The sequence below is a fragment of the Clostridium liquoris genome (assembly GCF_002995785.1).
Taxonomy (GTDB): Bacteria; Bacillota; Clostridia; order Clostridiales; family Clostridiaceae; genus Clostridium_AO; species Clostridium_AO liquoris.
Map to the genome: position 1 here is coordinate 1 of NZ_PVXO01000066.1, position 57,671 is coordinate 57,671.

General features: G+C 30.5%; 51 protein-coding genes, 1 other RNA gene and 1 pseudogene (1 of these 53 running past the window's edge). 8 read left to right on the forward strand and 45 right to left on the reverse strand.

Annotated features, from left to right (window positions below; genetic code table 11):
- A partial coding sequence (locus CLLI_RS11885) for a carbon starvation CstA family protein (RefSeq protein WP_146127097.1) occupies positions 1–583 on the reverse strand: 583 nt, incomplete at its 3' end.
- 236 nt (positions 584–819) lie between these two features.
- On the opposite strand from CLLI_RS11885, the gene CLLI_RS11890 reads away from it, so the two are divergent.
- Complete coding sequence (locus tag CLLI_RS11890; protein ID WP_106064427.1) at positions 820–2,493, forward strand: LytS/YhcK type 5TM receptor domain-containing protein; 1,674 nt, start codon at positions 820–822, stop codon at positions 2,491–2,493.
- Positions 2,494–2,509: 16 nt separating this feature from the next.
- On the opposite strand, the gene CLLI_RS11895 is transcribed toward CLLI_RS11890, so the two are convergent.
- The gene (locus CLLI_RS11895; RefSeq protein ID WP_106064428.1) at positions 2,510–3,445 is read right to left on the reverse strand and encodes a galactose-1-phosphate uridylyltransferase; all 936 of its coding nucleotides are present in this window, start codon (positions 3,443–3,445) and stop codon (positions 2,510–2,512) included.
- Positions 3,446–3,455: 10 nt separating this feature from the next.
- The gene (gene lgt / locus CLLI_RS11900; protein WP_106064429.1) at positions 3,456–4,211 is read right to left on the reverse strand and encodes a prolipoprotein diacylglyceryl transferase; all 756 of its coding nucleotides are present in this window, start codon (positions 4,209–4,211) and stop codon (positions 3,456–3,458) included.
- Between the two features lie 272 nt (positions 4,212–4,483).
- On the opposite strand from lgt, the gene nuoE reads away from it, so the two are divergent.
- The 3 genes and pseudogenes from nuoE (at position 4,484) to CLLI_RS11915 (ending at position 8,632) form a co-directional block, all read left to right on the forward strand.
- On the forward strand, positions 4,484–4,966 hold the full coding sequence (nuoE, locus tag CLLI_RS11905; RefSeq protein ID WP_106064430.1) for an NADH-quinone oxidoreductase subunit NuoE: 483 nt from the start codon (positions 4,484–4,486) through the stop codon (positions 4,964–4,966).
- Positions 4,967–4,978: 12 nt separating this feature from the next.
- Entirely contained in the window at positions 4,979–6,874 is a 1,896-nt protein-coding gene (nuoF, locus tag CLLI_RS11910) for an NADH-quinone oxidoreductase subunit NuoF (protein WP_106064431.1), read from the forward strand.
- Between the two features lie 23 nt (positions 6,875–6,897).
- Positions 6,898–8,632: pseudogene (locus CLLI_RS11915) on the forward strand (NADH-dependent [FeFe] hydrogenase, group A6).
- A 212-nt stretch (positions 8,633–8,844) separates the two neighbouring features.
- Here CLLI_RS11915 and CLLI_RS11920 read toward each other — a convergent pair.
- The 3 genes from CLLI_RS11920 to CLLI_RS11930 are packed head-to-tail and all read right to left on the reverse strand — an operon-like array spanning position 8,845 to position 11,991.
- Complete coding sequence (locus CLLI_RS11920; RefSeq protein WP_106064432.1) at positions 8,845–10,017, reverse strand: SpoIIE family protein phosphatase; 1,173 nt, start codon at positions 10,015–10,017, stop codon at positions 8,845–8,847.
- Entirely contained in the window at positions 10,014–11,747 is a 1,734-nt protein-coding gene (locus tag CLLI_RS11925) for a [Fe-Fe] hydrogenase large subunit C-terminal domain-containing protein (protein ID WP_106064433.1), read from the reverse strand. Before CLLI_RS11925 ends, CLLI_RS11920 begins: the two co-directional genes overlap by 4 nt.
- A complete protein-coding gene (locus CLLI_RS11930) occupies positions 11,719–11,991 on the reverse strand; it encodes a (2Fe-2S) ferredoxin domain-containing protein (RefSeq protein WP_106064434.1) in 273 nt (90 codons plus the stop codon). Before CLLI_RS11930 ends, CLLI_RS11925 begins: the two co-directional genes overlap by 29 nt.
- 251 nt (positions 11,992–12,242) lie before the next feature.
- On the opposite strand from CLLI_RS11930, the gene CLLI_RS11935 reads away from it, so the two are divergent.
- A complete protein-coding gene (locus tag CLLI_RS11935; protein WP_106064435.1) occupies positions 12,243–14,471 on the forward strand; it encodes a cell wall-binding repeat-containing protein in 2,229 nt (742 codons plus the stop codon).
- Between the two features lie 42 nt (positions 14,472–14,513).
- Here the strand turns inward: CLLI_RS11935 and CLLI_RS11940 are convergent, their stop codons facing one another.
- Complete coding sequence (locus CLLI_RS11940) at positions 14,514–16,163, reverse strand: hypothetical protein (RefSeq protein ID WP_106064436.1); 1,650 nt, start codon at positions 16,161–16,163, stop codon at positions 14,514–14,516.
- A complete protein-coding gene (locus CLLI_RS11945; RefSeq protein WP_106064437.1) occupies positions 16,160–16,957 on the reverse strand; it encodes an ABC transporter ATP-binding protein in 798 nt (265 codons plus the stop codon). The genes CLLI_RS11940 and CLLI_RS11945 overlap by 4 nt, the downstream gene beginning before the upstream one ends.
- Positions 16,958–17,114: 157 nt before the next feature.
- Between CLLI_RS11945 and CLLI_RS11950 the strand changes: the two genes are divergently transcribed.
- A complete protein-coding gene (locus CLLI_RS11950; RefSeq protein WP_106064438.1) occupies positions 17,115–17,432 on the forward strand; it encodes a TIGR04076 family protein in 318 nt (105 codons plus the stop codon).
- Between the two features lie 102 nt (positions 17,433–17,534).
- Here the strand turns inward: CLLI_RS11950 and rnpB are convergent.
- The 7 genes from rnpB to dnaG form a co-directional block, all read right to left on the reverse strand.
- An RNA gene (gene rnpB, locus CLLI_RS11955) (RNase P RNA component class A) lies at positions 17,535–17,879 on the reverse strand.
- A 71-nt stretch (positions 17,880–17,950) separates the two neighbouring features.
- Positions 17,951–18,676, reverse strand: coding sequence for a zinc ribbon domain-containing protein (locus tag CLLI_RS11960; protein ID WP_106064439.1), 726 nt, complete (start codon positions 18,674–18,676; stop codon positions 17,951–17,953).
- A gap of 77 nt (positions 18,677–18,753) precedes the next feature.
- Complete coding sequence (locus tag CLLI_RS11965; RefSeq protein ID WP_106064440.1) at positions 18,754–19,566, reverse strand: Nif3-like dinuclear metal center hexameric protein; 813 nt, start codon at positions 19,564–19,566, stop codon at positions 18,754–18,756.
- Entirely contained in the window at positions 19,557–20,246 is a 690-nt protein-coding gene (locus CLLI_RS11970; protein ID WP_106064441.1) for a tRNA (adenine(22)-N(1))-methyltransferase, read from the reverse strand. Before CLLI_RS11970 ends, CLLI_RS11965 begins: the two co-directional genes overlap by 10 nt.
- A gap of 20 nt (positions 20,247–20,266) precedes the next feature.
- Positions 20,267–21,154: a PH domain-containing protein gene (locus CLLI_RS11975; protein ID WP_106064442.1), complete on the reverse strand. Its 888-nt coding sequence runs from the start codon at positions 21,152–21,154 to the stop codon at positions 20,267–20,269.
- A gap of 75 nt (positions 21,155–21,229) precedes the next feature.
- On the reverse strand, positions 21,230–22,315 hold the full coding sequence (gene rpoD / locus CLLI_RS11980) for an RNA polymerase sigma factor RpoD (protein ID WP_106064443.1): 1,086 nt from the start codon (positions 22,313–22,315) through the stop codon (positions 21,230–21,232).
- 2 nt (positions 22,316–22,317) lie between these two features.
- On the reverse strand, positions 22,318–24,084 hold the full coding sequence (gene dnaG / locus CLLI_RS11985) for a DNA primase (protein WP_106064444.1): 1,767 nt from the start codon (positions 24,082–24,084) through the stop codon (positions 22,318–22,320).
- Between the two features lie 498 nt (positions 24,085–24,582).
- Here dnaG and CLLI_RS11990 point away from each other — a divergent pair, with 498 nt between their 5' ends.
- Entirely contained in the window at positions 24,583–25,650 is a 1,068-nt protein-coding gene (locus tag CLLI_RS11990) for a CotS family spore coat protein (RefSeq protein ID WP_106064445.1), read from the forward strand.
- Positions 25,651–25,699: 49 nt separating this feature from the next.
- Here the strand turns inward: CLLI_RS11990 and ppdK are convergent, their stop codons facing one another.
- The 26 genes from ppdK to gpr all read right to left on the reverse strand — a co-directional run bounded on the left by ppdK (position 25,700) and on the right by gpr (position 52,510).
- Positions 25,700–28,333, reverse strand: a complete 2,634-nt coding sequence (gene ppdK, locus CLLI_RS11995) for a pyruvate, phosphate dikinase (protein WP_106064446.1) — start codon at positions 28,331–28,333, stop codon at positions 25,700–25,702.
- Positions 28,334–28,403: 70 nt separating this feature from the next.
- The gene (gene ccpN / locus CLLI_RS12000) at positions 28,404–29,048 is read right to left on the reverse strand and encodes a transcriptional regulator CcpN (protein ID WP_106064447.1); all 645 of its coding nucleotides are present in this window, start codon (positions 29,046–29,048) and stop codon (positions 28,404–28,406) included.
- 379 nt (positions 29,049–29,427) lie between these two features.
- Positions 29,428–29,991, reverse strand: a complete 564-nt coding sequence (locus tag CLLI_RS12005) for a DUF4342 domain-containing protein (protein ID WP_106064448.1) — start codon at positions 29,989–29,991, stop codon at positions 29,428–29,430.
- Positions 29,984–30,739: a DNA repair protein RecO gene (gene recO, locus CLLI_RS12010; protein ID WP_106064449.1), complete on the reverse strand. Its 756-nt coding sequence runs from the start codon at positions 30,737–30,739 to the stop codon at positions 29,984–29,986. The genes CLLI_RS12005 and recO overlap by 8 nt, the downstream gene beginning before the upstream one ends.
- Before the next feature lie 33 nt (positions 30,740–30,772).
- Complete coding sequence (gene era, locus CLLI_RS12015; protein ID WP_106064450.1) at positions 30,773–31,654, reverse strand: GTPase Era; 882 nt, start codon at positions 31,652–31,654, stop codon at positions 30,773–30,775.
- A 9-nt stretch (positions 31,655–31,663) separates the two neighbouring features.
- Positions 31,664–32,062: a cytidine deaminase gene (locus CLLI_RS12020; protein ID WP_106064558.1), complete on the reverse strand. Its 399-nt coding sequence runs from the start codon at positions 32,060–32,062 to the stop codon at positions 31,664–31,666.
- Between the two features lie 120 nt (positions 32,063–32,182).
- A complete protein-coding gene (locus tag CLLI_RS12025) occupies positions 32,183–32,881 on the reverse strand; it encodes a diacylglycerol kinase (protein WP_106064559.1) in 699 nt (232 codons plus the stop codon).
- A gap of 68 nt (positions 32,882–32,949) precedes the next feature.
- Positions 32,950–33,456, reverse strand: coding sequence for an rRNA maturation RNase YbeY (gene ybeY / locus CLLI_RS12030; protein ID WP_106064451.1), 507 nt, complete (start codon positions 33,454–33,456; stop codon positions 32,950–32,952).
- Positions 33,453–35,549, reverse strand: a complete 2,097-nt coding sequence (locus tag CLLI_RS12035) for an HD family phosphohydrolase (protein ID WP_106064452.1) — start codon at positions 35,547–35,549, stop codon at positions 33,453–33,455. The genes ybeY and CLLI_RS12035 overlap by 4 nt, the downstream gene beginning before the upstream one ends.
- A 29-nt stretch (positions 35,550–35,578) precedes the next feature.
- Positions 35,579–36,721, reverse strand: a complete 1,143-nt coding sequence (yqfD, locus tag CLLI_RS12040) for a sporulation protein YqfD (protein ID WP_207655112.1) — start codon at positions 36,719–36,721, stop codon at positions 35,579–35,581.
- Between the two features lies 1 nt (position 36,722).
- Positions 36,723–37,007: a sporulation protein YqfC gene (gene yqfC, locus CLLI_RS12045; protein ID WP_170063725.1), complete on the reverse strand. Its 285-nt coding sequence runs from the start codon at positions 37,005–37,007 to the stop codon at positions 36,723–36,725.
- A 130-nt stretch (positions 37,008–37,137) separates the two neighbouring features.
- A complete protein-coding gene (locus CLLI_RS12050) occupies positions 37,138–37,584 on the reverse strand; it encodes a GatB/YqeY domain-containing protein (RefSeq protein ID WP_106064455.1) in 447 nt (148 codons plus the stop codon).
- Between the two features lie 30 nt (positions 37,585–37,614).
- A complete protein-coding gene (gene rpsU, locus CLLI_RS12055) occupies positions 37,615–37,791 on the reverse strand; it encodes a 30S ribosomal protein S21 (protein WP_010292600.1) in 177 nt (58 codons plus the stop codon).
- A gap of 136 nt (positions 37,792–37,927) precedes the next feature.
- Positions 37,928–38,272 (reverse strand): histidine triad nucleotide-binding protein, encoded by a 345-nt coding sequence (locus CLLI_RS12060; protein ID WP_106064456.1) that lies wholly within the window; start codon positions 38,270–38,272, stop codon positions 37,928–37,930.
- A 12-nt stretch (positions 38,273–38,284) separates the two neighbouring features.
- Positions 38,285–39,589: a tRNA (N(6)-L-threonylcarbamoyladenosine(37)-C(2))-methylthiotransferase MtaB gene (gene mtaB, locus CLLI_RS12065; RefSeq protein ID WP_106064457.1), complete on the reverse strand. Its 1,305-nt coding sequence runs from the start codon at positions 39,587–39,589 to the stop codon at positions 38,285–38,287.
- Positions 39,589–40,341, reverse strand: coding sequence for a 16S rRNA (uracil(1498)-N(3))-methyltransferase (locus CLLI_RS12070; RefSeq protein ID WP_106064458.1), 753 nt, complete (start codon positions 40,339–40,341; stop codon positions 39,589–39,591). Before CLLI_RS12070 ends, mtaB begins: the two co-directional genes overlap by 1 nt.
- A gap of 13 nt (positions 40,342–40,354) precedes the next feature.
- Complete coding sequence (gene prmA, locus CLLI_RS12075) at positions 40,355–41,299, reverse strand: 50S ribosomal protein L11 methyltransferase (RefSeq protein ID WP_106064459.1); 945 nt, start codon at positions 41,297–41,299, stop codon at positions 40,355–40,357.
- A 127-nt stretch (positions 41,300–41,426) separates the two neighbouring features.
- A complete protein-coding gene (gene dnaJ, locus CLLI_RS12080) occupies positions 41,427–42,560 on the reverse strand; it encodes a molecular chaperone DnaJ (protein ID WP_106064460.1) in 1,134 nt (377 codons plus the stop codon).
- A 215-nt stretch (positions 42,561–42,775) separates the two neighbouring features.
- Positions 42,776–44,650 (reverse strand): molecular chaperone DnaK, encoded by a 1,875-nt coding sequence (dnaK, locus tag CLLI_RS12085; RefSeq protein ID WP_106064461.1) that lies wholly within the window; start codon positions 44,648–44,650, stop codon positions 42,776–42,778.
- A 74-nt stretch (positions 44,651–44,724) separates the two neighbouring features.
- Positions 44,725–45,360: a nucleotide exchange factor GrpE gene (gene grpE / locus CLLI_RS12090; RefSeq protein WP_106064462.1), complete on the reverse strand. Its 636-nt coding sequence runs from the start codon at positions 45,358–45,360 to the stop codon at positions 44,725–44,727.
- Between the two features lie 67 nt (positions 45,361–45,427).
- On the reverse strand, positions 45,428–46,459 hold the full coding sequence (gene hrcA / locus CLLI_RS12095; RefSeq protein ID WP_106064463.1) for a heat-inducible transcriptional repressor HrcA: 1,032 nt from the start codon (positions 46,457–46,459) through the stop codon (positions 45,428–45,430).
- 194 nt (positions 46,460–46,653) lie between these two features.
- Positions 46,654–47,796: a radical SAM family heme chaperone HemW gene (gene hemW, locus CLLI_RS12100; RefSeq protein WP_106064464.1), complete on the reverse strand. Its 1,143-nt coding sequence runs from the start codon at positions 47,794–47,796 to the stop codon at positions 46,654–46,656.
- Positions 47,797–47,899: 103 nt separating this feature from the next.
- A complete protein-coding gene (gene lepA, locus CLLI_RS12105) occupies positions 47,900–49,708 on the reverse strand; it encodes a translation elongation factor 4 (RefSeq protein ID WP_106064465.1) in 1,809 nt (602 codons plus the stop codon).
- 223 nt (positions 49,709–49,931) lie between these two features.
- Positions 49,932–50,264, reverse strand: coding sequence for a hypothetical protein (locus CLLI_RS12110; RefSeq protein WP_106064466.1), 333 nt, complete (start codon positions 50,262–50,264; stop codon positions 49,932–49,934).
- 84 nt (positions 50,265–50,348) lie between these two features.
- On the reverse strand, positions 50,349–51,431 hold the full coding sequence (locus tag CLLI_RS12115; RefSeq protein WP_170063731.1) for a stage II sporulation protein P: 1,083 nt from the start codon (positions 51,429–51,431) through the stop codon (positions 50,349–50,351).
- 104 nt (positions 51,432–51,535) lie between these two features.
- Positions 51,536–52,510, reverse strand: a complete 975-nt coding sequence (gene gpr / locus CLLI_RS12120; protein WP_106064468.1) for a GPR endopeptidase — start codon at positions 52,508–52,510, stop codon at positions 51,536–51,538.
- Between the two features lie 198 nt (positions 52,511–52,708).
- Here gpr and rpsT point away from each other — a divergent pair, with 198 nt between their 5' ends.
- Entirely contained in the window at positions 52,709–52,975 is a 267-nt protein-coding gene (rpsT, locus tag CLLI_RS12125) for a 30S ribosomal protein S20 (protein ID WP_106064469.1), read from the forward strand.
- 33 nt (positions 52,976–53,008) lie between these two features.
- Here rpsT and holA read toward each other — a convergent pair whose 3' ends face one another.
- The 4 genes from holA to CLLI_RS12145 all read right to left on the reverse strand — a co-directional run.
- The gene (gene holA / locus CLLI_RS12130; RefSeq protein WP_106064470.1) at positions 53,009–54,034 is read right to left on the reverse strand and encodes a DNA polymerase III subunit delta; all 1,026 of its coding nucleotides are present in this window, start codon (positions 54,032–54,034) and stop codon (positions 53,009–53,011) included.
- 24 nt (positions 54,035–54,058) lie between these two features.
- Complete coding sequence (locus CLLI_RS12135) at positions 54,059–55,804, reverse strand: ComEC/Rec2 family competence protein (protein ID WP_106064471.1); 1,746 nt, start codon at positions 55,802–55,804, stop codon at positions 54,059–54,061.
- Positions 55,755–56,027: a hypothetical protein gene (locus CLLI_RS12140; protein ID WP_106064472.1), complete on the reverse strand. Its 273-nt coding sequence runs from the start codon at positions 56,025–56,027 to the stop codon at positions 55,755–55,757. The genes CLLI_RS12135 and CLLI_RS12140 overlap by 50 nt, the downstream gene beginning before the upstream one ends.
- A gap of 65 nt (positions 56,028–56,092) precedes the next feature.
- Positions 56,093–57,671, reverse strand: partial view of a P-type ATPase actuator domain-containing protein gene (locus tag CLLI_RS12145; protein WP_106064473.1) — the 3' portion only. It continues 920 nt past the right edge of the window; 1,579 of the gene's 2,499 nt are visible here — the last part of the coding sequence; the start codon falls outside the window, past its right edge; its stop codon occupies positions 56,093–56,095.

Sequence of the window (57,671 nt, forward strand, 5' to 3'; positions counted from 1 at the left end):
GTAAACATACTCCAAATACAGGATATATTTTACCAATAAGCTTGTCTATTGGAAGTAATGTAGCTAAAACATAATATGCAAATATAACATATAACCAAAAAGTCATATCCAAAGACTTAGGTGTTAATCCGGCAAGTAATCCGGCCGGTCCTGTTACAAAAACAACTCCAACTAATATTAAAAGTATAACTGAGAACACTCTCATAATTTGCTTAAAACCGTTTCCAAGATACTTTCCAACTATTTCAGGAATACTTGCTCCATCATGTCTTACTGATAACATTCCTGAGAAGTAATCATGCACTCCACCTGCAAATATACATCCAAATACAATCCATAAAAAAGCTGCTGGTCCAAACATTGCACCTAAAATAGCTCCAAATATTGGTCCAAGACCTGCAATGTTTAAAAACTGTATTAAAAATATTTTCCATTCTGGCATAGGTACATAATCAACACCATCTTCTAATCTAATGGCAGGTGTTTGTATGCTTTCATCTGCTCCAAAAATTCTTTCTACTACTTTTCCATAGGTAAAGTATCCTACTACTAATGCAATTAGTGAAATAATAAACGATATCATGGCACAACCCCCTTAATTGAATTAAAATTTTTGTATTTTTGTATAATTGAAATTCTATAATTAAATTATATTAAAATTCAGAATCTTAGCATATGTTTTACTGCTAAAATGTAACTTTTTTAGGTTGAAATGCAAAATTTATGGGGCGAATAGTCAATTTTTACACTTAAACTATTTAAATATTATAAATTTTATGTATAATAGACATAGTATCAATTTTAGGGGGTGCCTTGCCTATGATATATATACAATTATTAGAGAGCATGTCATTAATTGCATTATCAGCCTATGTATATGGACAAACTTCTATATATAAAAAATCTTTTTATAAAAATACAACAACCTTTTTTAGTGAATTGAGAATAACACTTTTCTTTAGCCTACTTTCCATTATAGGAACCTATACAGGAGTAAATATAATTTCTTCTTCTAATTCTTTAAATACCATTAATTCTTATGCATTAGCAAATACTCGACCAATAGGCGCTATAACCGCTGGATATATTGGAGGCCCATTAGTTGGAATAATTGTTGGTTCTATAGCAGGCTTTCAAAGATATACTATGGGAGGATTTACTGCATTATCCTGTGGATTATCCACAATTGTTGAAGGTTTATGTGGTGGAATTGCACAAAAATATTCGCGAAATAATAACTTAGATGCTAAAGTAGGCTGTCTAGCTGCAATGGCAGCTGAAGTATTGCAAATGATTATTATATTAATTTTTTCTAGACCTTTTAAGGAAGCCCTAGAATTAGAAAAAATAATTGCTATTCCAATGATAGTAATAAACTCCTTAGGGGTTGTAATTTTTATAAATATAATTAATAACGCTTCAGAACAATATAATAGAATTGGTGCAATGCAAGCTCAAAAAGCTTTAATAATTGCGGAACAAACATTAAATTATTTAAAAAATGGATTTAATAAGGAAACTGCAGTAAATGTAGCTAAAATAATATATGACAGCGATAATTTTAAAGGAGTTTTTATAGGGAATAATAAAGAAATATTATGCTATTGTGGAAAGAGCATTCCCATTGAACCATTAAATGAAGCACTAAAGTCTTATTATAGTAATCCAGATTATAAAATAATATCTGTCCATCCTTCAGATAAATATGGTGAAAAATATTTTTTCTGCATTCCAATTTTCGATGAAAATAAATTAGAAGCTGTAGTTGGTTTAAAAATAAAATCAGAAAGATATATTGATGAATATTTTATACAATTTGCCAAGCAATTAAGCAGCCTTTTATCCACACAATTAAAAATACATAAATTAGACAAAATTGCTCATGAAGCTTATATAGCAGAATATAAAGCTTTAAGAGCCCAAATTCATCCTCATTTTTTATTTAATGCTCTAAATACAATCTCCTCTTTTTGCAGAATAGATCCTAATAAGGCTCGCCAGCTTATTATTGACCTTTCTAATTATTTTAGACTCACATTAAAAAGGGATGAGGATTTCGTCACAATTAGAGAAGAATTTGATTTTTTAAATTCATATTTATCTATAGAAAATGCAAGATTTGGAGACAGACTTAAGGTAAATATAGATATACCTGATATTTTAATGGAATATAAGATGCCAGTTTTTATACTTCAGCCAATCATTGAAAACTCTATAAAACATGGAATTTTGCCAAAACCTTCTGGGGGAATAGTTCACGTTAAAGCCAGATTAGTAGAGGATAAATTGTTTTTTCAAATTAAAGATGATGGAATAGGCATAGCTGAGGATAAATTAAAAGAAATTTTTAAAAATTCATCTGGAATAGGATTAAAAAATGTAAATGATAGACTAAGATTACTATATGGAGAAAATTGCATGCTAAAAATAGAGAGTTTTCCAAACGAAGGTACTTGTGTAAGTTTTACAATACCAAAGTATATAAAGATATGAAAAAATACTCTGTTCTCTATATCTTAAGTTTCTTTGCTGCTTTTTCAGGAGATATAGGATTTTGTATAATTCCTGTACTTATTTCAAATCCTGCAAAACTAGATATCCTAGGATAAATTCCTATAGTAAAATGAAAGTACTCATTTTCTTCTTTAATAAAGTAAAGACAAATATTTAAAGCTATATCTCCTAGTTTTGAATATATTTTATCTGTTATTTTTACAATACACTGTGATAAAGGTGTAATATCCTCAAAATTGAAATTTAAAAAAGCCTTATGATCTTTTTTCATTATTGTAATCTCATAGGAAAAAGTTGAGGTCCCTGGACAAAAGCATATAAATTTATCATTTTCATAGATTAACCTTTTATTATATTTTAATTCCTCACTTATAATATTGCAGTATAGGCATTTATGATTATTTTCATAGAAATGCTTACTATAGCTTAATATATTATTTATTTTCTCTGGTATTATATTTAAAGCTACTATTTGAGAATGAGGATGAACAAGAGATGCTCCCCCTTCTCTTTTATAATTCTTAAATATTTGTATATATTTAATATTATTATCCTCGTACAATTTTTTTGAAATACATATATAAGACTTTAATATATTATCTATCTCTTCTTCTTTAAATTCATATATCTTTTTATTATGTTCTCTGCTCTCCACTACAACATAGTGATACCCAAATACATCTTCCTTATTTTCAGTGTAATATTCTACACAAGGATATTTATTAGGAATAACTCTTAACCTCCAAGGCTTCCCTATGTCATATATAGAATCATCACTTTGTTTTTCATTCCCTGGACAAAAAGGGCACTCCTTCTTATGATGTACATTATTTTCTGCTTCTCCATTATTAAAATCATAGGGCCTTTTTTCCCTTTTTTCCGATACTATAACATATTTACTATTCCACTGTTCTTTTCTATAATTGCTCATATTTTCTCCTTCACAATCTATAATTAATTATTATAAAAAAAATCATCCAACTAGCTATTCCCAAAAGGCTTACAAGTTGTGCCATTCTGATGGGTCCAAACATTAAACTGTCTGTTCTAAGGCCTTCAATAAAAAATCTTCCTAAAGAATACAATCCTATGTAAGAAAATATTACATAACCATCAATTGAGGTTCTTTTTAAAATGTTTATTAATATTATGCACGCACAAATATCCCAAATTGATTCATATAAAAATGTTGGATGATAATATACCCCTTCTATATACATTCCCTTTTGAATAAATGCTGGAAAGTGCTTTATAAATTCATAGCTTACTGGTTCTCCATGAGCTTCTCCATTAAAAAAATTTCCCCATCTTCCCATACCTTGAGCTAAAATTATTGATGGGGCTGTTACATCTGCAAATTTCAAAAAACTTTCTCCCTTTTTCTTAATATATATATAAGCTGTGGCTAATCCAAATATTAAACCACCATGGATTGCAAGTCCACCCTCCCTTATATTTAAAGCACTCCAAAGGTTGTCTTTATAATCTTGAAAATTAAAGATTACATAATATAATCTTGCTCCAATTATAGCTGCAGGAAAAGATATAAAAAATGTGTCAAATAGCATATCAAAATCCACATTTTTTAATTTACAGTTATAGTATGCCAGCAGTAGTCCTAATAATACCCCTATGGCAATAAATATACCATACCATCTTATGTCTATACCAAAAATGTTAAAAGCTATAGGATTCAAAAATTAAACCTCCTTAATGAATACATAATTTCATTTATTAAGAATGACTCAATATATAATTTTGCACATATTTACCCAGTATATTCATCAATAATATACTAATTGTGATAAAATATATTATATATAGAAAAGTAAAATAAATCAAAGCATTAATTGTATTTTTATCTGTTTTTCGAATTGTTTTAAAATATAAAATAAATAGTATTTTAAAACAAATTTTGCTATAATCAAAGTGTGTTAATTTTTAAACATAATAAAGGAGGTCTTTGTTAGTGTGCTGCAAAAATGAAGTAATAGAAGCCAAATTTAATGAATTAAATCAGTTTATTGACAGTCTTCAAAATAAAGAAGGATCATTAATAGCTGTCCTTCATAAAGCTCAAAATATCTTCGGATATGTTCCTAATGAAGTACAGAGCTTTATTGCTAAAAAATTAAATATCCCCGTATCTAAAGTTTATGGTGTTGTAACTTTTTACTCATATTTTAACATAGAACCTAAAGGTAAATACGTTATAAATGTATGCATGGGAACTGCCTGTTTTGTAAGAGGAGCCGGTGATATAGTAGAAGAAATGCAGAAAAAGTTAAATATTAAAATCGGAGAAACCACATCTGATGGTAAATATACTCTAGATGTATTAAGATGTGTAGGTGCATGTGGACTAGCTCCTGTAGTAACAGTTAATGATAAAGTTTATGGTCATTTTACTAAAGATAAAGTTGACAAATTATTAGAAGAGTATAGCGAATAGGGGGAGTAACCATTGGTTAAAATAAAATCCTTTAGAGAACTTCAGGAACTTAATGAAAAGTTTCAAGATCTTGTTAAGCTAAAAAAAGTTTCACATGAAATGGAATTACAATCAGAATCAAAAAGATGTAAGCGTTATATATCAGTATGTGGCGGTACTGGCTGTAAATCATGTGAAAGCTATGAAATAGTAAAAAGATTAAAAGAAGGTATCAAATTAGCTGGACTTTCTGATGAAGTTCAGGTATCAATAACTGGATGTTTTGGCTTTTGTGAAAAAGGGCCTATTGTAAACATAAATCCAGACAATGCCTTTTATGTAAGCGTAAAACCAGAAGATGTAGAGGAGATAATTCAAAACCACTTATTAAAAGGCGAAATAGTGCAAAGACTTCTTTATATTGAACCTACCCTTCAGAAGAAAGTAAAAAGACAAGATGAAATGTCATTCTATAAAAAGCAAAAGAGAATTGCCCTTAGAAATTGTGGGCTTATAAATCCTGATGATATTAGAGAATCTATAGCAGAAGATGGCTATATGGCTTTAGCTAAAGCTGTGACCCAAATGACACCAGATGATGTTATTAAGATTATATCTGATTCCGGTCTAAGGGGCAGAGGCGGCGGTGGTTTCCCAACGGGTAAAAAATGGGGGTTTGCTAAAAAATATCAAAGTGATAAAAAATATATAATTTGTAATGCTGATGAAGGAGACCCCGGTGCATTTATGGATCGTTCTATACTTGAAGGAGATCCTCATAGTGTTTTAGAGGCTATGGCCATTGCTGGATATGCAATTGGAGCAGATGAAGGAAACATTTATATAAGAGCTGAATATCCTCTTGCTGTTGAAAGGCTTTACAATGCAATAGATGAAGCTCATGAGTATGGACTTTTAGGAGATAACATACTAGGCACAGACTTTAGTTTTGATATAAAAATTAAATATGGCGCAGGAGCTTTTGTATGTGGAGAAGAAACAGCTCTAATCCATTCTATAGAAGGATGTCGTGGTGAGCCTACAAATAAACCTCCTTTCCCTGCAGAAAGCGGTCTTTGGGGTAAACCTACCTGCGTAAATAATGTAGAAACATTAGCTATAGTACCTGCTATATTAAATAAAGGTGCAGACTGGTTTAATTCTATAGGAACTGAGACCTCCAAGGGAACTAAGGTTTTCGCTCTTGCTGGTAAAATTAATAATGTTGGCCTTGTAGAAGTTCCTATGGGTACAACCCTAAGAGAAATAATTTATGAAATCGGCGGCGGAATAAAAAATGGTCGTAAGTTTAAAGCTGTTCAAACTGGCGGTCCTTCAGGCGGATGTATTCCTGCTTCAGGTTTAGATACTGCTATTGATTATGAATCATTAACTGCCATTGGATCTATGATGGGTTCTGGCGGAATGATAGTTATGGATGAAGACAACTGTATGGTAGATATAGCTAAATTCTATCTTGAATTTACAGTAGACGAATCCTGTGGAAAATGTACTCCTTGCAGAGTAGGAAATAAGCGTTTGTTAGAAATACTTACAAAGATAACTGAAGGAAAAGGAACTGAAGAAGATTTAGTTAATTTAAAAGAGCTGGCTGAAACTATAAAGGATACTTCTCTTTGTGGTCTTGGTCAAACAGCTCCTAATCCTGTATTGAGTACTATGAAATACTTTATGGATGAATATGAAGCTCATGTTAAAGAAAAACGCTGTCCTGCAGGAGTATGTAAGAATCTTTTACACTTTGAGATTGGGGATAAATGTATAGGTTGTACAAAATGTGCTAGAGTTTGTCCTGTATCCTGTATCAGTGGTAAGGTAAAAGAAAAGCATACAATAATTCAAGATAAGTGTATTAAATGCGGCACATGTTATGGTGCTTGCCCTGTAGGAGCCATAGTAAGAAAATAATATTTAAGAAAGAGGTGTGCACTTTGAGTTTAGTAACACTTACAATAAATAATAAAAAGATTCAAGTAGAGCAAGGAACAACTATACTAAATGCCGCTAAAAAATTAAATATAAATATACCTACCCTTTGTCATTTAAAAATACATGATAATAAGACAGAAAATCATCCTGGCTCTTGCAGAGTATGTGTAGTAGAAGTAGAGGGCAAGAAAAAACTTAGCTCCTGCTTGTTGTACTCCTGTAATGAATGATATGGTAATTAAAACAAACTCTATTAAAGCTATTAAAGCACGTAGAAGTATGGTGGAGCTCCTTTTATCCAATCACCCACAGGACTGTTTGTTATGTGAAAAGAACAGTGAGTGTGAACTTCAAAAATTAGCAGCAGACATGAATATAAAATCCATAAAGTATACTGGTGAGAAGTCAAAATTTCCAAAGGATACCTCTTCCTTCTCTATAATTAGAGATCTAGATAAATGTATTCTTTGCAGAAGATGTGTAACTATGTGTAACGAGGTACAAACTGTAGGAGTATTATCTCCAGTAAATAGAGGATTTCACACTGTTATATCCCCAGCATTTTCCTCACCAATGATCGAAACTAATTGTACTTTCTGTGGACAATGTGTAGCAGTGTGTCCAACAGGAGCTTTAACTGAAGTAAATAATACTTCAAAGGTTTGGGATGCATTAGACAATAAGGATAAAGTTGTTATTGTTCAAACAGCACCAGCAATTAGAGCAGCTTTAGGAGAGGAATTCGGGTTAGAACCTGGAACTGTAGTTACAGGTAAAATGGTAGCAGCTCTTCGTGCTTTGGGTTTTAATAAAGTCTTTGATACAGATTTTGCTGCAGACTTAACTATAGTAGAAGAAGCCAGCGAGCTTATTTATAGACTTGAGCATGGCGGCAGACTTCCTATGCTTACAAGTTGCTGCCCAGGCTGGATAAAGTTCTTTGAACATGATTTTTCTGATTTATTAGATATACCATCCACATGTAAGTCTCCTCAACAAATGTTTGGAGCTATTGCAAAAACCTATTTAGCAGAAAAAGTGGAAATAGATCCTAAGAATTTAGTAGTAGTTTCCGTTATGCCTTGTCTAGCTAAAAAATATGAAGCTGCAAGGCCTGAAATGTCACGAAATGGAGTACCAGATATAGATATAGTTATAAGTACAAGAGAATTATCTAAAATGATTAAAGAGGCAGGTATTGATTTTAATTCTTTAGATGATGAAGATTTTGATAATCCATTAGGTGAATCCACCGGTGCTTCTGTATTATTCGGTACAACTGGTGGTGTTATGGAAGCTGCTTTGCGTACTGCCTATGAGTATATAACTAAAGAGGAATTAAAAGATGTAAACTTTGAAGCAGTTCGTGGACTTGAGGGAATAAAAAAAGCTACCGTAAAAATTAAGGACATGGATGTAAATGTAGCCATAGCTAGTGGTCTTGGTAATGCTCGTAAATTATTGGAATCTATAAGAGAAGGCAAAGTTAATTATCATATGATAGAAATAATGGCTTGTCCTGGAGGTTGTGTAGATGGCGGTGGTCAGCCATATATGCATGAAAATATAGATACCTTAAAGAAAAGAATGAAGGCATTATATAAGGAAGATGCAGGCAAAACCATAAGAAAGTCTCATGAAAATCCATTCATTAAACAGCTTTATGAAGAGTTCTTAGGAAAACCTTATGGTGAAAAAGCCCATGAATTACTTCATACTACTTACACAAAAAGATAGTCATCTTTTTGTGTAGTTGACAGTGGACAATTGACAAAAGATTAAATAATAAAGAATAAAGAATAAATATGGACAATTTTTCTCCATTAACATTAGGTCAAATTTAAAATATAATTTAGCTTACCCTTTGGGTAAGGTTCCCTTATTTATTCTTTATTATTTTTTATCTATTATTTAAAAATATTCTCCTTGACTACTCACTCTTCGCTATTTTAAATATCTTTAATCTCAACTTTCTTTCCTAAACTTTTAAGAAGCTCTGCTAGTTCATTAACTATATTATATTTTATACTTAAATCCATAGGTAAATTAGAATTTTGATGAGCAGGATTAACTGCTTTTCCAAGCCAAATAGTTAAATGAGTGCATTCATTTAAGAGCATCCTAGTAAGCTTTGAAGCTCCATCCTTACCAGATATATCATAATTGTATTCTGAAGATGAAACTGACTTTTTATATTCTTTAATCATTTCTAGAACTCTGTTAAGAGTTATAACTCCTTCAGTTATTAAATCTATTCCCTCCATATTGGCAGTTGGAGGTATATCCTTACAAACAAAATCCAAATTTACTGTTAATGGCCTATTTAACTCTCTTTGAACAATATTGGCTGCAGTTCCCCCGCAGATTACTTTTTTCCCATAGCTTTTTATAAAATCCTTTATAATCTGTTCATCAACACCATTGTCCTTAGGAGGTCCTGTGAATAAATTAACATATTCAGGAGTTTTTATTTTCATAGTAACTATAGTTGCATCATCTCCAGGTTTACCACCATAAAGATCCCAGCATACCTGGGATAAGTCTTTTGTTATACTTTGAGCATCATTTCTATCTATGGTACTTCTCTGAAGATAATCTGCCACACTTTCCCATTTCCATCCTAGATTCATTATATTCCCAAGACCCGCATGAATTACTCCATCACTTACTACAATTAAAACGTCTCCTGTCTGCGCATAAAATTTACTTTCATATACTTTTCTATCATTAATTATTATTTCTTTTTTATCTATATTCAACATTCTTCCTTGTCTAATTATAAATATTGGAGGATTATCATATTCTGCTATATATACTCTGCCATCGTCATAAATTTTAATTAGTGTAAAGGTTGAATAAGCAATCTTTCTCACCTTACAAACTGGAAGAGTGTTTACTATGGTATCCACAGTTTCATATATATTTGCCCCTTCCTTCAGCATGGTAGCTGATATTTTTGTGGTTAAAGTAGATAATATATTGGCTTTAACCCCACTGCCTAATCCATCCGCCATAACTACTATAATGCTATCTGAAAGTCTTACTGCTTCTACCATATCTCCACATAGTTCTTCCTCAAACTTAATTAAGCTGTGAAAGGATATGTCTACAAATAAACTCATCTTATCTCACCTTCTTCTCCTTCCACTACTTTTTTGAGTTTTGACAAAATAATCTTTGTTTCAGCTGTAGTCTCCCCCAAAAGACTAGCTATTTCTTGGGCGACTCTCATCTGTTTATTTATAACTTCTTGTGCAGCATTTAAAGTGTTCTCTTTTACTTTAATTAATTCTTCTTTATTCTTCTCCTCTTTCATTATATTTACCATGGAAGCCATTATTATATCATGTTTAGGTAAATATACAATATTCTCAATAAATACCACATTATATTGAGGTATGGCTATTTTCTTTCCAATAATGCTTTTTTCTGTTTCTCTTACATATCTAAAGTCTTCATCCCCCATTAATACAGAAATAGGCTTATCCTTTAAATTGTTTCCCTGAACTAAAAAAATTTCTTCCCCAGCTGGATTTATTTCTTTAATTCTTAAATCACCATCCAATAATATTATACAGGTAGCCGTATTTTCAAATATAACATTTGTTATGTTTTCCGCCTTGCTTCTCATATAGTGCAAACACATGGTAACTTCAGCCATGCCATTGTATATGGCTTTTGCCTTTTCTCTGCAGGTGTCATAACCGCATACCCCACAGTTTAATTCATCCTCCAAGCTATACTTGCCCATGGTTCTCATTATCTTTTCTAATTCTTCCTCTGATGGTTTGTTATTTAATATGCCCTTATCCTTAAACTCAGTGTGAAAATCTATATCCTCTGGAATATTTATTATTTCTTTACTTTCCTTTAAGTAACTTTCTCTTTTTTCTATATAATCCTTTACTCCTCTTAATCTTTCAAAGTATCCTTTTCTATCCCTAATTCTATTAGGTCCCCCAATACAGCTGCCTTTGCAGGCACTTATCTCCACCAATACCTGTTTTAAATTTCCTTTCTCCATACTTTCCAATAATTCTATACATTCCTCCATACCGCTTACAGACAGCTTGTCAAAACTATTTAAATTAGCTAAATTTCCTATTGCATTGATAATTCCTCCATGCATTGGGTATCCCCTGCCTGTTTTAAATGCCCTTCCAATAAGCTTTTCTTCTGCCAAATCCCCTATATCAATATTTTCTTCTTCAATCCATTTTTCAATTTCTTCAAATGTCAATACTGCATCAATAGATCCTTTTTCTTTACTATAACTATCCGCTTCAACTTTTTTAGCTACACAAGGGCCAATAAATACAGTAAAGCTATCTTTTCCATATATGTTTTTAAGTACTTTGCCGTGGGCTGTCATTGGAGTTACTATGGGTATTATATAGGGAATTAATTTTGGAAAGTATTTCTCTATAAGATAATTAGCGGAAGGACAACAGGTAGTTATATAATTCTCTTTAGAATTTTTATTTATATAATCCTTATATAACTCCGTTACTATCTCTGCCCCAACAGCTGTTTCCTCTATTTCATAAAATCCCATATTCTTCAAAGCTGCAATTACCTTTCCTTCTTCCCCTCTAAAAAATCCAGCAAAAGAAGGAGCTATACTTCCAATTACCCTTTTGCCATCAGCTATAGCTTTTTTAACCTGACTTAAATCACTAATTATATTTCTTGCATTTTGTGGACATATAGCTAAACAATGACCACAGCTTATACATCTTTCCTCTACAATTTCAGCTTGTTCATTTTTAAATTTTATAGCCTTTACTGGGCATGAACGAAGACATTTATAGCAATTCTTACAATTAGCTCCGGAAAAATTCATGTGACTCATTTTTTATCCTCCATAAAACTTGTTCTTCAAAAAAATTTTCCACATTATTTTCATTTACTGAGAAAATATTATCATCAACTTTTACAGAAACCCCTTCTGTACAATTTCCTAAACAAAATGCCCCTTTAAGCTCAACCTTATCCTTTACTTCATAGCCTTCAATAAGCCTTTCCAATGCTTCTATTACTTTATAAGAACCTTTTAAATGACAGGCACTTCCCACACATACATTTATAGTAATCATATACTCACCATCCTGAAATATTAAAATACTACTTCATATACAAATAATTTTACTCTAAAGCTTACATTTATTATACAAGGTAAGAACTAAGAAGTAAAAAGTAAAAATTTATGAAAAATTATATAGCTATATATATACCTTAAATTTACCATAAACCCATTGATAACCAACCACATTCTGCATTATAATAAGATTTAGTATAATACAATTTACAAGTAACAACAAATTTTGTAATAAAGGGAGAGATTTATATGAAAAAGATTAAGTCCATTGTAGCTTCTGCTACATTAGCCGCCATTGTTACTACCACCAGCATAGTCAGCGTAAGTGCAAAGGTAAATAATAGGTTAGGTGGCCATACCCGTTACGGTACAGCTGTTGCCATAGCTAATGAACTTTATAGCGGTACTGTAGACAATATAGTTTTAGCTAGTGGAAAAGCCCCTTACGATGCTTTAGCAGCTAGCCTATTCGCTAAAAATATGAATGCACCTATACTCCTTGCTGACTCCAACAAGGAAGCATGTAAAGAAACTTTTGAATACATCCAAAAACATTTAAGTAAATCTGGTACTATATATATCTTAGGAGGAGAGGCTTCTGTTAATAAGGATATGGAATCAGAACTGAAAAAGCTTGGATATAAAACAGAAAGAGTAGCTGGAAAAGATAGATTTGAAACAAATAGTAAAATAATAGATAAGCTTACTATCCCTAAAGGAACTCCTGTATTTATAGTAAGTGATACTGGTTTTGCTGATGCTTTAAGTGTCTCTAATATCTCAGCTATAAAGGGATATCCATTAATAATGACAAGTAAGGATAAACTTTCCGCTGATTTAAAAGCTCAGTTAAATAAAATACAGCCTTCAAAAGTTTATGTAATAAGTTCTGAAAATTTAATATCAAATAATATTATAAATGAAATAAAAGCTATTAATGCAAATTTAAAAGATACTGACATTCTTAGAATAGCTGGCAAAAATAGATATGACACAAATCTATTAATAGATAAAGCTTTTAACTTACAATCCAAAGATGCAGTTATTGCTTCAGGAAAAGGTTCTGGAGATGCTCTTACAGGAAGTGTACTAGCTACTAAACTAAATGCTCCTATAGTTTTAACTGATGGTAAAGACTTTGCAAAACAAAGAGCCTATTTAAATTCCACAGGCTACATAAATCAATATATATTAGGTCTTGAAGGTTCTGTTAGTAAGTCTATTGAGGACTCATTAAATGCACCTGTAGCTGATCAAAAAGATGGACAAGAGTTTTTAGGAAAATTAATGAATGCTGAACAAATCAAATCCCTTGAAACTAAATCAAACTCTACAATCACACTTACATCAAATGGTCTTCCTGCTGAAATGCAAAATGGTTTTAATCAGTTAACTTCTACCATAGGCAATACCATTACTTTAGATGTATCTGGAAAAGTACAAAGTATATCTGATACTAATATAAAAGAAGAATTAAATACTTCCGTTAAACTTGGCGGAATCATGGGAAAAAAGCCAATATCTTTTCCAATGTATTTAGATGTAGATATGTCAGATACTGTTAATCCTTCTTATAAAGTTATATATGGTTTACCAAAAGAATATACAGATATGGCTTCCTCAATGGATCCAAGCCTGTCTATGTTAAAAGGTAAAGAATACATGGTTCTTGACATGGCTTCAATGAATAACTTAGACTCTAGTGAAGATATGCCTAAAGTGGACTATACTAAAATGACCGATTTTGTAGAAAAAAATAAGGCTAGAATTGATAAATTAGGATTGAAATATGCACTTCAGTATAATCCTAATGTAAATATAGTAACAAAATTAGGCAACAAAAAAACTGTAGACGGAAGAGATGCTACTTGCTATCAGGTAACTTTAAATAATGAAACTTTAAGTTCACTAATATCCTATACAGGAAACAATGCATTAAACTTTATAGAACAAAAGGAAATAATAGACTTTGTTAAAGACTATATGGAAGTTTGTATAAATGCTATGGAATCTCCAACTAAAGATAAAGCTGAGTACCAAAAGGAATTTGCTGAGCTCTTAGCTAATATGCCGTCAAATACATTAGGCTTCAATAAGTTTATGGATGCTTTCTCCTCTATGGAATTCTTAGGTAAAGACGGCATTAAGATTAACTATTACTTAGATGATAAGGGCAGAACTATCTATGAAGATGGAGTTATGGATATAAATCTAGATTTAAGCAAAATGCAAAAGCTCTTTACGGTTGATAATCCTAATTTGCCAGAAGAAACAAAAAAACAAATGAATAAGGATATGGCCTCACTTAAAGGCTCTGTTGGCATGAATGTTAAATTTAGCACTTCATTAACTAAATTAAATGACAGCAGTATAAATGTTACTTTACCTTCATTAACTGAATCAAACTCTATAGATTATGTTAAATTTTTAAATTCATTAGTTCAATCTGAAACAGAAGCAGAAAATAAAGCTAAATAGTTAATAAAAAAAATGTGCAGTTTGAGGCTGCACATTTTTCTATTACTTAAGCTTTTCCCAAGATATATTAAAAGATTTTCTCCAAAATACTAAAACAATTATTAACATGATAAACATATATACATAAACATTAAAATTAATTATAGTAGAAAAATAATGTATTCCCGCTAAAGCTGCTAACAATAGCATTAGAAATATAGAAATAATTCCATCAGCTGTTTGTGTTACTTGAAAACTTTTAGAGAATGGCAGTGACTTGTCAAATATTTTAAAGCAAAGAACTGTAAATAGTAGTATATTTAAAAATACTATGAGTAAATGGGGAAATATCTTTATTCCAAATATAAATATAAAAATAATTGATTCTATTATATATAATGGAGCTATAAGTTTTATAAAAAATGCCTTTATGGTTCCTTTAAAAATAGGTGCTACTTCTTTAATTGGCATAACTTTATAAATCCATGCAGCTTTATATCTTCCTGAGTATTTCATCATCATAATCAGTGTAGGAATAATAAAAGCAGCCCAGTATATATTTAAATAATATTTTGTTGAAACCATATAATTTAACCATTGATTAAAAGAATTAGCTTCTGAAATAGTTCCAAACATGAATATAAAAGGAAAAACTATAGCTAACCCTAGAGATGGATAAACTTTTAACTTAAATTCCCTTTCATTTCTAATAATTTTATAAGCAAATTTAAAAAATATTCTTTCCTCCCTATTCCAGCATACCACATTACATAATCTTTCACCTAAGGGTGCCTTATTTTTATTTATGGAAACAGTATTATTGTTTAACTTTTGTAAGTTTCTCTCAAATACTGGTGAAAGTTTTATATAAAACAATAATGAAGCAATTGGGACAACTATGCCAAGTGTTGATAATATTATTATATATATATTATAATTATTATTTAATATCATTTCTAAAGGAGCTGCGAACCATACGGGAATTATTAAATATTGCCACCACTTAGGGGTAAATACTACATTTATATTTACAAATTCAAATAACCTTCCTATAAATTGATATCCTATAGTCATAACCATAATTAGAATAATTTGAACATAGTTTATTATATCCTTTAGCTTTTCTCCATCAAAAAATTTCAATATTAAGAGATATATTAAAGAGGTAAGTACAATCATAAATATATCTATAAGAATTATTTCTAACACTAAAACTATAAAAAACTTAACCCCATGTCTTAAGGAGACCAATAGTGCTATTCCTGTCATGGCTATGGTAATATAAAACATATAAATAAATACATGTATAACCTTTGCTGCATTTATAGTTTTGCTATCTACAGGCTTTGTAAGCATTATATTTTTATCCCTGGCATCTAAAAGTACAGAAGAAAAGTCAGAAATCAATGTAGTTATAAGCATAAACATTAGTATTCCAAAGAATATACTCATCTGCATCATTATACTCTTCTTAGGTACAACTAAAATGGCTAAGAAAATCCCAAATATAGAATACATCCATAGGGATTTCATAAACTTATTATCATCATCTTTTTCTTTTTTATTTGAATTATTAATTATGGTAGGGGCTCTTCTTCCATCCATAATAAGTTTTATCTGCAGAATCTTTCTCATTATTTCATAGTTAATGCCGAGTTTTTGAAATACATATTTAAATTTATCCAAAAACTTTAATGTGTTGAAGTCTTTCATATTGAAGCACCCTCCCTGACTATAGATACGAATTCTTCTGCTAGTTCTTTATGCTTATTAAATCCTGTAAGCTGATTAAATATATCTTCCAAGGATCCCTCTCTAGATTCATGTTTAAGCTCTTCAAAACTTCCATCTGCTACTATTTGTCCTCCATTTAATAAAACAATCCTGCTGCTTATCTTTTCTACTACATCCATTATATGCGATGAATAAAATATAGTTTTACCTTCTGCTGCTAATTGAGCTAAAATCTCTTTTACTATCATAACACTATTTGCATCTAATCCGCTCAATGGTTCATCCCAAAATAATATATCTGGATTATGAATTAAGCTTGATATTATCAAAACCTTCTGCTTCATACCTTTAGAATAAGAAGAAATTCTAGAATTATATGCTCCCTCTAAACCAAATATTTTCATTAGATTCATAGCTTTATTATCCACATGTTCATTATCCAAACCATATAATTCACCTATAAATGTTAAATATTCTTTTGCTGTAAGACTATCATAAATTTCTGCCGTTTCCGGTACATAACCTATCCTCCTTTTATATTCAATATCTCCGTTATTTATGGATTGACCAAATATTTCAATTTGCCCAGTATATCCCTCAATTAGCCCTAGCATAATTTTTACTGTGGTACTCTTTCCTGCTCCATTAGGCCCTATATATCCTATTATTTGGCCTTTGTATACATCTAAATTTATACCTCTTAGTACTTCTTTATCTCCAAAATTCATCTTAAGATCTCTCATAGTAATTATAGGATCATTTGTCTTTTCCATAAAATCACCTCAAAATTTCATAATATCTGAACTCATTGTACCATATTAACATTTTGTTAACAATATTCATCTTATGCACTAAACAATTTGTGTTATGTAAGCGTTTGAGTTATTATGTATATGTTGGATAATATAATATTGTTTTGGGGGTAATGGTATGGAAAATACAAAAAATTATGATGTAAAAATCACAGTCCTTAGAAAAACTCGAGTTGATGATATCCATAAGTCATATGCCAAAGATGATGTTCCTCCTGTTTGTGCAAAAAATGAAGAAGGACAAGAATATATATCCAAAAATTCTTCTCAACCAGAGGGTTTTTGTAATGGTGCCTGGAAGGGCATAGCTGATACAGTTTCTGTTTTAGCTTCAGGCGGAAATAATCCTTATGTAAGACAAGATGGAGTGGCAATACGCTGCTGTAATGATGGCCTTCATCCAGTTATTTATAAGCTGGAAAGAATAGCTGAATAGTTTGAAATGGGTCTGCCGAATTAACATTTTTAATGCTATGTGGCAGGCCCTTTAAGTTGGCAAAAAAAAATAAAAAACACCACCTAAAGGCAGTATTTTCAATATGCGACTAAGTCTGTAAGCGGAGTTCTGTGTTAAACAGTCATCTATCTAGGCCTATTGTCACCAGTAGGCTCCAGCGATACTACCCGGAAGCGGGACGGGCGATCCCTGTATGCTTCTCTATTCGATCTTGCTCCAGATGGGGTTTACATAGCCGCAAAGTCGCCAGTGCGCTGGTGAGCTCTTACCTCACCTTTCCACCCTTACCTAAGTAAACTTAGGCGGTATATCTCTGTTGCACTTTCCTTCAGGTCACCCTGACTGGGTGTTACCCAGCACCCTGCCCTATGGAGCTCCGACTTTCCTCTCCTGCATTTTAGCAGCAGCGACTGTCTGGCTTACTCGCAAGATAAATAATAACACATTATAAAATAAAAATCAAATAATTTATAGGTTTAAACTAATTTTTCTTTTTCCTATTCTGCATCTTTTAGGTTTGCTTTACATAGTATTCTACCACAGTTATCACAATGTACAATTTCTTTTCCCTTATTTATTTCATCCAATGTTATCGCAGATACTTTGATCTTACACCCTGTACATACATTCTTTTGTAAAAGAGCCACTGCAACTTTCTTTTGAGCTTTTATTTCATCAAAATCTTTCAATAACTCTAAGGGAATTTTATTTCTTATAACATTTATCTCATTTTTACATCTTTCAAATTCCTCTTTAACTTTACTTTGTGCTTTATCTGCATTTTCTTTATAACTATTAAATTCGTCTCTTATTTTTTCCAGTGTTTTTCCTAAGGATGCTATTTCATTGGTTATAACTTCTTCCTTCTCTAGTAAAGCCATAGCCTGATTTTCTTTCTCTTCTATAGTTTTATTTTTCTTTTCTATGTCCCTTTGCAAAGTAGTTATCATTTTTAAATCATTACCGCATTTGTTGTAGAGTATATAATCATCTTCCTTTACTTCTTTCTTTAAAGCTTCTATTTCATCATTTAATAAACAATATTTTTTATTAATGCTTTCTAACTGATTTTTTTTATTTATATATTTCTTTTTCAATTTATTGAATTCTTCTTTCATTTTATTTAACATTGAAATATGCGGATTATCTTTTAATATTTTATAACTTTTATCCATTTTATTATAATTTTCCTGCAAAAACAACAGTAACTGTATATTCTCCATAATATATTCCTCCTTATATTTAAATGTAATTAATCAATAATAGAAACAAAAATAGAAATAAGCAAAAATACCTATTTCTATTTATACTTATATGGTGAAATAGTCTCTGTAGATATGATTACACTATTACTATATCCCATAAATCTTATTCTATTTCCAATCCACTTTCCAACAATCTTCATACCAGGCCACTCTGATTCAAAATGTCCCACATCTATTATACATATGCCTTCTTCTTGTAAATCACTAACATAGTGATAGCTGGTATCCCCTGTAATAATACAATCTGCACCTAGGGATTTAGCTTTCATAAGGAAATCATTGCCGCTGCCATTTATTACAGCAACTTTTTCAATAACCTGTTTATCTTCTCCTGAATATTTTAGTGAAGATATTTCAAAGGCTTCTTTTACTTTTTCACATAATTCTTCTAGGGTAATTGGAACATTTAAAGTAGTGAATCTACCTATACCACATTCCTTATCCTGGGCATCCATATGATTTACTTCTATGACTTCACAATTTCTAAAGTCTAATAATTGCATTATCAAATCATTTATTCCGCCCTTTGTTGAATCTAAATTAGTGTGACTAGAATAAATATTTATATCCTTTTTTATTAACTCTATAATTTTTCTTCCTTGAAGAGTTTCTGTAGTTATATTATTGGGCTTTTTAAATAATATGGGATGATGGGTTATTATTAAGTTACAACCCTTTTCTTCTGCCTCTTTAATTACCTTCATTGTACAATCTAAGGCTACTAAAATAGAAGTAACTTCGCAGTCTGGATCTCCTATCATAAGCCCTACATTATCATAACTTTCTTTTAATCTTAAAGGAGCATAATCTTCCATAATCTTTCTTATATCTTTTATTTTTAAAGGCATAGTAACAACTCCTTCAATCTATAAATTTTATCTTTTACTTCTCTTTTTCTGTTATTAGCTAATTCAGTATCCTCATTAATAGAATGACATATTTTTTCGTACTTGTCTATCTTTCTTATAATAAGTCCTTCAATTAATGGATGTTTATTCTCTAGCATATATTTGCTTATTTCATAAAAAATACTATCTACCATTTGAATTTTATTATTATACCTTATTTTCATTATCTCATAATATTTATTTTCATCTATGCACAGGTTCTCCTGTAATATTTCATAACCTTCTGTATATATATACTCTCTTAATATCTCAGGATTTTGTACAGGCTGGGCTATAATATAGTCTAAACTTTTAAATACTTCTTTGCTTTCCTCTATAATATCTCTTATAAGATTTCCTCCCATACCTGCAATTATGGCGGAATTTGCTTCATTAGGCTTTATGGTGGTTAATCCACCGCCAATTCTGCATTCTATGTATTTTTCTAGTCCTTCTAACTCTATATTTTTTTTGGCTTTTTCAATAGGGCCTTTATTTATATCTGAAGCTATAGCTCTATTGCAAATTCTATTTTTAACAAGATAAATAGGTATATATCCATGATCTGTGCCAATATCTGCACAGCAATTACATTTACTTACCATATCTGCTATAGTCCTCAATCTTATACTTATATCCATGTTCTGTCTCCATTCTAATATTATTTAAAAGTAGCCAATATTTTTATTTGTAATATAAGAAATAGAAGTGAGGAAACCAAGGATACATATATAAATTTATAAGCAGATTTTTTGTCATATTTAGCATAAAAATAAGAAGCATAATACATACAGAATATAATTGCCATATTTAGCACTCCATAGGACATCTGTTTAAAAGCAAATTCCTTGCCTGTCCCAATTTTCACTGGGTAAAACCTAGCATCAAAGCTCAAGGGCATCTTTTCCGGTAACTTATTATACAAATATAATATAAATGGATGTAAAGTAAGGATTATGGTTATTACCGTTACGACTATTAAAGGTATAATAAATTTTTTATCCTTATATAGGTTTACATTCTTATTTGGTGAATAGCTCCAGCTGCATGATTCTATGCCATTACTATTTAGTATATTTATAAACTTGTCTTCCTGAATTGGAGATATCCCATAGGTCATATCCTGGGTTTTTAAATAAATTATATGTTCATCTGATGTTACATACATTTTCGCAATGCCTATTTTATCAATAATAGATTTGCCTAAAGCAAAATGATCCTTTCCAAAACCATATAATTTTACTCCTTTGATTTCTCCACTATTTTTAGAATATCCTTGTATGTCCTTAAAATATATCTTTTCCTTTTTCAATCCAAATATACTTTTTATTTGAATATATTCATCAATGATATTGTATTCTAAAGAAGTGTACGTAAATATATAATTAAATTCATATATATTTATGACCACAAAGGCTATTTTAAATAAATTTGAAAGCTCATAAGAATTCACAACGACTACCATTAAGATTATGAATAGATTATATAATATAGTTTCCCCTATTATATAAGGTAACCCCTTACCCTTTATGGGCTTAAAACTTTCCATATTGTCACCTTCCCCATATATCTTATTCTATATGGTTTTTAATTATAGAATAAAGCACCAAAAGGTGCTTTTTTATTAATCTAAGTAATCTTTTAATTTTTTACTTCTACTTGGATGTCTAAGTTTTCTAAGCGCCTTTGCTTCTATCTGTCTTATTCTTTCCCTTGTAACATTAAACTCTTTACCTACTTCTTCAAGAGTTCTAGCTCTGCCATCATCTAGCCCAAATCTAAGTCTTAATACCTTTTCTTCCCTTGGAGTTAATGTATCAAGAACATTTATAAGCTGCTCTTTTAACATAGTAAAGGCTGCTGCTTCTGCTGGAGCTGGTGCATCATCATCTGGTATAAAATCTCCTAAATGGCTATCTTCCTCTTCTCCAATTGGTGTTTCAAGGGATACTGGTTCCTGTGCTATCTTCATTATTTCTCTTACTTTATCTACTGGCATATCCATATGCTTTGCTACTTCCTCTGGTACAGGCTCTCTACCAAGTTCCTGTAGAAGCTGTCTTGAAACTCTTATTAGTTTATTAATGGTTTCTACCATGTGAACTGGTATTCTAATTGTTCTAGCTTGATCTGCTATAGCCCTTGTTATCGCCTGTCTTATCCACCATGTAGCATATGTACTAAATTTAAATCCTTTCCTATAATCAAACTTTTCTACAGCCTTTATAAGACCTAAATTCCCTTCTTGAATTAAATCTAGAAACAACATTCCTCTTCCTACATATCTTTTAGCAATACTTACTACTAATCTTAAGTTTGCTTCAGCTAACCTTTTTTTAGCTACCTGATCTCCCTGCTCTATTCTTTGTGCTAATTCAATTTCTTCTTCAGAAGATAATAGAGGAACTTTACCGATTTCTTTTAAATACATTCTTACAGGATCATCTATAGCAACTCCTTCAGGGACTGATAAATCTAATTTTTCTTCATGAGTATCCGTATCGTGAGCGTCACCAATAACTTCTATTCCCATAGATTCAAGTACTTCATATACTTTTTCTATCTGTTCAGGAGTTAAGTCAATTTCTTCTAATTCATCCATTATTTCTTTATAGGTGAGATTTCCATTTTTCTTACCTTTTTCAATGAGTTTCTTTACAGATTGCATTTTTGCATTTTTATCTTTCATATTATTGCCTCCTTCCGCCATTACTACATACCACCTAACTGTTTTTGAATATTTATAAGCTCCTGTGCTAGCTTTAATGATTCGTCAATTTTTCCCTCAGATTCATAGTTCTTTATCTTATTCATAATTTCTTTTCTTGTCTCCTCTAACTTAAATTTTTTTATCTCCTTAATGTAATCATCTATTAAAACTTTATAATCACAGTTTTCACTTATTAATTCAGTTTCTACTATATTTACCCATTCTTTTATAGAGTCAGCATCGCCAATATTCATCTCTATTAGCTTTCCTATTTCTTCTTCATCTGCCTCTAAATTATCCAATACTAATTTAAATATTTCTTTATCTTTTTGTGAAATAAAAGTTTCTTCATTTAAAAATTTTAGGGCATAATTTTGTGTTTCTTTTTTATTAATAATTAGCTTTAACAATGTTCTTTCTGCTTTTACATATGCTGGTTCTACATATAATTTATTCCCCAAAATGCTAGGGCTATTCATATCTTTATGATTTTTCCCATGTTTTTGTAAATTATTATTCATAAGGTCATACAATGCCTGCTCGTTAATTCCAGTTTTATCTGATAACTTTCTTACATAAAGATCTTTTTCTACAGGTTTTAGATCCTTAATTATATCCAGCGCAGCTTCAGCATATTTAACAAGATTTTGAGAATTTCTTAAATCTATTCCCTCAGCTGCTTTTTCTATTCTATAGTCTATTAACTGGGTAGAACATTCCATAAGCCTTAGAAAAGCATCTTTACCATGACTTCTAATATATTCATCTGGGTCTTTACCCTCAGGTATAGTAAGTACTCTTACATCAAAACCTTCTTCTTTTAATATATGAAGTCCTCTCAAGGTGGCTTTTTCACCAGCTAAATCTGCATCATAGGAAATTATAACCTTATCTGCATATCTCTTTAGAAGCTTTGCTTGATTAGATGTAAGTGCTGTTCCTAAGGAAGCCACAGCTGAATTTATTCCATATTGGTGTAAAGATATACAATCCATGTAACCTTCAACTATAATAAACATTCCATCAGTATTATTTTTCATGGCAAAATTCAAGCCATAAAGATTTGTTCCTTTTTTAAAGATATTAGTTTCTGGCGAGTTTAAATATTTAGGTTTAGAATTGTCTAACACCCTTCCTCCAAAGCCTATAACCCTTCCCTTATAATCAAAGACAGGAAAAATAATTCTATTCCTAAATCTATCATACAAGGAGCCCTTATTACTTTTTATAATAAGACCTGCTGCCAACATATCCAGTTCAGAATATCCTTTTGATTTTAAAAATCTTAAAAGACCATCCCAACTGTCTACAGCGTAACCAAGACCAAAGTTAGTTATTGTTCTTTCTGTAATCCCTCTGGATGTTAAATAATTCATTGAATTTTTATTTCTTCTTAAATTAGAAAAAAAATATCTAGCTGCTTCTACATTTATCTTATATAACTTTTCATTTGGATTTGCACCATAACTATTTCTATCCTTATATTTTATATCTATATTAACCCTGTCAGCTAATATTTGTATGGCATCACTAAAGGATGCATTTCTGGTTTTCATCACAAAACTTATAACATTCCCAGCTTCACCGCAGCCAAAACATTTATATATTCCCTTATCAGGAGTTACAGTGAAGGATGGAGTTTTTTCATGATGAAAAGGACATAATCCCACATAATATTTACCTGTTCTTTTAAGCCTTACAGTTTCTGAAACTACATCCACAATATTATTTAATTCTTTAACCTTTTGGATGACATCTTCCGATATCAACTAAACATTCCACCTAACTTTTAATATTATTATAAGTTTTAATAATCATTAGTAAAATACTTCTTAATTTTAATTTTTTCTTAACCGAATTTAATATATTCGACAAAAATTTTTATATTCCTTCTAATTTTTAAAATTTTTTATATATATTATATTTAACTATAATATATATTCTTTATAAAATTTAAATATCCTTCAAAATTATAATTTTTTATAGCAAACTATGCAAGTATTATTCTACCCATAAGTCTATGAAATCTATTCTAAATATTATTAATAAATTACAATTTTGGGTACATATATATTTTTTGCGTTTTAATATTCTATCTTTTCTCTTATATTCATAATATAATCACTACCTTTAAGATATTCTATATTTTAATTGAAACTCCTTTTTATTCATTTAATTTTACTTTTAGATATTTTTATAATTATACGTATATTATAAAAGTGTTTTTAATATCATTATACAGAGATAAACAATTAAGGAGTGTTAATATGCCATATGCGGCTGAAACATATAGTATAAATTTATTGTCTGAAGAAAACGTAAAAAAATGCGTTCTTCCTTATTATGGTCTACAAAATTCTCTAGTTACCCAAATAAAATTTAAAAATACAGACAAACAAAGGGCAGTTTATAGAGTAGATTATAATAGCAAAAGTTTTTGTTTAAAAAAAGTATATTTTCCTTTAGACGAACTTCTTTTTGTATATTCTGCAATAGAATGGTTTTACAGACATGGCATAAATGTTCCTAGAATATTACCCACATTGGATAGAAGCAGATATGTTAACTATAAAGATATGCTATTTATCCTAACTCCATGGATTGATGGGGAAAAAGGCAACTATGATATAGAAGAACATGTATTGAACTGTGCAGAAAACTTAGGTAGAATGCATATTTGTTCAAAAAAATTTATTCCTCTCCAAGGGAGTTCCTATAGGACAGGATTTAATGATATATATATATCTTCTGAAAAACATTTTAAACAATTATTGAACTGTTCTAACCTAGCCTTTAAATATAAGGATAAATTTTCAAAAAAGTTTTTACAGCACTTTGATGACAATCAAATTATGTCACAAATTACTTTATCCGTTGCCAGTACCATAAATAGCAATAAACTTAGTAAAGCGTTATGTCATTTAGATTATGTAAATAAAAATATTATATTTGATAATAACAAAAATATTTGGATAATAGATTTTGATAAATGTAAAATGGATTATTGTGTCCATGATCTTTGCTATTTTATGAGAAGACTATTAAAAAGGGATAACACCAATTGGGATTTAAAATTAGCCATAGATTCTATTAATGCCTACGAAAAAATAAATCCTCTAAATTTAGATGAATACAAATATATTTTAGTTTATCTAGGTTTTCCTCAAAAATATTGGAAGATATCAAGGGATTATTATAAAAATATAAAAAAATGTAACAAGGCTTCTTTTTATAAACTGCTTAGTAAAGCCGTGGAGAATGATAAGAATCAGTTAAAATTTATATATTCATTTGGTAAATATATAGAAAATAAATTTAATACAAAATTGTATTAATAAAAAACAACCTGCCCTATATAGAAGGCAGATTGTTTTTTTATATATATTATTTTCTAGGATTCTTTACCTGTGCTTGTGCTGCAGCAAGTCTTGCTACAGGAACCCTGAATGGTGAACAAGAAACATAAGATAATCCTGCATCATGGAAGAATTCAACAGAGGATGGATCTCCACCATGTTCTCCACATATTCCAAGCTTTATGTCAGGTCTTGTTTTCTTTCCAAGTTCACAAGCAATTTTTATAAGCTTTCCTACACCATCTTGATCCAGCTTCTGGAATGGATCAAACTCATATATTTTTTTATCATAGTAATCAACTAAGAATTTACTAGCATCATCTCTTGAAAAACCAAAAGTCATCTGAGTTAAGTCATTAGTTCCAAAGGAAAAGAATTCAGCTTCCTTTGCAATTTCATCTGCTGTAATAGCAGCTCTTGGTATTTCAATCATAGTACCTACTTTATATTTTAAATCTATTCCGGATTTTTCTATTATTTCATCTGCTACACTTACAACTATATCTTTTACAAATTTTAATTCCTTTATTTCTCCTACAAGAGGAATCATTATTTCAGGTACTATATTATATCCTGTTCTTTTCTTAACATCCATAGCAGCTTCAATTATAGCTCTTGTTTGCATTTCAGCAATCTCAGGATAGGAAACAGTAAGTCTGCATCCTCTATGTCCCATCATTGGGTTGAATTCATGTAGTGATTCTACAGTAGCTTTTAAATGTTCAAAACTAATTCCCATATCCTTTGCTAATTCATTTATATCCTCATCCTCTGTTGGTAAGAATTCATGTAGTGGAGGATCTAAAAATCTTATAGTTACTGGTCTATCTTCCATAGCCTCGTATATGCCTATAAAATCTTCCCTTTGCATTGGTAAAATCTTATCTAGTGCCTTTCTTCTCTGTTCTTCTGTTTCAGCTACTATCATTTCTCTTACAGCTGGTATTCTATCCTCATCAAAGAACATGTGCTCAGTTCTGCAAAGGCCTATTCCTTCTGCACCAAATCCAACAGCCTGTTTAGCATCTCTTGGAGTATCTGCATTAGTTCTAACTTTCAGAACTCTTATATCATCTGCCCATTTCATAAATGTGCCAAAATATCCACTTATCTTAGGATCTACAGTTTTAATGGCCTGACCATATACATATCCTGTACTTCCGTCTAAGGATATATAATCGCCTTCATGGTAGACATCTCCATTTGCTTCAAAAGTTTTATTAGCTTCATTTACTTTAATATCTCCACAGCCAGCTACACAACAAGTTCCCATACCTCTTGCTACAACTGCTGCGTGAGAAGTCATTCCTCCTCTTACAGTAAGTATACCCTCAGCTGCTGCCATTCCTTCAATGTCTTCTGGCGATGTCTCTAATCTTACAAGTACAATCTTTTCTCCTAATTCGTGGTGAACTTTTGCTTCTTCAGCTGTAAAATACACCTTACCACAAGCTGCTCCGGGAGAAGCAGGAAGTCCTTTAGCTATTACTTTAGCATTTTTTAGCTCTATAGCATCAAAGTTTGGGTGCAATAATGCATCTAATTGTTTGGGATCTACTTTAAGTATTGCCTCCTCCTTAGTAATAAGGCCTTCATTTACCATATCTACAGATATTTTTAAAGCTGCTTGAGCAGTCCTTTTACCATTTCTTGTCTGTAAAAAATAAAGCTTCCCTTGTTCTATAGTAAACTCCATATCCTGCATGTCTTTATAGTGTTTTTCTAATGTTTCAGCTATCTGCATAAATTCATCATAGCACTGTGGTAAATCTTCCTTTAACTTTGTTATAGGCTGGGGGGTTCTTATACCAGCAACAACATCTTCCCCCTGAGCATTTATTAAATATTCTCCAAATATGTGATTTTCTCCAGTAGCAGGATTTCTAGTAAAAGCAACTCCTGTACCTGAAGTTTCTCCCATGTTTCCAAATACCATGCTTTGAACATTTACTGCAGTTCCCCAGCTTCCTGGTATATCATTTAATCTTCTGTAAACAATAGCCCTTGGGTTATCCCAGGATCTAAATACTGCTGTAATTGCCTCTATTAACTGTTTTGTTGGTTCTTGTGGGAATTCTTCTCCCATTTCTTTTTTATATACTGCTTTATATTTTTTAACAATTTCTTTTAAATCTGATGCTTGAAGGTCTGTATCAAATTTTGCTCCTATAGATTCTTTTACATCATCTAATATATCTTCAAATTGTCTTTTATCTATCCCCATAACAACATCTGAGAACATTTGAATAAATCTTCTATATGAGTCATAAGCAAATCTTTCATTGTTTGTTAATTTTGCCACTGCTACTACTGTATCATCATTTAATCCAAGATTTAATATAGTATCCATCATACCTGGCATTGAAACTCTAGCTCCAGATCTTACTGAAACTAATAATGGATTTTCCACACTGCCAAATTTTTTATTAGATTTTCTTTCTAATTCTTCTAATGCCTTGTATATTTGGTTTATTACCTCTTCAGATAATTTTTTATCATCTTCATAATATTTTGTACAAGCTTCAGTAGTAACCGTAAAGCCTTGTGGAACAGGTATACCTAAAATAGTCATTTCTGCTAAATTAGCTCCTTTTCCTCCAAGTAAATTTCTCATTGACGCATTTCCTTCATTAAAAAGATATACATATTTGCTTTTTTCCATAATAACATCCCCTTTGTTATTTATATTGTGTCTATTGATTATGTAAAGAGTATAAACTCATTACAGCGGCTTAGGATCTTTCTCCCATTTTTACTAATAACTTAGTGATATTTGTTTTTGAAACCTTTCCTATTATTTTAAATGCATCTTTCTTATCATTATCCGTTGCTTTTATTACTACTGGCAAGCTATCTATTTCGTGCTCTATAATTTTTATTGCTGCTTCATAAGCATCTTCTTCCTCATTAACTACAACTATATTAGGCATTCTTGTCATAATAATTCCTACTGGAACCTTATGCATATCTGTTCCACCCATGGCAAACTTTAAAAAGTCTTTTCTAGAAATGGCTCCTACTAAAATGCCATTATTCTCAACAAATAAGGTCCCTACATCATTTAAAAAGAGGTTAACAATGGCATCATAAACAGTGGTAGCCTCATTAACTACCACTGGCTGAGACATAATATCCTTTACTTTTATATTTCTAATATAATCATATATTAAACTATAAGAGGGTTTCTTAGAATATGTGTATCCAACCTTAGGTTTTGCTTCTAGTATGCCTGTCATAGTTAGTATAGCTAAATCAGGTCTAAGTGCTGCTCTAGTAACATTTAATTTTGATGCTAAATGTTCACTAGTTATAGGTTCATGCTCTTTTACTAATTTAATAATTCCTTCTTGTCTCTGTGATAGTTTAATCTTCTTCACCCTCTTTCTCAAAAGACTAATAATTTTCAATTCCTGTTTATTATATCATCATATTAATATATATAGTATAACACTTTTCCTCATTTATGCTTATTTATTTATATTATTCTTCATATATATATTTTTTTCTTTTATATTCTGTATTTAGCTTATTTTTTTTATTTTTGTAACATTGTACAATTTTATGAATGAATTTTAGTATCATATGTGAATACTGAGAAATGCTATAGCCTACATTATAATAAAACAAATTATTTTAAAAACTATGATAATTCTCCTTTATTAAATATTACCAAATTATGAAGTTTTATTCAATATATTTTAATAATAACAACCTAAAAGTCAGCAGATTTTATCTGCTGACTATATATGCTTAATATTATTCCTTGTCTTTGTCATCTTCATCTTCAAAATTTACTGTATAGGTAAATGTGTTGTTTTCTTTACTATTAACATTGTTATTTGATGAAAACTTTTCCTTCATTGAAGATGTTTTAGTTTGAACCTTTCCTTTAACATCATCCATTGTAGTTTTAATTATCTTATTTATTACTTCAACTGTTCCATCATCTTTAGTAATTTCTACTGTAACTTGAGTTAATGCTGCAGCAAATAGTGCAATAGTTATGATTGGGGATGCAAACAATCCAACTGCTGTTACTGCAACCCCTGCATTTACAGGTATATCTGCAATAACTTTATCTTCTTTCTTTATTTTTATTCTAGTTATATTCCCTTTTTTTATTAAATCCTTTATCCAAGCTATAAATTCTTCCTTTGTGGTATATAACTCATCCTTAGATGATTTTTTATTTTTCTCAATATATATCAGTGCATCTACCACATTTCCATCAGAAACTTCCAAAGCTTCCTTTGCTTCTGCATAACTAACCTTTGTTCTTTCCCTTATAACATCGATTTTTTCTAAAGTTATTTCACTCATTTTCTCCACTCCCTTTAATAAAATTAAGTGTTTCTAAGCTTTTAGGTTTTTTAAAATAATTTTGCGAAATTATGGCGCTTAATACTTTATAAATTTCCCCTTTTATGCCCTTAGGTATAGTAACCCTATAGCTTTTTTCTAAAGGCAATTTATTTAAATATTTTAGTATATTATAAGCAGCATTACTTATATGCATACCATTTATGTTTTCACAATTTTCACAAACTCCTCCTAGATACTGTAAATTCATATAATTTGATGAATTTATTTTATTTCTACATATACAGCACCTATCTAAGTTTAATCCATATCCAGTAGCCTTCAGCACTTTCAATTCAAAAATTCTAGCTAGTGTCTCCAAATCTCCTACTTTATTTTTCATAAAGTAGAAGGCAGCTACTAAATCTTTAAATATCTCTCTAGCATTTTCTTCTTCTGTCATAGAAATATCTATCAATTCACAGAAATAAGATGCATAGGTTATGGTTTCTAAATCTCCTAATAGGCTTTGAAAAGAGTCTATTATTTCTCCTTCATTTAAGGTATACATTCCCTTTCCTTTATATATTGTATAATTACCATAGCAAAAGGATAATGTATTTGAAAAAAGTTTACTTCTATTCCTTTTAGCGCCCTTGGCTATGACGGAGATTTTGCCTAATTTTTCACTAAAAAGCCATATTATTTTATCAGATTCTTTATAATCCTGAGATTTTATTACTACTGCTCTAGTATTAAAAATGGACAGAAAATCATCTCCTAACTTAGCACAAGAATAATACTATTTATATCCTAATTCCTTTAATAGAGAATTGCTATCTCTCCAATCCTTTTTTACTTTAACCCAAATCTTCAAATTTACCTTGCAGCCTAAAAACTTTTCTATATCTTCCCTAGCATATTGAGATATTTTCTTAAGCATAGTTCCATTTTTCCCTATTATTATTCCTTTATGAGAATCCTTTTCACATAACATATCTGCATTTATCTCATAGATACCATTTTCTTTTTTCTTCATAGTTATTATATCCACAGCTATACCATGAGGGACTTCCTCACTTAATAATCTTAAAGCTTTTTCCCTTATTATTTCTGCCACAATAAATCTTTCATTTTGATCTGTTATCATATCCTCTGGATAATATTTAGGGCCCTCAGGCATATAATTTTTCATAAGTTCTATTAAAGTATCTACATTTTTACCATTCATAGCTGAAATAGGAATACATTCTTTAAAATCAATCTTGGAAGCATAATTTTTTAATGTTTCCGCTACTTTTTCAGCAGTATTTTCATCTATTTTATTTACTACTAAAAACACTGGTACTTTTGCATCTTTTAGTTGATCTAATATGTACATATCCCCTTTCCCGAGATTTTCTTCTGGAGTAGTTAGAAATAGCACTAAATCTACTTCTTTGAAGGCATCCTCTGCGGACTTTACCATATATTCTCCCAATTTGTGTCTAGGTTTATGTATTCCCGGTGTATCTACAAATACAATCTGATAATCTTCTCCTGTTAAAATAGTTTGTATATTATTCCTTGTGGTTTGAGGTTTACTGGATACTATGGATAGCTTCTCCTCCATTATTGTATTTAATAATGTAGATTTCCCTACATTTGGTCTTCCAATTATTGTTACAAATCCTGATTTAAACATATATCCTCCTTATTTTTGCAGATCCTTCTTTGTAAAAGCTCCTGGAAGTATTTCTTCAAGTGTTTTTACTACATACTTATTTTCATTTTTCCCAATTATGATTTCTATATTCTGAAGGGCAAATTCACTTATTACCTGTCTACAAATTCCACATGGAAAAGTTAATTCATCTTCACTGCCTACTATAGCAATTGCTCTTATTTCCTTTTCCCCTTCAGATACAGCTTTAAATATAGCCGTTCTTTCTGCACAGTTAGTAGCACCGTAGGATGCATTTTCAATATTACAGCCTGTGTATACCTTATTATTTCCTGTGAGAATTGCTGCACCAACCTTGAATTTGGAATATGGCACATAAGCCTTTTCCCTTGCTTCTAATGCTTTTTTTATTAACTCTTCATAGTTTATATTTCCCATTAATAAACACTTCCTTTCAAGATAGGTTAACTATATCTTGTAAATAAAATTATAGCATTAATTTCATGCTTTTCAATATAATATATACTAAACTGACAATACAATTTTATTCTATACAAAAACTTTGAATAATAATATGGTAAGCAGTGTTCCAAATACGGCTCCTGCTACTACCTCCATAATGGAATGAACCTCTGAATCCACCCTGCTCTGCGCCACTATAACAGCTAAAAAATAACTCAATGTTACCGGAATGGTTTCCTCAGTTAGAAGTGCTATAATAGTGGCAATAGAAAAAGCTAGTGCGCTGTGTCCACTAGGCATACCTCCCTTTAATGGAGTGCCTTCTCCATATATTGCTTTTACTATTAGTGTAGCTATACATACTATAAATAGTATTAAAAAAATCATATATGGATCAGAATTCTTTATTTTATTTATAACCGTAAAATTGATTTCCTCTAGCCTTTTCCAAAATACGATATATCCTACAGCTATCGCATTTATTGCTGTAACCAGCACTGCAGCTGCTGCCACATTCTTTGCAATTTTAGCTAATGGATGATAATAATTAGTAGTAATATCAATGGTGCACTCTATTGCTGTATTAATAAGTTCTGCAGTGATTACCATGGTAATAGTAATCAGTAATATTAATAGCTCCATTTTGCTTATATCATAAAAGAAACAAGCAGTAAGAACTAAAAGAGCTGCAATCATATGTATCCTCATATTTCTTTGAGTTCTTACTGCATATAACATTCCTTCTATGGCATAATTAAAACTATCCAATAACTTCTTCATTTTCATAGAAACACCTACTTTTGAGTAAATAGAATAGCCATTGCTCATACAATAATTATTGCCATTTATCAATACTAGCTTTCTCTTCCTATTTGAAATTTATTTAATATTTCCTCTTCTCTTTTTCTCATAATATTTTTTTCTTCTTCCTGCATATGATCATAACCTAGAAGATGTAATACAGAATGAACTGTTAGGTAGCAGGCTTCTCTTAAAAAAGAATGACCATATTCTTTGCTTTGTTCCTCTGCTTTTTCTAGAGATAATACTATATCACCTAAAACCAATTTATCATCATCTAAATCCTCAGGTCTAAATTCATATCCTACATAAATTTCCTTATAGACCTTTCCTTCAGGGTAATCCAGCATAGGGAAGGATAATACATCTGTAACTTTATCTATATCTCTATTCTCTCTATTAATATCTTTAATGGTATCATTATCTACAAATATCACACTTACTTCATAATCCATTTCTACCTTTTCATCTTTAAGAGCATAATCTATTATTTTTTCTATGGTATCTTCTAATTTCTTCATTACTTCAATCTTACTTTGCCTATTATCTATATATATCATTTTTTATTGTCATTCCCTTCACTTTTATTCACCCATTTATCTGCTGGATACTCAATTCTCTGATGATATATACCCATAAGTACCTTAATAAAACATTGTCTTATTTTATCTAAATCCTTTAAAGTTAAATCACAATTATCTAATTGACCTTCATTTAATCTATCCTTAATTATATTATTTACCATTTCCTCTATTTTGCCTTTAGTAGGCTCATTTATTGATCTAACTGCTGCCTCTACGCCATCTGCCAGCATTATTATAGCAGCCTCTTTTGTCTCTGGTTTAGGTCCTGGATATCTGAAATTTTCTTCATTTATTTCTTCTGGATTATCACTTGAATTTTTCATAGTTATATAAAAATATTTAACCAAAGTAGTACCATGATGCTGTTCAATTATATCCCGAATGGATTTGGGAATCTTATGTTCTTTAGCTAACTCTACACCGTCCTTAACATGGGAAGTTATTATAAGAGTACTTAAGTTAGGATTTATTTTACTATGAGGATTATCATTTCCCAATTGATTCTCCTTAAAAAAGTATGGTCTTTTTATTTTTCCCACATCGTGATAATAAGAAGCTACTCTAGCCAGAACAGTATTGCCTCCTACCGCTTCTGCAGCTACCTCTGCTAAATTTCCAACTAATACACTATGATGGTAGGTTCCAGGCGCTTCCATTAATAATCTTTTTAACAAAGCATTATTAGGATTTGAAAGTTCTAATAATTTTATTGTAGTAACTATATCAAATGTACTTTCAAAGAAAGGCAAAAATCCTATGGTTAATACTCCAGACAGCAAACTGCCCATAAAAGCAAAGGATGCCTTTCTTGCTACCTCTATAGTATTATTGCTTAATAAAAAGCCTGCTGAGAAAGTTAATATTGCATTTATTACCGCTATGCTTAAAGCTGAATATAAAATATCGTTTCTCTGCTGCATCCTTTTTAATATTATAGACCCAATTATAGCATTTATTATAGCCAATAATGTTATCTCTACATTAAATTCTACTGCACAGCTAATTAGAATGCAATTTAAGCCATTTACGAATAAGGACAGCCTACTATCTATAAGAATAGTAAAAAGCATAGGTACGCAAGCCAGAGGTATTAAAAAAGGCACTATACTCAATACCCTGGAGAGCAATACCGTAATACAGGTTAATATATTAATCAATATCATCTTACTTATATCATCAAATATATCCCTATTATATTTTCTTATATAGAACCACTGCAGCCCTAATACAAGAAATATCAGTATGCTTAAACTTATATAAATATACCATTCAAACCTATCCTTTGAATTTAAAAGGCCTAACTTTTCTAATATTTCTATTTGTGACTTTGTTACTGGTTCCCCTTCCTTTACTATGGTTTGATCCTTTTTTATAACCACTGGAGCCTTCTTTTTAGCCTCATTTTGAATATCCCCAGTTTTTTCTTTATCATAAAAGAAATTAGGCCTTATTTGGCTATATCCTATATTAATAGCCAAATCCTTCAAAACCTTTTTTGGAAGCTTTGAGCTATTTACCCTTAGTGATATGAATTCCTGGGCTTTTTTTATATCTTCCCCATTTTTATTTTCACTGTTATCATTTATATTGATATTGTCATATAGTTGTGACATAGTTTCATCTAAAAAATCATTTAATATTTTTAAATCATCTTTTGTGGAATTTAATAAAATTAAACAATCTTCATCAGACAAACTTATTTTTGATTCCGCTTTTAATTTATTTACCTTTTCTTTTGCATCTAAATTTGAATCCTTCAGTTCATATGTCTTGAGAAATAAACTATTTATATTATCTATTACATTAGTTTTCACCTCGGGATCTTTATTATATTGCAATGGTACAGACTGAATAGCCTGCTGTATTCTTGCTTTAGTGGCTACATCATCCACTACTTCACGAGGAGCCTTAATATCAACCTTTGCTATATCTCCTTCTTTTAAATTAAACTTCTGTGTCACTAAAGAAGTAATCAACACACAGTAAATAAATATAAATGTTAAGAAAAATAAAAAAACCTTCTTTATGTTATTACTTTTAGATGTTTTTTCTAAGGTAACTTTACTCATAAATATATCATCCCTTTAATAACTATACTTTAACTTTGGTTTATTTTTTCGGTTAGAGCTATATTCTCTTCTGCAACCACCAAAACTCTCACTCTAATACCTTCATCCTGTTGTTCATGCTCTACTATCTTGTCTATTACCTGTATATTTTTATCAAAATTCAAAGTAATTTTATCTATCAATTCTTTAGATGTATTTTCTATAATCTTGTTCTTATCTAAGTTATAGGATTTTTCATTTATTTCATAATAGTTCTCAAATACTATTGGTCCTTTATTATTTTCTATTTTATCATATTTTGTAAATTTATTCACAGATTTTTTTATATATACTTTCTTTTTCCCTACTTTAATATATATATTCTCCAGTTTATTTCCTGTTCTCTCCCTTTTTACTTCTGTGGTTTTTACATTTTTAACCTCTTCATAAAAAGTTCTTGCTATAACATATCCATTGGCGTGAACTTCATATATATTTCCTTCCCTTCCTTGCTCCCCTTTTACTAATACATCCCCCTTTTTTACCAGGTCCCCTTTTTTTACCACAGCAGTGCCGGCAGTGGTATATACTCTAACAATTTGTCCATCTGCTTTAGCAATTAAATTGCAGGGATCTTCATCTTGTACAATATTGGGAGGTGTTTGTCTTTCTGATGCAGTAACTTTAAGTATTGATCCTTCTACCCTTATCCTTATCCACATTATACTTTCATTATTTTCCATTATCTTTTCTTCTATAGAAAGCACATTTAAATTCTTCTTCGGAATTCCCTCTTTAACTCCATAGGATAACAACTGCCTTCTAATTTCATAAGGAGTTAAATTTTTATCTGTTTCTATATCTATTCTCCATATAAAAGTGGAAAGATAGTAAATTATAAATGCAAAAATAGCTATGCCAAATAGTAAAGCCCTTCTTTTCCTTGCCTTTAGCAAGAAAAAAGCTGCTCCCTTTCTATTTGTTATCTTTACTTTTGTATCTGTTTTTTTTGCGATTCCCTCTATCTTTTCATAATCCTTCAGCCTTATATCCATGACAAAGGTCGTTAAGTCTTTTTTCTTTATATTCTTTACATCAATGTTATTTTTCCAAAGCAAATTAATAAATTTTTCAGGCATAAAAGATTGTATTTCCATGGTAATAGTACTTTTTTTATATTTATTCAAACTTATTTTACTCATTTCCTTCATACACCACCGATTTAAATTTTCCTTTTAAGGTTATAGTGCTCCCACCTAAAAAAAGTATCTCAAAATTATTTCCATATACGGAAACCAATCCTATCCTGGAATTTATTTTAACCTGCCTTTCATCAAAAATAACTATGCCCTTATGATTTTCAATAATTATCTCACTATCCCCAGTAACCACTATTTTAGGTAAATCCAATACCAAATCTCTAGGTAAGTCTAGCTTTTCTACTAGATTATTTTTAGCTTTATCTAATTTATCCTCCAAAATTACACCTTCAAAAAGTACTTTCATACTAATTTATGAATTTTAGATAAAATAAATGACATAGTAAAATATAAAATATGTATAACTAAAAAAGACTGAGTTTCCTCAGTCCTTTATTTATTAATTATCATCAATTATTCAAATTTTGTTTTACAATTTGGCTTACAAGTTTTCCATCTGCTCTACCCTTTAACTTAGGTACAACAACAGCCATAACTTTTCCCATATCCTTTATGCTATTAGCTCCCACTTCATTAATTGCCTGATGAACAAATTCTGTAATTTCTTCTTCTGTTAATTGCTGAGGAAGGTAACTTAACAAGATTTCTATTTCCGCTTGAGCCTTCTCAACTAAATCCTGTCTGTTTCCTTTTTCGAATTCAAGCATAGCTTCACGTCTTTGCTTGACTTCCTTAGCTAAAACTTCAATGATTTCTTCATCATCAAGTTTTCTTCCATCAGTTTTTTCTACTAGGAGTATTGCTGCTCTAGCCATACTTATAGTATTTGCTCTTAGTTTTTCTCCTGCCTTTAAAGCTTGCTTCCAATCTTCCTGCAGTCTTTCTTTAAGGGCCATATATTAGTACCTTCTTTCAAAAAATTCTCTTTATTTGAATTTTCTCTTTCTTGCAGCTTCAGATTTTTTCTTTCTTTTTACGCTTGGTTTTTCATAGTGTTCTCTTTTTCTTACTTCAGAAAGAACACCAGCTCTAGCGCATTTTTTCTTAAATCTTCTTAATGCGTTTTCTAATGATTCATTTTCTCCAACTTTTATTTCTGACATTGATCTCCCTCCCTCCGCTAGCTCAGTTTAACTAAATAAATTAAACAGGCAATGTGGGTTACATAGCACATAGTTTATTATATAATACTTCAACAGATGCTGTCAACAATTTCATTAATTGTTTACTTTATTTATTTTAACCTGGTGGCCATTGGAGAGATCTTCCACCTAAAAGATGAAAATGAACATGAGGAACTGTCTGTCCTCCATCTTCCCCGCAATTTGTTACTATTCTATATCCACTCTTTTCTATACCAAGTTCCTTTACTATTTCTTTAGCTACCATAAATACATGGGAAATAATATGCTCATCCTCTTTTTCCAACTCATTTAAGCTGGATATATGTTTTTTAGGAATTATAAGCACATGCGCAGGTGCTTCTGGGTTTATATCCTTAAAGCTTAGCACTAACTCATCTTCATATACCTTTTGGGAAGGTATTTCTCCATTTATTATTTTACAGAAAATACAGTTATCCATTGTCTCACCTCCTTAAAAAAATAATGTACCTAGACTATGTTCTTCCTCTACATCGAGTATTTCTGTTTCTAAAATTTCTCCTTCTATATTGGTTTTTGAATTAGACATTACCTTTATGTAATTAGGAGTATATCCTTCATAAAATCCTTCTTTGCCTTTAACCTTTTCTTCATATAACACCTTTAGTCTTCTATGTATAAACTTATTCATAAATTCTTTTTCTAGTATTTTGTTTAATTCAATAAGCTTATTGCTTCTCTCATCTTTAACATTTCCGTCTATCTGCTCTTTCATTTCTGCAGCCTTAGTTCCTTCTCTTGGACTATATTTGAATATATGCATTTTAGAGAGCTTAATTTTCTCTAAAAATTTATATGTAGTATTAAATTCTTCTTCAGTTTCCCCAGGAAAACCTACTATTACATCCGTAGTTATAGATACATCCTTTATATTATTTCTTAAACTTTCTACTACATTATTATATTCATCTGTAGTATAATGTCTATTCATTCTTTTTAATGTTTCATTACATCCACTTTGTAATGATATATGAAAGTGTGGACATATTTTTTTTAATTTAGATATTCTAATTATAACATCCTCTGTAAAAAACTTTGGGCTAACAGATCCTATTCTCACTCTCTCAATACCATCTATTTTATCAACTTTCTCCAATACCCTCATTAGATTCCAATTACCTTCTAAATCAACGCCATAGGATGAAATAAGTATCCCTGATAAAATAATTTCCTTAAAACCATGAGAAGCTAATCTATTAACCTCCTCTATTATCTTTTCTGGTGTTTTTGAGCAAACAGCTCCTCTGGCAAAAGGAATTGCACAATAGGAGCAAAAGCTATTACATCCATCCTGTATTTTTAAGAAAGCTCTAGTTTTATCTTGATATTCCTGAATATTTAATTCCTCAAACACATTATTTCTTAATACATCTTTTACACTAACTATTTGCTTTTTTCCCTTTATACATTCTTCTACTAATTGGACTATTTCTCCTTTATTTCTCGTGCCAATTACTACATCAACTCCAGGAATCTTTGCCACCTTTTTCGGAGCTATTTGAGAATAACAGCCTGCTACAGCTATTACGGCCTGCTGATTGGTTCTTCTAGCTCTGCCTATCATCTGTCTTGACTTTTTATCTCCCATATTAGTAACTGTACATGTATTTATAACATACACATCTGCATATTCATCAAAATGAACTACCTCATATCCCTGTTTAATAAACTTTTCTGTCATAGCCTCAGTTTCATACTGATTTACTCTACACCCAAGAGTTGTAAAAGCAACTTTCATTAAATGTTTCCTCCTAAATCTCCTAATTCATACATAACTAAAGAAGTACTTACAAATCCTGCAGTTTCTGTTCTTAAGATTCTTGGCCCTAAGGTTACTATAAAGGCCCCAATATTCTTTAATATATCTATTTCTTCTTCTTCAAAACCACCTTCTGGTCCTATTATAATTCCTACTTTTTTTATCTTAGCTTTATCTATATTATTTATCATATTTTTAATTCCAAAACCATTTTCATTTTCATAAGGTACTATGATTAAATCCATTTTCTTTAATTCTTCTAAAAGTTCTTTAAATTCTATAGGAGTATTTATCTTTGGTATTATAGTTCTCTTAGATTGTTTAGAAGCCTCTAAGGCTATCCTTGCCCATCTATCTATTTTTTTAAATTCTCCTAATTCATTTTTCACTACCACTCTACGGGTTATTACAGGAGTGATCTCTCTAACGCCTAATTCGCAGTTTTTTTGTACTATTAAATCCATTTTAGAGGATTTAGGTAAGCCTTGAAAAAGATAAATTTCTATAGCACTTTCATTATTTATCTGTAATTTTTCTTTTAGTTTAACCTTTACCTGTGTTTTATCTATAGATTGAATTTCTCCTAAATATTCCTGACCTTCACAATTATTTATGCTAATATCAGTTCCCTCTGCAAGTCTCAAAACCTTGTATATATGCTTTACATCATCACCTTGGATTATAGCTTCATCTCCAAAGATATTATCCTGTGAAACAAAAAACTTATGCACCCCTGCACACTCCTTAATTTAATTTTGAAACAATACAAACCCATTCACCATCTGTATCTACTTCTACTATCTGGAAACCACACTGTTCTAATTTTTTAATCACATCATCTTTTCTATCCTTAATTATTCCTGAGGATATGAAATATCCTTCCTTTTCTATGAAGTTCTTAACATCTTCTGCTAATAATATTATTGTATCTGCAATAATATTAGCTACTACAATATTTGCCCTGCCTACTACTACTTCCATTAAGTTACCATGTAATATTTCTATATTATTAAGATTATTAAGCTCTATATTTTCCTTTGCAGAAGTAACAGCCACTGGATCTAAATCTACTCCTATAACTTTTTTTGCTTTAAGTTTTGCTGCAGCAATAGCCAAGATTCCTGATCCAGTACCTATATCAAATACAGTAGAATCAGGAGTAACATATTTTTCTAAAGCCTGAACACACATTCTTGTAGTTTCATGTGTTCCTGTCCCAAATGCCATTCCTGGGTCTAAATTTATTACTATTTCTTCTTCGCCTTTCTCATAAGGCTCCCATATAGGTCTCACCACAATCTTCTCACCAATTTTAGTGGGTTTGTAATACTTCTTCCAATTATTTTCCCAATCCTGTTCATTTACTTTAGCAACAGTAACTAATCCTTTTCCTTTATCTAATCCAAACTTATCTAAATTCTCTACACTTTCTTTTATGTATTTAAAATACTCTTCAAATTTATCGTCTTCTTTAAAATATCCTTTAAGGACAGCCCCTTCTTTAACTTGTAATAATGTTTCATCAAAATAATCCCAATCTCCTGGATGTTTCTTTTTAAATTCTATATCCTCGGGGTCTTCAATGGATACACCCTTTACTCCTACATTATATAAAATAGCTGATACAGCTTCTACAGCTTCGCTACTGGTAACTATAGTAACCTCTAGCCAATCCTTTTCATTATTCATAAATATACCTCCAAGTCTAAAGTAATGAATTTTTAACTATTTTCTATTCAATTATACATTATACCCCATAAACTTTGAAACAATCAAACAAAAAGAATTTGTTTCCTAATAGGAAACAAATTCTTTTTTACTTAAAATTTTTCTTTATCTTTTTAAAAAAGCCTTCTTTTTCTGATTCTTCAATTTCTCCACTAACTTCCATATAAGCAAACAAAGCTTCCTTTTCCTTTTGGTTTAAAGACTTAGGAATATCTACCACTACATTAACATACTGATCTCCTCTTCCTCTTCCATTCACTTGGGGAACACCTTTACCCCTTAGCCTAAATATAGTTCCTGGTTGAGTTCCTGGTGGAACATCATATTTTACTTCTCCATCAATAGTTCTAACTTTAAGTTCAGTACCTAATGCAGCTTTTGCAAAACTTATATGAGAATCCATATAAATGTCATATCCTTTTCTTCTAAAGAAATTATGTGGAGCCACTCTTATATTAACATATAAATCCCCAGCAGGGCCTCCATTGGTTCCTGCTTCACCCTGGCCTCTTACAGGAATTGCATTTCCGTTATCCACTCCTGCTGGAATATTTACTTTTATCTTCTTTTGCTTTCTTACATGCCCTTTTCCTTTACAGTCTGGGCAATGTTCTGAGATAACTGTTCCTTTTCCGCCACAAGCATCACAGGTATTTACACTGACAAAGCTTCCCAATGCAGTATTCCTCTTCACCTTAATCTGTCCTGTACCACCGCATTTAGTACAGGTCCTTGGATGGCTTCCTGCCTTAGCTCCTGTTCCTCCACAGCTTTCACAAGTTTCACTTTTGGTCAAGCTTATTTCCTTTTCTGCACCAAAAACAGCTTCTTCAAAAGTTAAATTAATTGTGTATTCAACATCTGCTCCTCTTTGAGGACCATTTCTTCTTCTTCCTCCTCCACTAAAGCCTCCGCCAAAGAAGCTATCAAATATATCTCCAAATCCACCAAAATCTGAAAAATCGAATCCGTTAAAGCCTCCCTCGGATCCTGAGCCATTAAAATCTGTAGTACCAAATTGATCATATTGAGCTCTTTTTTGTGGATCCGAAAGTACTTGGTATGCTTCATTTAGTTCTTTAAATTTTTCTTCCGCTTCCTTGTTTCCAGGATTTCTATCTGGATGGTATTTTAATGCAGACTTTCTAAATGCCTTTTTTATTTCTTCATCACTTGCACCTTTTTCTATGCCAAGAATTTCATAGTAATCCTTTTTTGCCATCCTTTCACCATTCACCACCTAATACTTTAAATTAAAATTTATAAATAATAAATTAGGCGAGAATTTTTTACTGTGTAAAAAATTCCTTCAATATTTATTCTTTATTATTTATTATTTATTAGCTTAAAATTAAGGGAAGAGGTTTCCTCATCCCTTAATTCTACACTACTATTATATGATACTTTAAAGAAGTTTGTTTAACAAATAATTATTAATTATTTGTCATCTTCTACTTTATAATCAGCATCTACTACATTATCATCCTTTGGACCATTATCATCTTTTGAACCATTGTTTGCGCTTTGGTTTGCTCCTCCCATGTTATTTGGGTCAGGGCCTGCACCCTGAGCTCCTCCAGCTTGCTGGTACACTTTTGATGAAATTGCATAGAAAGCTTGAGTTAAGTCTTCAGTAGCTTTCTTTATAGCCTCAGTATCTGTTCCTTCTTTAACAGCATTTAAAGCCTTTAACTTTTCTTCTACAGTTGCCTTATCTTCTGCTGATACTTTATCTCCTAATTCTTTTAATGTCTTCTCAGTCTGGTACGATATCTGATCAGCATTATTCTTAACTTCTATAGATTCCTTTCTCTTCTTATCTGCTTCTTCAAATTTCTTAGCATCATTTACTGCCTTTTCAATTTCATCATCATTTAAGTTAGTTGAAGCAGTAATAGTAATATTAGCTTCTTTACCTGTTCCTTTATCCTTTGCTGAAACATTAACTATGCCATTGGCATCTATATCGAAAGTTACTTCTATCTGTGGAATTCCTCTCTGAGCTGGAGCTATTCCTGATAAAGTAAATGTTCCTAAAGTCTTGTTATCCGCAGCCATTTGTCTTTCACCTTGAACTACGTGAATTTCAACAGAAGTCTGACCATCTGCAGCTGTAGAGAAAACCTGACTCTTTCTTGTTGGTATTGTTGTATTTCTTTCTATTAATGGAGTAGAAACTCCTCCTAGGGTTTCAATACCAAGAGTTAATGGTGTAACATCAAGAAGTAATACGTCCTTAACATCTCCTGTTAAAACTCCTGCTTGAATTGCAGCACCTACTGCAACACATTCATCTGGGTTAACTCCTTTTGAAGGTTCTTTTCCTGTAAAGTTCTTAACAGCTTCTTGAACTGCTGGAATTCTTGTAGAACCACCTACTAATAAAATCTTATCTATTTCATTAATTGAAAGTCCAGCATCTTTAAGAGCTTTTTTCATTGGCTCTATAGTAGCTTCTACTAAATCATGAGTCAATTCATTGAATTTAGCTCTTGTTAAGTTCATATCTATGTGCTTTGGACCTGTAGCATCAGCTGTAATAAATGGTAAATTTATATTTGTCTGAGTTGATGATGATAATTCAATTTTAGCTTTTTCAGCAGCTTCTTTTAATCTTTGAAGAGCCATCTTATCATTTCTTAAATCAATACCATTTTCAGCTTTAAATGTATCAGCTATATAATCCATTACTTTCTGGTCAAAATCATCTCCACCTAGTTTTGTATTACCATTAGTGGACTTAACTTCGAATACTCCATCTCCAAGTTCAAGTATAGATACATCGAAAGTACCTCCACCTAAATCATATACAAATATCTTTTGATTACTATCCATTTTATCCATGCCATAAGCAAGTGATGCTGCTGTTGGCTCGTTTATTATTCTTAAAACTTCAAGTCCAGCTATTTTGCCAGCATCTTTAGTTGCTTGTCTCTGGCTATCATTAAAGTAAGCAGGTACTGTTATTACCGCTTGAGTTACTGTCTCTCCAAGATAAGCTTCAGCATCAGCTTTTAATTTTTGAAGTACCATAGCTGAAATTTCCTGTGGTGTATATTCTTTTCCATCTATATTTACTCTATGATTTGTTCCCATTTGTCTCTTTATTGAAATTATTGTCTTATCTGGGTTTGTAATTGCCTGTCTTTTAGCAACTTGCCCTACAAGTCTTTCACCATTAGCCTGAAATGATACAACTGATGGTGTTGTTCTTGCTCCCTCTGAGTTTGTAATAACTACTGCTTCTCCACCTTCCATAACTGCTACGCATGAATTTGTAGTACCTAGATCGATACCTATTACTTTTGACATATAAACTACCTCCTTATAATTACCTTTACTATAATGTTTCAATATATATTAAATAGATTTTTTCTATTTAAAGACTAATTAGCAACTTTAACCATGCTATGTCTCAAAACTCTTTCTCCTCTTTTGTACCCCTTTTGAAATACTTCAACCACTACATTTTTTTCATAATTTTCATCATCTACATGCATAACTGCATTATGGAAGTTAGGGTCAAATCCACCTTCTATTGAAATTTCTTCAACTCCTAATTTTTCTAAAGAATCATTAAACTGCTTAACTGTCATATCTACACCCTTTTTCAAGTCCTCAATATTTCCTTCAGCAGCTAATGCTCTTTCTAAGTTATCATGTACAGGAAGCATAAGCTTTAAAACATCTTCACAGGCATCTGTGTAGATTCCCTCCTTTTCTTTAGCTGTTCTTTTTCTATAATTATCATATTCAGCTACGGTTCTTGCAAGCCTATCTTTTAAAGTATCCAATTCATTATTTAGTCTTTTATTTTCGTCTTTTAATTTTTTCATAGCATTTATGTCATTGTCCTCACTATTGATTTTTTCAGATTCTTCATCTTCATTTTTTTCTGTCTGTTTATTTTTTTCTGCCTGGTCTAAAGTTTCATCTTGCATATCTTCCGCATTAGCTTTTTCCTCTGAAAGTTTTTCATCTTTCAAATTTTCTTCTGAGCAATCATTTTTATCTTTTCCCATTACTTTATGCCTCCATTCTTCTTTACATACCAATTCCTAGCCACCATATTCATCAATCATATTACAATCAATCATTATATTCATTATTTAAAATATTATTTACCTCATTTACTATTTCCTCTAATATAGATATAACTTTAGAATATGGCATTCTTGTTGGTCCAATAACCCCTATAGTCCCAAGAGGTTTATCCTTTAAACTGTATACTGCTGATATTACAGTACAGTCTTTGGCATCTTCTATAAAATTTTCTTCTCCAATTTTTATAGTTATACTATCACTACTATTTATTAAATTTTTAATCTTATCTTTATTATCAATTAAAGACAAGAAATTTTTAGCCTTTTCAATGTCATTGTATTCTGGATAATTAAATATATTGGTAGTACCTTCTAAATAAATATCAGAAGTATCTATGCTATTTAAACTCTCATAAAGAGCTGGTATTATGGCATTAAATATATCTTCATATCCCCTAAAATCATTTCTTAAATTGTTTATAACTTCTAAATTTATCTCTTCCACAGTTAAATTATTAAGCCTTGCATTTAAAATATTGCTTAATTTAGCTAAAACATCAGTGCTTACGCTTTGCTTTAATCTTATTACATTATTTCTTATAATACTGGTATCTGTTATTATTACAGATAAAATATTATTGCTATCAATATTCATAAGCTGTACAGCCTTAATACAACTTTTCTTACTTGAAGGTGATTTAACTATAGAAGTAAGTCCTGTCAACTCTGCAAGAAGTGTAGTAGCTTGCTTTATTACCTTATCCGCTTCATATAAAGCAGAATTTAATATATGGGTTTTTATTATGTGTTCCTCCAATGGTGATAGTTTATGCAATTGCATAAAATTGTCTACATAAAGTCTGTATCCTTTATCAGATGGTTTTCTCCCAGAAGAACTGTGTAATTGTTCAAGATATCCCATATCCTCTAAATCTGACATTTCATTTCTAATTGTCGCAGAACTTATACCTAAATCATACTTTTTTGCTATGGTCCTGGAACCTACAGGCTCAGCTGTATTAATATAATCCTGTATTATAGCCTGAAGTATTCTTATTTTCCTTTTATCCATTTCCACATAATCACCTCATTTATTAGCACTCACTCTTGTTGAGTGCTAACTGCTATGATTAAAAAATATCATTCTATTTTATATTTGTCAAACTTATTTTAATATTAATATGATTATATTTTGCTATTTACATTCATTTTATTGCGTATTTTTAATAATTTCTTATTAATACTCCATATATCTATGAATATCTATTTAGGCTATTCTAAGATAAAATCGCACATTATACTATTAGAAATATCTATGCCCCTTGGAGATAGTGATATATTGCCTTCATCCATTATTAAAAGATTATTTTTTAAATATTTATTTATTGTTTCTCCATACACATCTATTATACTTCTGTTAAATTTAGTTTGGAATTCATCAATATTTATTCCCTTTGTTTTTCTTAGTCCCATAAACATAAACTCTTCCATATCATCATTTAAAGAATTTTTATGCAAATCCAGTCTTATATCCTCATTATTATTTATATCATAAATATATTTTTCAATATCTTCTGTATGCCTATACCTAACTTCATCAATATATGAATGAGCTGCAGCTCCACAACCAATATATTCTTTTAACTCCCAGTATATAAGATTATGTTTACATTCTTTATCTTTCTTCGAGAAATTGGATATCTCGTATTGATTATAACCCTTATCCTTTAAAAACTTAATGCAATATGAATACATATCTCTTTCAACTTCTTCAGAAGGAATATTTAACATTCCCTTTTCATATAATCTATGAAAAGCTGTTCCATCTTCTATTATTAGGCTATAGCAGGATATATGTTCTGGATTTAATTCCACAACTCTATCTAATGTTTCCTTCCAATCCTTCATAGATTGATCAGGAAGGCCAAACATTATGTCTATATTTATATTATTAAAACCTGCCTCCCTAGCTCCATTATACACTTCTATAAAGTCTTCTACCTGATGTATTCTACCTAGTTTTTTAAGTAATTTATTTTGCCAGGCCTGTAGTCCTATGCTTAGTCTATTTACACCCATACGTTTTAAGAATTTTAACTTTTCTTTATCCACAGTGCCTGGATTCATTTCCACAGAAAACTCAATATTCTCATCTTTATTTAAGCTATCAATGGAATCCTTTAATATTCTCCAACATTCTAAATTCAAATAAGTAGGTGTTCCACCACCTATGAATATAGTTCCTATTTTCCTATTTGGCAAACTATTTATCTCTTTTCCTAAAGCCTTTATATAATCCAACATAAAATTTTCTTTCCCGCAAAAGGATGGGAAGTCACAATATAGACATTTTTGTTTGCAAAAGGGTATGTGAATATATAAACCAACTTCTTTATTTGTATTTTCGCTATACATGAATTCACCCCATTTTAAAAAATTGTGAACAATTTTTTAGTTGACAATTGTCCACTAAAAAAAGTAGAGTAAGAGGTCCCCCCTTTACTCTTAACTTTTCATATTATTCTTCTGTTTTAAGCACCGCCATAAATGCTTCCTGTGGAATTTCCACAGAACCAATTTGCCTCATCCTCTTCTTTCCTTCTTTTTGCTTCTCTAACAGCTTTCTCTTTCTTGATATGTCTCCACCATAACATTTAGCTAAAACGTCTTTTCTAAGAGCTTTTACAGTTTCCCTTGCTATTATTTTTGACCCTATAGCTGCTTGAATAGGTATTTCGAACATTTGCCTTGGAATGATTTCTTTTAATTTTTCAGCCATACTTCTTCCTCTGGCATAAGCTCTTTCATCAGGTACTATCATAGACAAAGCATCTACTATATCCCCATTTAAAAGTATATCAAGTTTAACAAGTTGTGCTCTTTGATATCCCTTAAGTTCATAATCTAAAGAAGCATATCCTCTGCTTCTTGATTTTAAGGCATCAAAGAAGTCATATATAATTTCATTTAAAGGAATTTCATAATTTAAAACTACTCTAGTAGTTTCAATATACTGCATATCCTTAAAAGTTCCCCTTCTATTTTGACAAAGTTCCATAATAGTACCTACGTAGTCAGAAGGAGTAATAATTGACGCTTTTACTACTGGTTCTTCCATATACTCTATTTCTGTTGTATCTGGTAAATTAGTTGGATTGGTAATATCAAGTATAGTACCATCTGTTTTTGCTATTTTATATATAACTGATGGAGCTGTAGTAATTATATCTAAATTAAATTCTCTTTCAATTCTTTCCTGAATTATGTCCATGTGTAAAAGTCCTAAAAATCCACATCTAAATCCAAAGCCTAAAGCTATAGAAGTTTCAGGTTCAAAGGAAAGCGCGGCATCATTTATCTGCAGTTTTTCTAAAGCTTCTTTTAATTCCTCATATTTTGCTCCATCCACAGGATAAATACCACTAAATACCATAGGCACAGCAGGTCTATATCCTTCAAGAGCTTTATCTGCTGGTCTGTCTGACTCTGTTATAGTATCTCCTACACGAGCATCCCTAACATTTTTAATTGAAGCTGTAATATATCCAACGTCCCCAGCTTTTAGTTCATCAACCTTCATATACTGAGGAACAAACACACCTGTTTCTATAACATCATAAACTTTTTCTGTAGCCATAAGCTTAATTTTTGTACCAGGCTTTACAGTACCATCTTTTATTCTTACATGGGAAACTACTCCTTTGTAGCTGTCATAATAGGAGTCAAATATTAGAGCCTTTAGAGGAGCATCTTCATCTCCTAAAGGTGCTGGTACCTTTTCAACTATAGCTTCTAATACATCCTCTATATTTAAACCAGTTTTTGCTGAAACTAAAGGTGCATCATGGGCATCTATTCCTATTACATCTTCAATTTCCTTTTTAACTTCTTCTGGTCTAGCACTAGGTAAGTCTATTTTATTTATAACTGGAACAATCTCTAAATCGTGATCTAAGGCAAGGTAGCAATTAGCTAAAGTCTGTGCCTGTATTCCTTGTGTAGCATCTACTACAAGTATTGCACCTTCACAGGCCGCAAGACTTCTTGAAACCTCATAGTTAAAATCTACATGTCCTGGAGTATCTATAAGATTTAGTATATATTCTTCTCCATCTTCTCTTTTATATATAAGTCTAGCTGCCTGAGACTTTATGGTAATTCCTCTTTCTTTTTCAAGTTCCATAGTGTCCAGTACCTGCTCTTCCATTTCTCTTTTTGTAAGAGTTCCTGTTTTCTCTAATAATCTATCTGCAAGAGTTGATTTACCATGGTCTATATGGGCAACAATAGAAAAATTTCTTATATGCTTTTGTCTTTTGCTCTGCATCAAACATACCTCCATTGTGAATAATTCAAAGTAAATTATAGCACAATGTTAAGGGGATATGTCAATATGTTAGATAATAGATAATAGATAATAGATAATAGATAATAGGTAAGGATAAGAGATAAATTTAATTTAAAATTTGACCTAATGATAATGGAGAAAAATTATCAATATTTATTATTTATTCTTTAACATTTATGATTTATAATTATCTCTATGCTCTTTACTCTGTCCTTTCTCTAAATCTCTCTACTGTATTATTAATTTTATCATAAGTCCCCTGAATTATGTCTTTGCTTATTTTCGATGTACCTTCTACTATATTATTAAAAACTGAATTCACACTATTATTCATATTGTGAAGGGCTTTCTCATTTATATATATCACATATTTGTCTGTTTCAAAAGTCAAATCAAAGGGTTTATTAGTATAAAAAACCTTAAAATTAGAATTATTTTTTATAAAGTTGGGAAGGCTGCTAGTAACCTTTATAAATCCAACGGCAATTATACTAACAAAAATTATAGTTGTTATTATTACACTTCTTTTTCTCATAAAAAAACACCCCATAAATTACTTCTTAACTCTTCATTCTTAATTCTTCACTATTTTAAGGATGTCCTTTTACATGAATCTTATTCACTTTTTACCATTTATATATTCTCCTATTATTCTAGCTAAATACTTAGAAGCATTTTTGGCATCTTGAAAATTGTTTGAGTTAGCCCCAACTTCTATCAATATAGAATTATTGCTCTTATTTTGGTTGAAATATCTTGTCCCATAATTGTAATAATATATGCCCCTTGAAAGGTTTGGATATAACTTATCTGATATTTCTAAAAGCTTATTTACCACCGCTAAATTATTTTTATAATGGGGGTTCTTACGTGACATTACAAACATTATCTTGGCCACATCTTCTCCATTCATTTTTGTAGTAACAATATTTTTATTGTCTACTCCATCTCTATGTAAATCAATTATAAGTTTAAAGTCACCATATTTTTTTAGATACTTATCTACTGTTGCTGATGATCTCTCATAGCTTTGTGTACTGGCTTGAGCATCGTGTACTGTTTTATCATGAATAACAGCTATACCATAATTATTTTCAAGTTCATTGGCTAAGGCATCTCCTATAGCACAAACATTTTTAGTCTCATCTAAACTATTGTTGTTTTCAGGCTTATAGCTTTCAGTAGTGTGAGTATGATAAATAAATACCTCTGGTTTAGATTTATTTAATTCCTTTTTAAGCTTAGGATCATATAAACTTACAGTTGTATTGGGTAAATCAGTAGTACCACTGTTATTATCAATAGTTATTGACTTGTCATTTAACTTAAAGGGATTAAATAATATGTCTGTGGATTTATCTCCAGCTTTATTTACTTGGTTTCCTATACTTATACAGGATATTTCCTTTCCTATTAAGGCTATTGGATTGGATATATCCACATTAAACAGTTTAAATATGCTTCCTTTAATAGAAAAATTACTTTCCGCTATGTCTTCTTCATTAAAAACTGTAGCTTTAATCAGTGACATTTCACTATTTAACACCTGCACATAAAACATGTTTTCCCTGGTGCCTTCCCCTTGTGGATTTGCCTTAACCATAAAAGGTAAAATAATAAATAATGTTAAGCATAGGGTTAAAATAAAAATCAGTATATTACTTTTAGAGTCCTGTGTACTTTTCTTCTTTAAGTAATTTATCTTATTTTTTTCCTGTCCCTTAAAATCCATAATACACCCCCTCATATGTAATACATTTTATCTGTTAATCATTATATGAGGGGATAAATTTTTATATACCTGTTCTAACTTATATAATTATTAATTTCCTTTATATCTAATGCTGGTTGTAATGCAATATTTATTCCTGTAGATATTATCTTTGATACTGAATCTATAACACTATCAACTTCCTTTGGAGTAACCATAAGGCTGCCAACATAAGGGTTTAATATTTCTTCTATCATTCTCTGTTTTTCATTTCTATCCAGGGATTTTAACATATTATAAAAACTGCCGCCTTGAGTAGCCTGATTTATCATCTCATCTATAACCATATCTATAGTGTCATTTGCTATAGTAGCTGCATCTACTACAGTAGGCACTCCAATAGCTATTACGGGTATTCCTAAAGTTTTTTCACTAATCTCCATTCTTTTATTGCCCACTCCTGAACCTGGAGATATGCCTGTATTGCCAATTTGTATTGTTCTGTTAATTCTATCAAGTTTTCTTGAAGCAAGGGCATCAATGCATATTATTAAATTGGGTTTTATTTTACTAGCAATAGACCTTATTATTTCACCAGTTTCAATACCTGTTAGTCCTAATACCCCTGGAGCAATAGCACATACCGGCCTTATACCTTCATCTATTTGGTCTGGAATCAATTCCTTTAAATGCCTTGTTATCATTAAACCTTTCACTACTTTAGGTCCCAGAGCATCTGGAGTTACATTCCAGTTACCTAGGCCCACCACCATAGCTGTCATATTGTCCTCTAATTCTATTAAAGGACATAGTACCTTTGCTAAGACTTCACTTATCTCTTCCATAGTATCCTGATCATATCCACTTACTTCAGGGATATCTATAGTAATATAGCTTCCCTTAGGTTTATTCATAGCTTTTTCACCTTCGTCATTTACCACTTTAACATCAGTTATTTTTATTAAGCCTTCCCTATATTCCTTTACTTCTACTCCAGGAATTTTACTGCTGCTTTTCTCTTCATAAAGCTCTTTGGCTTCTACCGCTAAATCAGTTCTTACACTTAGCATATAGTTCCTTCCCTTCCATATGTATTTTCATTATAGTTTTTCCAATAATATTTATTCATATTCTTATTAAATTAAAGGTAAATTCTACTTGAAGTACTTTAAATTTAATGATATAATAACCTTTGTTAATAATTGAGACTCATATGCAGGTTTCCCCAAAACTGCTGAGACCCTATTAAAATACAAGGGGGTGAAAGAATGGCAAATATAAAATCAGCTAAAAAAAGAATAAAAGTTATTGAAACTAAAACTTTAAGAAACAGAATGATAAAATCAGCTTTAAAAACTTCCATGAAGAAATCTTTAGCTGCTGTTGCTAGTGGCAATATTGAAGAAGCTAAAGCTGAATATAAAGCAACTGCTAAAGCTTTGGATATGGCTGCTTCAAAGGGAGTATTACATAGAAATAAAGCTGCAAGAGCTAAGTCAAAATTAGCAGTAAGAGTAAACGCTTTAAATGCTTAATAAATAAACCGGTTTTTTTAACCGGTTTTTTATTTATCCTGCTATGGTTTCTATAATCAATAATTCCATTTCAACTTTTTTGCTTGTAGAGGATTTCTTCATCTTCTCCTCTGCATTTAGGCATATGTCTATGGCCTTTTTTATCTGCTTTAAAGTAAACTTTTTACTTTGGGATATAAGCTTTTCACATATGAATAAAGGAAGCTTTATGTCACTTACTATAAAGTTTTTATTTTTCCCTTTATCAATAGAATTTTTTATTCTATACAATAATTTAAATTGCCTTTCTATCATATATAATATCTCAGGTATTTTTTCGCCTTTATAAATAAGCCCATTTAAAGTATCTACTGCATCCTTTACTTTTTTATCACCTATTAAATCTACCAAATCAAATATATCTTCCTCACCTTTTGTAGGATACATATCATGTATATCTTCCTTTTTTATTTCTCTATCCATAGTATAGCAGCATAATTTTTCCACTTCATTTTCTATAATTCCAATATCACTTGGAAGATTTGAACAGAATAATTTTAATTCCACATTTCCTATATTTTTCCCTTTATTTTCAAATATACTTTTAACTTTAGCCTCAAGTTGTCTGCCAAAAATTTTATCTGCCTTTATTACTGTGCACTTATTATTTAATTTTTGTATTTTATAACTTGGTTTTTCCCTTTTATTTTTAAATATATAATAGAGTATCAATATAGATGAAGATGGAAGGTTACCTATATATTCCTTAAATTCATTATATAATCTCTTTTTTGTATTATCTTCTCCCTCTCCTAAAAAATTTGCTCTATATACCAATACAACCTTTTTATCACTTATAAATGGAAGGGTTTCACAGGCATTTACGATTCCACTAAAATTATATAAATTATCTCCATCAAATTTTACATAATTTAAATCTATAAAATTCTTATCTAAAATCTTATCTATAAAAGATCTTATACTTTCCTTTATTAATTCTTCATCTATACCGCAAAATATATAGCAATTATCCAGTTTATTTTTCTTTATGTTTTCTTCAAATTGGGTTAGATTAATCATAATTCTCACTCAGAAGAGTGTATTTCACCTCCATTTACAAACCTTACCTAATATAATCTTGTATGAAATATGTTCATTTTCCCACCTATTAATTATATCATAATAAAGCAATTTATCTTTACGATTTTTTATAGATATACCATTTATTTCACTTCCTTTATTAAGTAATTCTATTGTAGAATTATTTATTTTAACCTTAAAATTATCACTTTTATTAGTGATAATCCTATTGGGATTATATGTTTCTTTTATATTTATAACTTCTTTGCCATTTTCTAAATCGTAGTTACACAACATTATGCATTGCCTGCTATATTTTATTATAGCTGTATTAACACCAGGATAATTTACAAAATGAACCTCAGGAAAGATTGTATAATAACTTAGAAATAATGTAGACACAGCCATTATAGGAAGATACTTAAACTTATCTTTACCATGTATTAACATGACATAGCTGAAGTATATTATAATCAAGCATAGGCCTTCCCTAGCCCCTAAATAGGACATAGGTGGACAAAACTTTAACAAAATATAGTTTCCTCCTTCTACTCCTACACAAAGATTATATAATAAAATATTAATGAATTTAAATATAGTTTGAAAATTAATAAATAGCAAAGATAGGTTTCCAATTACAACTATTGCTCCATACAGGGGAATTAAAAATAAGTTACCTAGAATAAATCCCAAGCTAAAATTTCCTAAGGTAAATGAAATGTATGGTAAAGAAAATATTTGAGAACTTAATGTTATACTTAAGGATTCATTTAATTTATTTGGAAGAAGGTAAAGTGCTTTTTTTATTCTAGTATTATATAGCATAATTCCTAGAGTAGAAAGAAAAGAAAGCATAAAACCTGCTTCCAAAAAAGAATAGGGTTTAAAAGCTAATATTATTATGAAAGCTGTAGATAGAGAAGATAGGCCATCATAATTTTTATACAATATTTTGGAGAGTTTTAAAATCACAATCATTATAAGAGCTCTTATGGCTGAATATTTTAATCCAGTAAATATTACATAAAAAAGCGAAAATAATAAAGCTAGTTTTAAGCCTGCTATACATTCTATAACTTTATATATTATAGTCAAGTGGAATCCTGACACACTCACCGCATGTATTACTCCAAGTCTGCCTAATTTATTTTTATCTTCTCTAGACAGCATACTGGTATCTCCAAAACATAAAGACATAATTAAGGCTACTTTGTCATCATCTAAATATTTACACAGCTGATTTTTTATTCTTCTCTTTAAGTAATAACATCTATATATAAAATCTTTTTTAACATCTTCATATTGTTCTATATTATAATTTCCTATTATGCCATTTTCATAGATTATATCTTCTTGAAATTTGCCTTGAACTTTTATTTTCTGCCCTTCTTCTAATCCCTCTGTATTTCCCTTTAATAGTATATTTCTTCCCCTATAGTTACCCATAATATAATAATCCTTTATTTCTACTACTCTAATTTTATCTATATGTTTACTATAAAAATTAAAATAAATATTAAAGCTAAAAATACCACATAATAAAAATGCTGCAGTAAACAAGGTAAATATAGGTTTATTAGTAAAATGCACTATAGACAAAAAAGATGCAGCTATTACTGCACCTACAATCAGGCTATTGTTAAAAGTTAACGCGGAAACACATCCAATAAAAAAGGAAAGTGCATAAAATATAACAGGTTTATTCATAGTCATATATGTTTTAAAAGCTATTAAGCACATTGTTGGAATGAATATTTTCCTTATGTGCATTTACTTCCACTGTTATTTTTACCCTATGGGTATCTGAATCTAAATCTATATCTTTTACTTTAGGCATAACATTTCTTCCTCTATATTTAAAATAATAATCAGCTAAATTTTGAGCAGAGTCCAAGGATAAAGAAGCATATTTTAAAAGATATTCTTCTTCTGGTATATCCAGAAACACCGTATTACTTCCCATTATTATTGTTTCAAATACATTTTCTATCATAAAAAATGCACCTCCACGTTATTATTTTGCCCAATAACTTGGAGTTTTAAACCACAAAATTTTTTTCATACTATAATATTGCTTTTACAAATTCCTAGTAAAATACCAACTTGAATTAATACATTTAATAGAAGGATTACATTGGAAATTTTGTTTTTAAATATATGTCCTTCAGAAAAACTAACAGAATAAATTATCAAGCTTAAATTTAATACAAAATATGCAATGCCGCCACTTATATTAATTGGGGCTTTTTTATTAAAATATAAGGATATAAAAGCTATAGAAGCTATAAATATACCTTTATATAAGACCTTACTTAAATTATTCTTTAATAAATATTCATCAATTACATCTGGCTTATAATCAATGTTTTCATGTTGGTAATCAAACATTATACTAATAGAGGCTAAAATAACAGTTATGCTGTTTGTCCACAATATATTTAAAGGAGACAGCAAAGATTTATATCCAGCAGTAGTCGTTAATAGTATGTACATAAATTGGCATAAGCAGCAAATAAATGTATATATAATCACCTTTCTTATGCTATTCATGAATTTTCTAGAGAGTTTTATAATATGTAATATGTTTTCGAATCCTCTTTCCATCAATGTAATATCCGATAATTTTTTTACTATATTACTACTCCCTGTAGCAATACCCACATTGGCCATTCTTAAATAAGGAAGATCTGTAATTCTTCCACCAGACATAAGCACTGTGTGGTCATGTTCTTTATAGAATTTAACAATTCTAACTTTATCTTTAGCATTTATTCTAGAAAATACGCCTACATTTTCAATAATTTTTTCAAGATCTTCTTCAGGCATGTTATCTATTTCTACACCAGATAATATACTTTTATTTCTTCTTAATATTCCTATATCCTTTCCAAAAGCTTCTGCAGTTATTTTATTATCTTCAGTAATTATTACCGGCTTTATACACATGGCTTGGCAATTTTTTATTAAGTTATTTATGGATGGCATAAGCGGATTTTTAAATCCCATTAATCCAACAAATACTAAATTGCTTTCTATATTTTCCTTAAGACTTGGCTCATAATTAAAGTTTCTATAGGCAAAGGCCATTACAGAAAGTCCCTTCTTTGACATGGCTATATCTGCATTTTTAATTATTTTTATATCCTCTTCAGTGATATCTTTTTCAATGCCATTCTTCATTATATGAGTGCATTTGCTTAATAAAACATCCACTGCCCCTTTTACATTGGCCCTGTAATTTTCTTCAACTCTATTAATAGTGGTCATAATTCTTCTTTCTCTATCAAAGGGTATTTGAAAAATTCTTTCTTCATGTGCTTCCAATGTTTTTTTACTCATGCCAAGATCAAAAACTGAATTTACAATACCTATCTCTGTTAAATCATCTTTCCCATTATATAATTGTCCTTCTATTATCTTAGTATCATTACATAGAAGCCCAATTTTGAACATTCTTTTTATTGTTTCATTATTTTCACTATCATCTTCTAAATTTATATTATTATAATTTATAATATTGTCATTTACATATACATCCTCTAATTTCATGATCCTTTGTGAAAATACTCCCACCTTATCATCACATATTAAAGATATTTGGGATAAATTTTGTATTACAGATAAATTTTTAAAATAT

Coding starts and splice junctions, on each gene's coding strand:
- CLLI_RS11940 (WP_106064436.1), bottom strand. CDS start 16,163: ATGAAAGACTTCAACACATTAAAGTTTTTGGATAAATTTAAATATGTA.
- CLLI_RS11925 (WP_106064433.1), bottom strand. CDS start 11,747: ATGAGTCACATGAATTTTTCCGGAGCTAATTGTAAGAATTGCTATAAA.
- grpE (WP_106064462.1), bottom strand. CDS start 45,360: ATGGGAAAAGATAAAAATGATTGCTCAGAAGAAAATTTGAAAGATGAA.
- CLLI_RS11895 (WP_106064428.1), bottom strand. CDS start 3,445: ATGAGCAATTATAGAAAAGAACAGTGGAATAGTAAATATGTTATAGTA.
- CLLI_RS12005 (WP_106064448.1), bottom strand. CDS start 29,991: ATGAGTGAAATAACTTTAGAAAAAATCGATGTTATAAGGGAAAGAACA.
- dnaJ (WP_106064460.1), bottom strand. CDS start 42,560: ATGGCAAAAAAGGATTACTATGAAATTCTTGGCATAGAAAAAGGTGCA.
- dnaK (WP_106064461.1), bottom strand. CDS start 44,650: ATGTCAAAAGTAATAGGTATCGATCTAGGTACTACAAATTCATGCGTA.
- CLLI_RS11970 (WP_106064441.1), bottom strand. CDS start 20,246: ATGGATATAAGTATAAGATTGAGGACTATAGCAGATATGGTAAGTAAA.
- gpr (WP_106064468.1), bottom strand. CDS start 52,510: ATGCTAAGTGTAAGAACTGATTTAGCGGTAGAAGCCAAAGAGCTTTAT.
- rpsU (WP_010292600.1), bottom strand. CDS start 37,791: ATGTCAGAAATAAAAGTTGGAGAAAATGAATCATTAGAAAACGCATTA.
- prmA (WP_106064459.1), bottom strand. CDS start 41,299: ATGAATAATGAAAAGGATTGGCTAGAGGTTACTATAGTTACCAGTAGC.
- CLLI_RS11920 (WP_106064432.1), bottom strand. CDS start 10,017: ATGAGTTTATTTGTAGACATATCCTTTCACAGCTTAATTAAGTTTGAG.
- CLLI_RS12035 (WP_106064452.1), bottom strand. CDS start 35,549: ATGAGTAAAGTTACCTTAGAAAAAACATCTAAAAGTAATAACATAAAG.
- CLLI_RS12025 (WP_106064559.1), bottom strand. CDS start 32,881: ATGAAAATGAAGAAGTTATTGGATAGTTTTAATTATGCCATAGAAGGA.
- CLLI_RS11960 (WP_106064439.1), bottom strand. CDS start 18,676: ATGGAGAATATACAGTTACTGTTGTTTTTGCAGGAAAATTATAATAAA.
- mtaB (WP_106064457.1), bottom strand. CDS start 39,589: ATGAAAGTTGCTTTTACAACTCTTGGGTGTAGAGTAAATCAGTATGAA.
- ybeY (WP_106064451.1), bottom strand. CDS start 33,456: ATGATATATATAGATAATAGGCAAAGTAAGATTGAAGTAATGAAGAAA.
- holA (WP_106064470.1), bottom strand. CDS start 54,034: ATGATTAATCTAACCCAATTTGAAGAAAACATAAAGAAAAATAAACTG.
- CLLI_RS11975 (WP_106064442.1), bottom strand. CDS start 21,154: ATGGAAAGTTTTAAGCCCATAAAGGGTAAGGGGTTACCTTATATAATA.
- CLLI_RS12135 (WP_106064471.1), bottom strand. CDS start 55,804: ATGCACATAAGGAAAATATTCATTCCAACAATGTGCTTAATAGCTTTT.
- era (WP_106064450.1), bottom strand. CDS start 31,654: ATGTTTAAATCAGGATTTGTAACAATAATTGGAAGACCAAATGTAGGG.
- CLLI_RS12060 (WP_106064456.1), bottom strand. CDS start 38,272: ATGGATAACTGTATTTTCTGTAAAATAATAAATGGAGAAATACCTTCC.
- rpsT (WP_106064469.1), top strand. CDS start 52,709: ATGGCAAATATAAAATCAGCTAAAAAAAGAATAAAAGTTATTGAAACT.
- CLLI_RS11890 (WP_106064427.1), top strand. CDS start 820: ATGATATATATACAATTATTAGAGAGCATGTCATTAATTGCATTATCA.
- CLLI_RS11965 (WP_106064440.1), bottom strand. CDS start 19,566: ATGCCTTTAAAAATAAAAGATATAAGAAAGATTATGGAAGATTATGCT.
- CLLI_RS11945 (WP_106064437.1), bottom strand. CDS start 16,957: ATGGAAAAGACAAATGATCCTATAATTACTATGAGAGATCTTAAGATG.
- CLLI_RS11930 (WP_106064434.1), bottom strand. CDS start 11,991: ATGATTACTATAAATGTATGTGTGGGAAGTGCCTGTCATTTAAAAGGT.
- CLLI_RS12140 (WP_106064472.1), bottom strand. CDS start 56,027: ATGATAGAAAATGTATTTGAAACAATAATAATGGGAAGTAATACGGTG.
- CLLI_RS11990 (WP_106064445.1), top strand. CDS start 24,583: ATGCCATATGCGGCTGAAACATATAGTATAAATTTATTGTCTGAAGAA.
- CLLI_RS12050 (WP_106064455.1), bottom strand. CDS start 37,584: ATGGCCCTTAAAGAAAGACTGCAGGAAGATTGGAAGCAAGCTTTAAAG.
- hemW (WP_106064464.1), bottom strand. CDS start 47,796: ATGTATAGCGAAAATACAAATAAAGAAGTTGGTTTATATATTCACATA.
- CLLI_RS12110 (WP_106064466.1), bottom strand. CDS start 50,264: ATGAGAAAAAGAAGTGTAATAATAACAACTATAATTTTTGTTAGTATA.
- lepA (WP_106064465.1), bottom strand. CDS start 49,708: ATGCAGAGCAAAAGACAAAAGCATATAAGAAATTTTTCTATTGTTGCC.
- rpoD (WP_106064443.1), bottom strand. CDS start 22,315: ATGGCGGAAGGAGGCAATAATATGAAAGATAAAAATGCAAAAATGCAA.
- CLLI_RS11935 (WP_106064435.1), top strand. CDS start 12,243: ATGAAAAAGATTAAGTCCATTGTAGCTTCTGCTACATTAGCCGCCATT.
- CLLI_RS11950 (WP_106064438.1), top strand. CDS start 17,115: ATGGAAAATACAAAAAATTATGATGTAAAAATCACAGTCCTTAGAAAA.
- ppdK (WP_106064446.1), bottom strand. CDS start 28,333: ATGGAAAAAAGCAAATATGTATATCTTTTTAATGAAGGAAATGCGTCA.